The sequence below is a fragment of the Desulfopila sp. IMCC35008 genome (genome assembly GCF_010646885.2).
Taxonomy (GTDB): Bacteria; Desulfobacterota; Desulfobulbia; order Desulfobulbales; family Desulfocapsaceae; genus Desulfopila.
In genome coordinates this window covers 1,478,185-1,535,855 of the sequence record NZ_CP050700.1, presented here as the reverse complement: position 1 = coordinate 1,535,855, position 57,671 = coordinate 1,478,185, and the positions used below count along the sequence as shown (strand labels likewise).

Annotated in this window: 34 protein-coding genes and 1 riboswitch (1 of these 35 running past the window's edge); of the genes, 15 read left to right on the top strand and 19 right to left on the bottom strand. The window is 43.5% G+C overall.

The window, feature by feature from the left end:
- The 3 genes from GA520_RS06815 to GA520_RS06805 form a co-directional block, all read right to left on the bottom strand.
- On the bottom strand, positions 1–26 hold the beginning of the coding sequence (locus tag GA520_RS06815; RefSeq protein ID WP_163339392.1) for a TRAP transporter small permease. It extends 556 nt beyond the left edge of the window; only the first 26 of its 582 coding nucleotides appear in the window; it begins with the start codon at positions 24–26; its stop codon lies beyond the left edge, outside the window.
- A 169-nt stretch (positions 27–195) separates the two neighbouring features.
- Positions 196–1,239: a TRAP transporter substrate-binding protein DctP gene (gene dctP, locus GA520_RS06810; protein WP_240910209.1), complete on the bottom strand. Its 1,044-nt coding sequence runs from the start codon at positions 1,237–1,239 to the stop codon at positions 196–198.
- Between the two features lie 88 nt (positions 1,240–1,327).
- Positions 1,328–2,566 (bottom strand): amidohydrolase, encoded by a 1,239-nt coding sequence (locus tag GA520_RS06805; RefSeq protein WP_240910208.1) that lies wholly within the window; start codon positions 2,564–2,566, stop codon positions 1,328–1,330.
- Positions 2,567–3,659: 1,093 nt separating this feature from the next.
- Between GA520_RS06805 and GA520_RS06800 the strand changes: the two genes are divergently transcribed.
- Both GA520_RS06800 and GA520_RS06795 read left to right on the top strand, forming a co-directional pair.
- Entirely contained in the window at positions 3,660–5,681 is a 2,022-nt protein-coding gene (locus GA520_RS06800) for a hypothetical protein (RefSeq protein ID WP_163339391.1), read from the top strand.
- Between the two features lie 578 nt (positions 5,682–6,259).
- On the top strand, positions 6,260–8,950 hold the full coding sequence (locus tag GA520_RS06795; protein ID WP_163339390.1) for a bifunctional acetyl coenzyme A synthetase (ADP forming), alpha domain/GNAT family N-acetyltransferase: 2,691 nt from the start codon (positions 6,260–6,262) through the stop codon (positions 8,948–8,950).
- A 426-nt stretch (positions 8,951–9,376) separates the two neighbouring features.
- Here the strand turns inward: GA520_RS06795 and GA520_RS06790 are convergent, their stop codons facing one another.
- Positions 9,377–10,099 (bottom strand): hypothetical protein, encoded by a 723-nt coding sequence (locus GA520_RS06790; protein WP_163339389.1) that lies wholly within the window; start codon positions 10,097–10,099, stop codon positions 9,377–9,379.
- A 676-nt stretch (positions 10,100–10,775) separates the two neighbouring features.
- Between GA520_RS06790 and GA520_RS06785 the strand changes: the two genes are divergently transcribed.
- The gene (locus GA520_RS06785; RefSeq protein ID WP_163341219.1) at positions 10,776–11,822 is read left to right on the top strand and encodes an IS110 family transposase; all 1,047 of its coding nucleotides are present in this window, start codon (positions 10,776–10,778) and stop codon (positions 11,820–11,822) included.
- Positions 11,823–12,499: 677 nt separating this feature from the next.
- Here the strand turns inward: GA520_RS06785 and GA520_RS06780 are convergent.
- The 3 genes from GA520_RS06780 to GA520_RS06770 all read right to left on the bottom strand — a co-directional run bounded on the left by GA520_RS06780 (position 12,500) and on the right by GA520_RS06770 (position 15,695).
- Positions 12,500–14,140 (bottom strand): glutamate synthase-related protein, encoded by a 1,641-nt coding sequence (locus tag GA520_RS06780; RefSeq protein WP_240910185.1) that lies wholly within the window; start codon positions 14,138–14,140, stop codon positions 12,500–12,502.
- Positions 14,141–14,670: 530 nt separating this feature from the next.
- Positions 14,671–15,381: a GAF domain-containing protein gene (locus GA520_RS06775; RefSeq protein ID WP_163338962.1), complete on the bottom strand. Its 711-nt coding sequence runs from the start codon at positions 15,379–15,381 to the stop codon at positions 14,671–14,673.
- Between the two features lie 38 nt (positions 15,382–15,419).
- Positions 15,420–15,695, bottom strand: a complete 276-nt coding sequence (locus GA520_RS06770) for a hypothetical protein (protein WP_163338963.1) — start codon at positions 15,693–15,695, stop codon at positions 15,420–15,422.
- A 388-nt stretch (positions 15,696–16,083) separates the two neighbouring features.
- Here GA520_RS06770 and GA520_RS06765 point away from each other — a divergent pair, with 388 nt between their 5' ends.
- From GA520_RS06765 to GA520_RS06750, 4 genes are all read left to right on the top strand, one after another.
- On the top strand, positions 16,084–17,616 hold the full coding sequence (locus GA520_RS06765) for an MFS transporter (RefSeq protein ID WP_240910186.1): 1,533 nt from the start codon (positions 16,084–16,086) through the stop codon (positions 17,614–17,616).
- 189 nt (positions 17,617–17,805) lie between these two features.
- Positions 17,806–19,128, top strand: coding sequence for a helix-turn-helix domain-containing protein (locus GA520_RS06760; protein WP_240910187.1), 1,323 nt, complete (start codon positions 17,806–17,808; stop codon positions 19,126–19,128).
- Between the two features lie 428 nt (positions 19,129–19,556).
- Positions 19,557–20,801, top strand: coding sequence for a DEAD/DEAH box helicase (locus tag GA520_RS06755; protein ID WP_163338964.1), 1,245 nt, complete (start codon positions 19,557–19,559; stop codon positions 20,799–20,801).
- A 135-nt stretch (positions 20,802–20,936) separates the two neighbouring features.
- Entirely contained in the window at positions 20,937–21,137 is a 201-nt protein-coding gene (locus GA520_RS06750; protein WP_163338965.1) for a cold-shock protein, read from the top strand.
- A gap of 111 nt (positions 21,138–21,248) precedes the next feature.
- Here the strand turns inward: GA520_RS06750 and GA520_RS27110 are convergent, their stop codons facing one another.
- From GA520_RS27110 to tyrS, 3 genes are all read right to left on the bottom strand, one after another.
- Positions 21,249–21,344 carry a 4Fe-4S binding protein gene (locus tag GA520_RS27110; RefSeq protein WP_370362790.1) on the bottom strand — a complete coding sequence of 32 codons (96 nt, stop codon included), beginning with the start codon at positions 21,342–21,344 and terminating at the stop codon, positions 21,249–21,251.
- A 33-nt stretch (positions 21,345–21,377) separates the two neighbouring features.
- A complete protein-coding gene (locus tag GA520_RS06745) occupies positions 21,378–21,569 on the bottom strand; it encodes a hypothetical protein (protein ID WP_205749315.1) in 192 nt (63 codons plus the stop codon).
- 262 nt (positions 21,570–21,831) lie between these two features.
- Complete coding sequence (tyrS, locus tag GA520_RS06740; protein WP_163338966.1) at positions 21,832–23,124, bottom strand: tyrosine--tRNA ligase; 1,293 nt, start codon at positions 23,122–23,124, stop codon at positions 21,832–21,834.
- Positions 23,125–23,727: 603 nt separating this feature from the next.
- Between tyrS and GA520_RS06735 the strand changes: the two genes are divergently transcribed.
- A complete protein-coding gene (locus GA520_RS06735; RefSeq protein ID WP_163338967.1) occupies positions 23,728–25,629 on the top strand; it encodes an ABC transporter substrate-binding protein in 1,902 nt (633 codons plus the stop codon).
- Between the two features lie 14 nt (positions 25,630–25,643).
- A complete protein-coding gene (locus GA520_RS06730; RefSeq protein WP_163338968.1) occupies positions 25,644–27,953 on the top strand; it encodes a PAS domain-containing sensor histidine kinase in 2,310 nt (769 codons plus the stop codon).
- 514 nt (positions 27,954–28,467) lie between these two features.
- On the opposite strand, the gene GA520_RS06725 is transcribed toward GA520_RS06730, so the two are convergent.
- The 7 genes from GA520_RS06725 to GA520_RS06695 all read right to left on the bottom strand — a co-directional run bounded on the left by GA520_RS06725 (position 28,468) and on the right by GA520_RS06695 (position 43,033).
- A complete protein-coding gene (locus GA520_RS06725; protein ID WP_163338969.1) occupies positions 28,468–29,247 on the bottom strand; it encodes an N-acyl homoserine lactonase family protein in 780 nt (259 codons plus the stop codon).
- Positions 29,248–29,270: 23 nt separating this feature from the next.
- Positions 29,271–30,572 (bottom strand): hydroxyacid-oxoacid transhydrogenase, encoded by a 1,302-nt coding sequence (locus GA520_RS06720; RefSeq protein ID WP_205749316.1) that lies wholly within the window; start codon positions 30,570–30,572, stop codon positions 29,271–29,273.
- 281 nt (positions 30,573–30,853) lie between these two features.
- Positions 30,854–32,647, bottom strand: a complete 1,794-nt coding sequence (locus tag GA520_RS06715) for a sigma-54-dependent Fis family transcriptional regulator (RefSeq protein ID WP_163338970.1) — start codon at positions 32,645–32,647, stop codon at positions 30,854–30,856.
- 533 nt (positions 32,648–33,180) lie between these two features.
- On the bottom strand, positions 33,181–34,854 hold the full coding sequence (hcp, locus tag GA520_RS06710) for a hydroxylamine reductase (protein ID WP_163339156.1): 1,674 nt from the start codon (positions 34,852–34,854) through the stop codon (positions 33,181–33,183).
- Between the two features lie 690 nt (positions 34,855–35,544).
- Positions 35,545–36,837, bottom strand: a complete 1,293-nt coding sequence (locus GA520_RS06705) for a diguanylate cyclase (RefSeq protein WP_163338971.1) — start codon at positions 36,835–36,837, stop codon at positions 35,545–35,547.
- Positions 36,838–38,125: 1,288 nt separating this feature from the next.
- Positions 38,126–40,924, bottom strand: a complete 2,799-nt coding sequence (locus GA520_RS06700) for a cache domain-containing protein (protein ID WP_163338972.1) — start codon at positions 40,922–40,924, stop codon at positions 38,126–38,128.
- Positions 40,925–41,038: 114 nt separating this feature from the next.
- On the bottom strand, positions 41,039–43,033 hold the full coding sequence (locus GA520_RS06695) for a methyl-accepting chemotaxis protein (RefSeq protein ID WP_163338973.1): 1,995 nt from the start codon (positions 43,031–43,033) through the stop codon (positions 41,039–41,041).
- A gap of 2,160 nt (positions 43,034–45,193) precedes the next feature.
- Between GA520_RS06695 and GA520_RS06690 the strand changes: the two genes are divergently transcribed.
- From GA520_RS06690 to GA520_RS06680, 3 genes are all read left to right on the top strand, one after another.
- Positions 45,194–45,835 carry a TetR/AcrR family transcriptional regulator gene (locus GA520_RS06690; protein WP_163338974.1) on the top strand — a complete coding sequence of 214 codons (642 nt, stop codon included), beginning with the start codon at positions 45,194–45,196 and terminating at the stop codon, positions 45,833–45,835.
- On the top strand, positions 45,828–46,343 hold the full coding sequence (locus GA520_RS06685) for a PaaI family thioesterase (RefSeq protein ID WP_163338975.1): 516 nt from the start codon (positions 45,828–45,830) through the stop codon (positions 46,341–46,343). Before GA520_RS06690 ends, GA520_RS06685 begins: the two co-directional genes overlap by 8 nt.
- A 65-nt stretch (positions 46,344–46,408) precedes the next feature.
- Positions 46,409–47,482 (top strand): patatin-like phospholipase family protein, encoded by a 1,074-nt coding sequence (locus GA520_RS06680; RefSeq protein ID WP_163338976.1) that lies wholly within the window; start codon positions 46,409–46,411, stop codon positions 47,480–47,482.
- Positions 47,483–48,075: 593 nt separating this feature from the next.
- On the opposite strand, the gene GA520_RS06675 is transcribed toward GA520_RS06680, so the two are convergent.
- Positions 48,076–50,832, bottom strand: coding sequence for a PAS domain-containing sensor histidine kinase (locus GA520_RS06675; protein WP_163338977.1), 2,757 nt, complete (start codon positions 50,830–50,832; stop codon positions 48,076–48,078).
- 399 nt (positions 50,833–51,231) lie between these two features.
- A riboswitch (cyclic di-GMP riboswitch) is annotated at positions 51,232–51,306 on the bottom strand.
- A gap of 883 nt (positions 51,307–52,189) precedes the next feature.
- On the opposite strand from GA520_RS06675, the gene GA520_RS06670 reads away from it, so the two are divergent.
- On the top strand, positions 52,190–54,610 hold the full coding sequence (locus GA520_RS06670; RefSeq protein WP_163338978.1) for a PAS domain-containing sensor histidine kinase: 2,421 nt from the start codon (positions 52,190–52,192) through the stop codon (positions 54,608–54,610).
- A 424-nt stretch (positions 54,611–55,034) separates the two neighbouring features.
- Here the strand turns inward: GA520_RS06670 and GA520_RS06665 are convergent, their stop codons facing one another.
- Positions 55,035–55,214 (bottom strand): hypothetical protein, encoded by a 180-nt coding sequence (locus GA520_RS06665; RefSeq protein ID WP_163338979.1) that lies wholly within the window; start codon positions 55,212–55,214, stop codon positions 55,035–55,037.
- Positions 55,215–55,447: 233 nt separating this feature from the next.
- Between GA520_RS06665 and GA520_RS06660 the strand changes: the two genes are divergently transcribed.
- Both GA520_RS06660 and GA520_RS06655 read left to right on the top strand, forming a co-directional pair.
- Complete coding sequence (locus tag GA520_RS06660; RefSeq protein WP_163338980.1) at positions 55,448–56,566, top strand: GGDEF domain-containing protein; 1,119 nt, start codon at positions 55,448–55,450, stop codon at positions 56,564–56,566.
- Between the two features lie 17 nt (positions 56,567–56,583).
- The gene (locus GA520_RS06655) at positions 56,584–56,979 is read left to right on the top strand and encodes a bacteriohemerythrin (protein WP_163338981.1); all 396 of its coding nucleotides are present in this window, start codon (positions 56,584–56,586) and stop codon (positions 56,977–56,979) included.
- Positions 56,980–57,671: the final 692 nt, after the last annotated feature.

The window sequence follows — 57,671 nt, the reverse complement described above, 5'->3', positions numbered from 1 at the left end:
CCGTTGATTTCCCCCTTTCCTTTCATCGATTCACCTTGTTCAACTTTATACAGATTATGTATCCAACAAAAAATACAAAAACAGTAGCTTACGCACCATGCCACTCGCTATATTTTACATTAAAAAAATGATAGCCTGGGCATGTCCAGGCTATCATTATGGAACTGCAGTAGTGACTTTGCTTTCCGAGGTAGTCTATTTTACAACCTCTTTAGCTGCCTTTACATCCTTCAACAAAGCATCAAGCACCTCTTGAGATCCTTCTCCACCGATATCAACAAACTTCGGGTAGACAGTTTTTGCCGCTGCTTTGAACTCTTCCAGGGCCTCTCCTTCCAAAGTTGCAAATTTCAACTCAGGATTGGCTTTCTGCATTTTCGCCTTGTCTTCCATATTTTTCTCTTCGATCCATTTTCCTGCAGGAATGATGGCGTTGATCCAGAAATTTCTCATTTCCTGCTGAGCTTCAGGAGTGAGGGAATCAAAGAACTCCTTGTTAACAGTAGGAATACCTAAGAACGGCTCGTTGCCGATTTTGGTGATATAGTTTTCAACTTCATAAAACTTCATGCTGTAATGGGCAAAAAGAGGTTGAACCTGTGCGTCTATGAGCCCCATCTGTAATCCGCTATAAATTTCACCATAATTCATTGGTGTTGGACTGGTACCGTAGGCCCGGTAGTCCTCTACAAGCATTTTTGATGACATGAGCCTGATTTTCTGTCCTTTGAGATCAGCCATTTTGTTAATAGGTTTTTGTGAACCGATCCACTGCCAGCCCTCAAACATTATCGAAAATGGGACCATGCCATTATCACGGAATTTCTTTTCCAGGAGAGGCATGAACTCCCCCTCTCTCACCATCCAGTCGAGAGTTTCCGAAATGTTTTCAGAAGGAAAGAGATAGTTGAGGGTAAGGACCTGTGCCTGGGGAACAAATGAGCTGATCCAGGCATAGTCTGAAAAAACAAACTGAACAACACCTAACTGGCACAGCTCATTAATATCCCCATTTTCCCCAAGAGTCCCATATGGATAGACATCGATCTCTATTTTGCCTCCTGACCATTCCTTCATGTGTGCCGCAAAATTTCTGGCCCAAACGGTCATGAAGTCCCCTTCAATTTCCTCGGATGCCAGTTTTGCCTTAATTGCCTTACCGGTGTAATCAGAGGCGAAACCATTCACCACCGAATAAAACAGCATAAGTACCACCAACAAACTTGTAAATTTTCTCACAATCCTCCTCCTTTCTGTTTTGGGACATCGTCCTTGTCAAGCAAAGCGATTTAGCCAAGCTTTTCCTTGTACTTCCTACTTTCCGCTATTATTCCAAATACTCCAGCGCTGTACGTATATGAAGTTCCACACCCACTTCCAAGATGCTCTCATCAATATCAAAACGGGGATGGTGATGTGGAAAAATTTCAACTCCTGGTTTTCCAGCACCCAGAAAATAAAAGAGTCCGGGAACACGAGATGCAAACTCAGAAAAATCCTCTCCGGCCAAAGTGACCAAAGGCTCAACTTCTAGTTCTGGTAACATTTTGCCAGCGACCCTTGAGGTGAAAAAACTGGAGAATGAGGGATCATTGACTACAGTTGGGTGTCCATATGGAAATTCAAGTTCATGATCTGCTCGATAGGTTTCACAAACCCCTTTTACAATTCTTCTAAAACGTGAAAGCGGACTGTTTTCACCATTGTCATCACCATCATAAAGGTAACGAATTGTACCTTCCATGGTCACAGAGTCGGGAATTATGTTAGCTGCTGAACCACCTGCGATGGATCCAAACATTATTACCGTCGGCTCATGGAGAGCATCGAGTTCACGTGTTTGAATGGTTTGCACTGCCTGGATTACTGCAGCTGAGACCAGAACAGGGTCGATTGCACTTTGCGGTGTTGCCGTGTGTCCGCCTTTTCCCGTGATTGTGATTTTAAAGTGCTGCATCCCTGCCATGACCGGACCAGCCTTAACTCCAATCTTTCCTGATTCCAGAGGGCTCCAGACATGAAGTCCAACACAGGCGTCAACCTTCGGATTATCCAACACACCCTCTTCGATCATACCAAGCGCGCCTATATTCTCTTCATTTGGCTCAAATACAAATTTTATATTGCCGTTCAGTTCTGACTTTCTCCGACTTAAATATTTTGCTGCCACCATGAGCATTGCGGTATGGGCGTCATGCCCACAGGCATGCATCACACCATCAACAGTAGAAGAATATATGGTCTCATTCTCCTCCTGTATTGGCAATGCATCCATATCTGCACGCATTAAGAGGGTTGGTCCTTTACCTTCTCCGCGCAAGAGACCAACAACACCTGTACTGTTGAGACGACAAACCTCAAGACCACATTCAGAGAGATAATCAGCGACAATTTTTCCAGTGCGGTGCTCTGCCAAGCCAAGTTCAGGATTGGCGTGAAAATCTCTTCGGAAATGTAGAACCTCTTCACGAGAGTCTCTTATAAATTGACAAATATCTTTCAATGGCCCCCTCATTTTGGTCCAACTATTCGCAATTAGATCTGCGAAATCAGCAATTAGAAACAAAATATCATATCAATCCGAAAGATCATGATATAATACTATCTACCCTATATACCCTTATTTTCGTCAAATTATAACACTTTGTTATGTTTTACTTATGCTAATTTAATGACATAAATGCGCAATGATTATATTGAATCATAACAATTTTGTTTCAGTTAACAATTTACACTATTAATGTCATAACAGCATGTTAGGTGGTTCGATAGCTTATGCGCTTTTCTCTGTAATTAGGTGATATGCTGATTTTTTAATCGCAGGTTCATGCTGCCGAGGATTTTTCTCTCACATCACCGTAGTACTCACCACATGAGTTTATTTTAGAAGAATAACGTTCTGGAGGGCTCTTGGGATTGCTCTTTTCGTGAACAGAACTGCAATCGTTAATTGCAGAGATCATGTGTACGTCCGTGTAAGACAAGGTGCCAGTTTGCTTTTGGGAGGAGAATGACGTTTCTTTCTCTTAAAACTGCCTACTAACTTTACATGTCGAGTGTATTCATTCGTTACTTCTTTTAACTTTAATTATCATTCTTCATATTAGTGAGTTGTGCCTTTTCATAAGCAGAGGATCTCTCATCAGATGTGCGCAATGAAGCAAAAATACGTACCTCCAACGTAAAGGAGCTTACCATTTTTTGCACACTTCCTCTTACCCTTTCAGCTTTCAAACCAATGATCCTTAAATATATACCAGACAATTTAATACAAATTGAAATCCCAGACATATCATACATAATCAGCATGTTACAGTATGTTTCTCAACCCGAAAACAGGACTGTTACCAAAGCATCAACTATCGACATACTCTATCTGAGATATATGTGAATTATGCCAGTAGTGGATTGATTCAACAAAAGCAATATTAAACAGTTCTATTAAATAGAATTAGTTACGAACCGGATTACATAACGCATACCAAAAGGTATCCCAAAACAGTAAACCTCGTTTTGCTCTAACTCGCAAAAAGACCACCAGCCCCTCTATCACATTGTGGCACCATAATTGCTTCATAAAAAAGGAGGCGAACTTTGGAAGGCCCATATTCGAGTTAAATATATGGGTTTTCATGTGGTAAATTTAACGGAGGTATCATATGAAATTGTATGTAATTTCAGCAGTTATTGCGATAGCTCTAAGCACATCTAGCTTAGCAGCTGATCGGAGTATCGAGATGTCAACAGACATTGAACAAGTACTCATTGGTGAACAAGTAAATTTTCAATGTGTTGGGGTCGGAGACTGGAAAAGAAGACTTCAATCGGCAACCGTTGAAATCAGGAACGCGCAAAACGATGTTATCCTGAATGAGACCGAAATGGCGATCACTGGAGTTATTGCTAATTTCAGCTATTTTATACCAACTGATGTTGAAGCCGGGGAATGGGTCTTTACCTGCATGCTAAGCGATCGAAAAGCTGCCCTTGCGGCAACTGCAACTTTCTCTGTAATTGACCCAGTTGCAGATGACCCGCAACCAGATCCACCATCAGATGGTGGATGGGTCGAAGGTCCAATACCCGCCCACAATACTATAGTTGAATACAACGGCCCTCTCACCTGTATTACCTGTCACCAGGAAGAAGCAGCTGAAATGCTCGACAGCTTACACATGAAATGGTCTGGACCAACACCGAACCTCACTAATACGAATGGCGAAGAATTAGGGAAAGCTGTCGGTGGCATTAATTCATTCTGTACCTATGCAGTATCTTCAAAAGGTGCGTGCTATTCCTGCCATGTACGTGCTGATGGAAACGCCCCTCACCCTCCTGAGGCCAAAGACGTTGATTGTCTAATGTGCCACAGTGACACTTATCAAAGAAAATTTGTCCCAGACTCGAACAACACTGAGACAGTAACAAATATTTATGGTGAAACAAAAACCTACGTTTTCGGCAAGGTGGATGAATTAGGCAACTATCTTACGATACCTGACTACGATAAAATGCCTGCCGGTACAGATATGGTAAATGTAGCAAGAACAGTGCATGTGCCAACTTCAAAATCCTGCTTGCGCTGTCACGCAAAAGCAGGGGGTGGTGACTGGACCAAACGCGGAGACATGGGACTCAGTTCCGCAGACCCAGGTATTGATGAAGATTTTCATTTGTCAAAAGATGGGGCAAATTTATCATGTGTAAATTGTCATGCAGATCAAAAACATAAGATTGCCGGCCGAGGTATTGATCTCAGGCAAACCGAGACTTCCACGACGAGTTGTCAGGAGTGTCATACCAAAAGTCCACACCAAAATGCGACCCTCAACAGGCATGCAGAAGGACAGGTAAGTTGCCAGGTCTGCCATATTCGTGAATATGCAAAAGGTGGTGCGACAGAACTCTCAAGAGACTGGAGAATTCCCGTCTGGAACCCTGCGTTTTGTTCGGGGCAAGGTGGTTTTGTCGGTGAAGAGATCAAAGCAGCTAACCAAAAGCCCGAATATGTATGGTTTGACGGGACATCCTATGTATATAATATCGGAGAGAAAATAACACTGGATGAGAGAGGTTTCCTTGCCATGGCCAAGGCTCATGGCTCCCCCTTTGACGGAAACTCTTCAATTGTTCCAATTAAGCGTCATTTCAGCATAATGCCTTTACATGAAAGTGGTGAAATCGTCCCTCCATCCATCATGTGGATGTTCATGACAGGGGACTTCGATCTTGCTGTGCAAAAAGGTATGGAAGAGCAAGGTATGACAGGAAATTATTCTTTAGTTGAAGCAGATGCCGAAATGTTGATTACCCACGGAGTTGATTCCAAGGATAAAGCCCCATCCTGTACAGAATGTCATAATGGCACCGGGAATACTCCGGATGGTTATGGCATACTTCCTTTTGATGAACTCGGTTATCACCAGACACCGGAAACTGTTAAATCATGCACTTTGTGTCATTCACAAAAGAGTCTTCAATGGGAAAACATGCATCAGAAGCATCGACAATTAAGTATTTCATGTACGAGCTGTCATACCTCGGAACCAACAGGATTTGTCAAACCTCAAAACACACTGTGTAGCAGTTGCCATGAAAATAAATCTTGGCGATATGATGAAGGACATAAAAAACACTTCGAAAAAGGACTGACTTGTAGCAGCTGTCATACTTTTACCTGATACGTCATAACGGTTCATCATTCTGGCAAACACCCGTTAATTCAGGTGTTTGCCAGGTATCATAAGATAAGGGAAGTTGAGACACTATCAAGGACAGGTATTCGTTCGAAATGAACAGTAGAAGCATTCAATTAATGTGTATAATTAAAGAGGTGTCTTCACTACTGACAATCTTACTATCTTCCGAAAATTTTCAATTTCCGTTTCTGTATGCATGAGAAGTGATGAAACGATTTCCCATAATTTGTCTTTACCTCGCATCTAAGGTAAACTTTGAGTGAGTTCTTCAGAAACGATCTTCTAGTTTGTTACCCTTTGTCAGGAGTGTGTGGGAGAATTGCCATTTTGGCTCAGCTCGAGGCAATTACAGAAAATGCAGCACAGCCATATAACTGATATTGCCTGCATAAGTTTTCTGTAAATAACGAAGAGATGAGTCAAAAGAGTTTTCTCCGACACGCTCCCAGGAACAGAAAAGAATCCCGCTCCATTCGGTGGGATTATTATAGTTTCGGTTTCAACAGTGACTTCTTATCGCCCTGAGTTATGCGTTTCTCCCTTCTGGCAGGAAATGGCATATGTCGATCAAGAATCTTGACATACTCTTCAATCCGCAGAGAATAGCCGTTATTGGCGCAAGTGAGGACAATAAGTCCTTAGGATATCATATCTTCAGGAACCTGATCGGCAAAGGATTCAAAGGTATTGTTCATCCAATTCACCCAGATATGAACGGTATCCAGGGGGTCGAAGCATATAAATCCGTCAAGGATATCCCCCAGCCAATCGAGCTGGCCATGGTGGCAACGGAACCTGAAAACCTGCCATCAGTTCTCAAAGATTGCGGCGAGAAAGGTGTGAAAGGAGTCGCAATATTAGCCCCTGATTACAGATACCGTGTCAAGCATGCCTATCTCATTTCTGACCAAATCAGGAGACTGGCGTCAAAGCACGGATGCAGGGTATTGGGGCCAAACTCTCTTGGCTTTCTCAGGCCCGCTACCAATCTCAACGCCAGCCTGTATCCGGAGATGCCATCAAAAGGCAATATCGCCTTTATTTCAGAAAGCGGTCTCTTTTCTTCGTCATTTCTGGAACATGCAATAAGTAAGAATGTTGGATTCAGTTATTTTATCTCGCTTGGCTCAAAACTTGATGTGAATCTCGCCGATATGATTGATTTTCTAGGCAGAGATAGCAGTACCAGGGCTATTTTTCTTCATGTTCAGACTATCAACAATGGCCGAAGATTCATGACCGCGATCCGGAATTTTGCACGGACCAAACCGATTGTCGCTGTCAAGTCCGGTAAATCCGAGGATTTCTCCCTGCTGGCACGCACCGATTGCGGTTCTCTTGCCGAGGAAGATCTCATTTATGAGGCTATGTTCAAAAGAGCCGGTAGCCTCAGAGTCAACAATATGGCCGATCTTCTGGATATGGCCGAGACCATTGCTAAGCAGAATCGCCCGAAAGGGACACGACTACTCATCATAACAAATTCCACCCCTCCCTCGGAGATGGCCATCGATGTATTGGAAGGGATGGGGGGCTCGTTGGCATCCCCGAGCAAAAAAACCCTGGATCGTATCACTGAGAATTTGCCACTAAAACTGGAGTTGCACAACCCGCTTTATCTCCTCACAGATTCATCATCTGCTGACTACCACCTTGCCATTTCAAACTGTTTACAGGATCCTGAGGTTGATGGTGTCCTGGTGATCTGTATTCCCTTCCCCGGTATCGACTTGAAGAAGATTGCTGAGGCAATTGTTACCGCGACCAAACACCATCCTCATACTCCCTTGTTTACTACATGGGGTGGTGAGAAGACTGCTATGAAGGCAATAGATTTTCTTAACAGAAGAGGTATTCCTACCTTCTACACCCCCGAACAGGCTGTTAAAAGCTTCATGTATATGTACCGATATGATTACAACCTCCAACTTTTGCAGGAAACCCCTGAAATGATACTCAATGATTTCTCTCCGGATTTTGAAAATGCGGAAAAAATCATTAGAGACTGCCTCGCGCAGAAACGATTTGCTTTCCATGCTGATGAGGCCGGTGAACTCCTTAGAGCGTATGGCATCCCGGTACTTGAAACTGTCAGAGTCAATAGTGCAGAACAGGCTGTTCAGGCATCCCGGCGAATTGGCTATCCGGTGGTGATGAAAATCGATTCAGGAATGGACCGCAGCAAACGCCATAAATCATGGATAGCTGTAGACCTGAAAGATGAGCAACAGGTACGGGAGCACTTCGCCGTTCAACATGATCTGGTTAATTCCCTCAAAGATCCTGAGGCTAGGGTCACCATTCAGCCGATGGTCACCATGAGTGGATATGAACTTGCTATCGGTGCCAAAAAAAGCTTGAGCTTTGGGACAGTGATCCTGTTCGGTTTGGGGGGAGAGTACCTGCAAGCGGAGAAGGATTTCTCGATTGGGCTCCCCCCTCTCAACCAGACCCTCGCCAGACGGATGATGGAAGAAACAAAAATTTATCATTACCTCAGAAAGATACCTTCTCACCAAGAAGCTTTAGGGTATCTGGAAGAAATACTTGTACGCTTTTCCCAATTACTTATAGCTCTGCCCCAGATCGGTGAAATTGATATTAACCCTATCCTGTTGCCGGAAAGTGGATGCGTAGTCCGTGATGTGGCAATTCATCTCGACAATAAATTACCGAGAGAATACCGATGGGCAAAAGGCGACCTTTGCCCTTTGCATCTTTCAATCCCACCATACCCTTTCAAATATGAAAAATATTTCTTACTAAAGGATGGAACAGAAATCTTCGTTCGCCCAATTCGCGGAGAAGACGAGCCTCTGTTACGCAGTTTTTTTGAAGCTCTGTCTGCAGAATCCGCTTATTACCGTTTCGGCCAACGCCGGTTCAACATGCCCCATGTCAACCTGGCCAGATTCTGCCAGGTTGACTATGATCGAGACCTCGCTTTTCTCGCCGCTTTATCAAAGAATAAGAACGACATTATTGGTGATGTCCGATTGAACAGGTTTGCGGATCTTGACAGTGCAGAGCTTTCATTTGTAGTGGCCGACCAGTGGCAAAGACTTGGTATTGGCAGCATTCTCATGGATTATTGTCTTGCGGTGGCCAGGGAAGTAGGGATAAAAACGCTTTGGATGGAGATTATGAAGGACAACTCACGAATGATAAAATTCGGACAAAAGTATCATTTTAAGCGACTACCTGCTGGTGAGGGAGAAGACATGGTAGAGATGGTATTGGAACTCAGGTGAGCAGCTGGCTTTACAAAATCAAGCGCCAAAGACCCGCCCCCGCCATGTCGCTCCAGTATTATGTTATGTTTTATAACCGGGTTAGTGACATCCAGGAGCGTGTCGGAGAAATTTTTTTGCCCATCTCTTCGTTAAACGCGAAAAATTATCCTCAGAATATTAGCTATATGCCTGCGGTAATTTTTCCCATTTGCCTTGATCTGAACGAAAATTCCTATTGTCGGACAGCCTCCTGGCACTGAATAACGAACAGGGATCAGCCCGAATTTCTCATGCAGCACGGTCTCCGGCAGTGCTTTAGCAGTAGATATTAGCCTGCCAGCTTCTGCTGCCAGAAACCTTGAATCCGGCACCGCCCTGAACGGATGAGAAATATGGCTTAGGAAGGTTTCTCGCGTTCCTGCTCCCTGTTTTCGATTTCGCGGATTAACCGAAATTGACAAACAATTTGGCGTAAGCAGGCTTCAGCATTTTTACAGATTTACTGATTGTTGCAGGATCTCCACTCTCAAGAGCCTTATCCAATGCCTTCAGGGAACCCAACAACCCTTTTTCCAACTTTTGATACTGCTGGTCTTCTTTATATCTGGCAGGAGCATTTTCTTTTATGGCATCTCCCAGGTAATCCAATACAGCCAGTTGACCACGGATTTCACGAAGAGCACCCTCATTGATCTTATCAGGCGTATAGCCGCCAACCAGTAACCTTTCCATCACTTCATGATAATTATTGACATGGTCACTGAAGACAATAACAGAATTTCGTTTCCTCAAATCGGTCAACTCATCTCTTATACCCTCTAAAATTTCATGTGCTTCAGCAAGGTTACCGTTCTGGATTTGAGCGGCACTCTTTTGAGCAATTCCTTCTATGTTTGACAATGTCGACTCCCATTTTGGATCACTACTGAAAACCTCGGGTGGATTGCTGCCGTAGGTTTTCCTGACCTGGTGCCATTGTTGAATGAAGATATTATTGGCATTACCAGATTTCACGGCATCGTTTTTATTTGTTTGAAACAGGGCCTTCCGGTAAACAGCATAGGCTTTCTCAACATCTGAGTTGAATTGAATAAAAGGATTTTCAGTAGCACTTGCAAATGATGTTGTGCACAGCATCAAGCAAATCGTCATTATCATTGATCTCATACTTTAATCTCCTCAATATTTTTTAAGATTTGAATCGGTCTTGGACCTGGAAAAACATACTCACATGCTGTTAGGCACCTTAAGTTTTTACCTTTCGATTGTAAAGAATATATTTAAGTTTTCAACTAAACTCTATCATTCCCTTCTTCCTATCTGAAAGCATGATTATCCCACCCTATGGATTGGGAACAATCCTTTAGTGTTACACGATTTGAATCATACTCCACCGCAACCATTTCTTACTTTTTCTGCGACAGCCTTCAAAGTATACGGAACCACTGAAATTCTTTCCTTTGCCACTGAGTTCAAATTAAAAATAGTATCCAATCCGCACCTATAACCTTCCAGATCATCGATCTTCCGTTAAAAAGCATAAAATGATAGGTAGTAAATCGAGTTGAGTACGAAATACTCCCATGCCAGAAGAGCCAGAAAAGGACCATTGATACTATTTTACAAAATATCCTGAGATTTCTCTCATCCTGATATTTGGAAAGAGGAAACATGCCATAGGCATAAAAACCGATAGATTGTTCATGCCGCAAGAGGAAGTCATCCCAGCTGATACAACCGGTGCAGTGGATACATTTGATAATAGTTATGGCCTTCCTTCAGGTGAGATAAGATTGTGGAAGTACCACCAACCACATCCCCACCACCCAAAGGAGGCCATAGCATGAAATTTTATAGCAAACAACATCAGTATTACTGTGGAATCGATCTACATGCCAGAAAAATGTATGTCTGCGTTATCAATAGCAAAGGGGAAGTTAAAGTTCACAAGAACATTAAAACAGACCCCGATGAACTGCTCTCACTCATCACGACCTTTTTAGATGACATTATCATTGGAGTAGAGTGTGTATTCTGCTGGTATTGGCTCGCTGATTTCTGTGCCCAACACAACATCCCCTTCACTCTTGGCCACGCCTTGTATATGAAGGCTATTCACGGAAGCAAGACCAAGAACGACAAAATCGACTCCTACAAGATTGCTTTACTTTTAAAAGGCGGCAATTTCCCTACAGCCTACCCCTATCCGCAGGAGTGGAGATCAACCCGTGACCTCTTAAGGCGCAGAATGTATATTTCACGCCGTTGTGGGGAGTTGGTTGCTCATATTCAAAACACCAACACTCAGTATAATCTTCCCCAGATGAAGAAAAAGTTGACCCGTAAGTTCAATCATGACGGTGTCGCTGAGCGGTTCGACGACCCTGCTGTGCGCAAAAGCGTTGAGGTCAATCTTGAGATGATCCAGGCACTCAACGGGGTGATGCGTAAACTTGAGTGGCATCTTGAAAAAACAGCAAGACAGCACGATTATCATTCCCTTTATCTGCTCCGTTCAATTCCTGGGGTCGGCCAGATACTTGCCCTGGTGATCCTTTACGAAGTCCACGACATAAAGCGCTTCCCAAGAGTCCAGGACTTTTCCTCCTATGCCAGACTCATAAGACCGACCAAAGTATCAGACGGCAAATGGGCAGGAAATTCAAACAAGAAAATCGGTAATCACCATCTCAAGTGGGCCATTAAAGAGGCAGCAATCCTCATGCTCAGGGATTCACAGCAGGCAAAATATTATGTCTCAAAACTCACCAGAAAGTACAACAAAGGAAAAGCTCTGGGGATTTATACACACAAATTGGGAAGGGCAATTTACTATCTGCTCAAGAACAAGGAGGCTTTTGATATCGATAAATTTTTTGCGGTAGCATGAGAATTGGGGAGGAGGAGCTTGTTGTCTAACTGAAACCATTTACGGTCAGTCCGGCTCTCTTTATTCCTTGTATGTGACGTTGATCACCCCCAAAGAGTGGATTAAGACCATGGAGTTCATGGGTTTTGATTGGCACTCCTCCCCTTTTCCTTTTCAGCATACAGATCGCTGACAATCGTACGATCGTGCTCTGCCCCTTATCCGAGTGACACCCTAACTGGATGTTTCTTTTAGAAACAAGCCGATAGCTTTGACTGCGCCGGAATAAGGGTTCGAAATATATTCTGAGGCTGTCTGAAGACAGCACCCTGGTTGTCAAAGAGCAGTGTGGCAAATCAGGTAATCCCTATAGATGTTTGGTGCAGACGCTTACGGCGCTGAAACCCACGATTGAAGACAAAAGTTGGAGCAAACGAGTTCGTTGTCAAAAGATCTGATACTTCGTTGGTTAATCGGTTAATTGTGACCTTTTTTCGCTTCAATGGTGAATATTATCTCTTGACATCGGAAGGCCATATAGATGTTGGATATTTCTTACTGAAATAGTATGGAAAGAAAAATAGAGGCTTACCTTAACAGGTCAATGGGGCATCAGCCCTAATGTAGAGCGACTTAAACCACTGACAAAGGCACACCGAGTATCCTACCCGATGTGCCTTCCACCTAACATTACCTTCTTATCGATTAAGAATAGCCTCCGCTGATTCTTTCTGGGCTTCTGTCAGGAAAGGAATTCCGGTTTCGCCTTCCGTTTCCCGGTTGGCGCTGAATAATTCATCCCGTGTAATCTCTGATAAGTTGAATTTACGGACTCCGGCCATCAATTGTTGTAGGCCGCAGGTGAGTTTGTCAACATATCCAGCTATGGCAACGGCGCCAAAAGGAATATTTTTCATTTCATCGGCGCCCACTTTATGCTTCACATCCTCCCAGGCAGAGAAAATCTCTTCTGGATACTTCCCGAAGCTCTTGACGGTTTGCGGCAATTCATCCCAGTTGCCACTTATCTCCGTTCTCCTCTCAGGATAGAACGTCCCTTCTATGTTGCTGCCAAGATAGCCGGGTATCATCGGTGCTCGTCCCATGCACACCAATTTGGTGTAAGGAGCCCCTAAGGCCAGTGCCTTGAAGATATGATCTTCGCGGGCAAAACCGCCTGCAAAAGAGATATCGGGGACCTTGATTCCCTTGTCATCAAGAATTTTACAGTAATCATATGCCTTGGCATGAAGAGCCAGGGAGGGTACTCCCCAGTGTTCCATCATATTCCAAGGGCTCATCCCCGTACCACCACCCGATCCATCAATGGTTAAGAGGTCGAGTTTAGCATCCGCAGAATATCGAATGGCCATCGCTAAGGCCTCCATTCCATAGGAGCCTGTCTTAAGTGATATCCTTTTGAAGCCAATACTTCGCAAGTATTCGACTGATTGCATGAAGGACTCTCGCACCTGATCGACGGTATCCAGCTCAGTGGATCCAAGTCTGCTGTGCCGGGCAAAGGCGGTGATCGCACGACGCTCAAAAGCAGCTTGTACGGTGGGATCTGTCGGGTCGGGGTCGACAACATAACCCCGCTCTTTCAGGAACAGGGCATAGTCGATCGATTTGACCTGTATTTCACCACCTATCACCTTCGCTCCCTGCCCCCACTTGAGCTCAATGATGACATCATCTCCATATTTGTCAATGACATACTCTGCCACACCATTACGGGTATCCTCAACGTTCAACTGGACGAAAATCGCACCATATCCATCATTATACCTTTGAAAAATTTCAATACGCCTATCCAGCTCAGGTGCCGATGTTATCTTGCCATTTCCTAATTTGGATTCTCTGTCAACACCTACGACATTCTCTCCAATAACAATTGGAAATCCACAGATTGCAGCACCGGTCGCAAAGGAGTTCCAATATTTTGTTGCGATAAAAGTTGAACCAAGTGCACCTGTCATTATTGGGACACGGCATTTTGCCTTGATCTCATTACCGAAAATCGTTTCGGTGTTGGCGTTTGGGAAAACGCAATCATCTGGATTCTTTGTCATTCCCTCACTTAACCCGGATGAGCCGTAGGCGTATCCCTGAATTCGCATGGCGTGATATCCCAGACCGAGAGAGGTCACATTACCTGAACCTGAAGTTATTTTTCCGAATTTTCTAGGGTAGAGCATTTTGCGGCCGCGCAAGGATGCCATCCAGGTTTCACATTTTCCTTTACAATCAGAACTGCAGAGAGTGCATAAACCGGATTCACATGGATTGCCTCTATTAATAGTCCCGAGAGCATCGTTAATTTTAGGCCATTGGATCATTGGGTTGTCTCCTTTTCATTAAGAACATGTTATTGAAAATACTTTTTGTGGCATCCCGTATGAGAAAAGTTCCTATCCGCTCTTACCGGCTGAATACAAAAGGATATGCCGGTTACAGTAATGGTGACTCTCAATGGAGATAGATGTGCAGTACCACAGGAAGGGTAAGCATGACGTCACCTCGGGAGCGTGAAGGTAAGTCTCAGCGGGGTAGCCTCGGACAGCAATGTCTTATACGTCATGCTACGAAATTCATGCCAACCTCCTATTCAAAGACGTTTTTCCCCTAGGGCGGAGGCAGGTTGCAGCGTTGTATAGGCGCAAAAAAAAACGGCATCCGTCCTCTGGGGTGAGGAAACAGACACCGTTGTCTACATCTCAAGAAGAACCTGCACGCCATTGTGCAAGCCTAATGAACTATGGATGATAAATGTAGCTAAACTTAACTATATTGTCAATAATAAAAACTGTTAAGAAACAGCTTGATACGTTCCTGAAATGATATTGTGGCCACTACAAAACTAAAGAAGTTACAACTCTTCTGACAAAATTAGTGCTTCTGCAATCTCCAGCATGGATTTACGGGTATCCATGCTCCTTTTCTGAATCCATCGATACGCCTCTTCGCCGTTCATTGTACGGCGGTCCATAAGGATTTCTTTGGCTCTTTCAATTTGTTTCCGGGTCTGGAGTTCCTGCTCTATGACTCGTGTCCTGATAATGAGTTCGGTGTTATGAATGGCGACCGCTGCCTGGTTTGCCACGGTGCTGAGCATATTAATATCTGTTTTCGAGAAGTCATGTGCCTGACTGGTAAAGCAGTTGAGGACACCGATAACATCACCATCTCTACCTTGCAGGGGAATGCTGGCCATTGAGACCAGTCCCAGACTGTTGGCCATTTCCTTTTCTTTGAATTTGTCATTGTTTTTCACATCATCAATCACATATGGGCGCTGGGTCGACAACACATACCCCACGACGCCCTCGTGCAGCCGCAATGCCCTGTCCTTCACATACTCCGGCTCAAATGATTGCGTGGCTTTTAGCCGAATTAGCGGAGGCGTCACATTCTCGTCCACAAGCCACAATGAGCATATCTCAACTCCCGTAACCTTCGCAGTAACCATTACAATCAGTTTAAACAGATCCTCCAAAAACAGGTCAGAGGTAATTGCCTGGCTGATATCCATCAGCGCCTTTATATAATGATCATAGGTGTTCTGTGTAGATGTATTCATGCAACCTCATGGATAAAAACAGCACACTAAATATTATGTTATTTAAGAGTGGACTTCGGCAAGATGGTGGGGATGTACATATGCTGCTCGCCTAAATAGTTTAACCCCTCCCGGGTGATAAGATTGTATTTCAGTTCGACGTCCGTTTGAATAATGCCCATCCCGTTCATGTTTTTCAGGACCTGATGCAATTGCGACAGTTGTATATCCATTTTCCCGGCAATGGTTTCAGTTGGGACAAGTTGGGGGTGACGAGTGGCAAGATTGTCGGAGAGTATTGACAAAACTTGAATCTTTTGTTGGTACAGAGACATAGCGACCTCCTGTTGGCCAATAAGGTGGGGGCTAGGTTACTGACGGATGTTCCTGTTTATACGACTCTCTGGAGATGCAATCCTATTATGAAATCTCTTTTGTAGCAATTAAAAATTAATTATGAATGAATTTTTATCAGAAAATGCAGTTTAAATACCACTTCCGCGGTAGTATGTGGTCACGTTCTAACTGGTTACATTCATCCTGCCCCTTCCATAATTGTACCGAAACAATCCGAAAGACAAAGATGCGACTCTCTGGATACAAGTTGCAGCTGTCCATTGGAAGAGAGTAAGCTATATCTGAAAGGCGGGTCATGAAAGCAATTACATATTAAGTGTTCTCCTTGTTTATCTATAAAAGGGTCCTATCGGTCATGGTGTACATGTGAGGATAGAAAAAGAAAGAACAGCGCTGTCTTCACGTGAACGTTCACTGGCAATATCGGCGGCCCTGATCGCACTTTTTCTCGGAGCGCTTGACTCGCTTGTAATGTCTGCTGCTATGCCGAGCATTGTAGCGGAGTTAGGAGGCTTGGCCTTGTATGCATGGGTATATTCAGCCTACTTTCTTGCCCGCGCTGTTTCGTTGCCGTTTTTCGGCAAACTTACAGATCTCTACAACAATAAAAGCATATTCCTCTTCTCTATAAGCCTGTTTATCCTGGCTTCCATTGCCGCTGGCCTGGCGAAGTCAATGACGTTTCTTGTTATTTGCCGTGTCTTTCAGGGTATTGGGGCCGGTGGGATCTTTGCCCTTGTCTATATCGTTCTCTCCAAAATCGCCCTACCTGGGGAACGTGCACGAACCTTATCGCTGGGTAGCTCCATCTGGGGTATTTCCAGCGTGATAGGACCAACTCTCGGCGGTTTTATTGTCAGTTATTTTTCCTGGCGCTGGATATTTCTTATAAATATCCCCATTGGCATGGTGTCACTGATCGGCATTGCATTTTTCCTACAACTGCCACATGAGGAGAGCAAGAGAACAGCAGCAATTGATTTTGTCGGACTCTTTCTGTTTTCCATAAGCATCCTTGGCATTCTCATGATATTCACTGCAGGCGGACGAGAAATAGCGTGGATCTCACCAGCAATGCTATCGTTGGTGGGCATAACATGCGTCTGTAGCATATTGTTTTATTGCACCGAAAGAAAAGCTATTGACCCCATGATTGACTTCCGTTTTTTTTCAGAGCGTAACTTCACCCTGGGGAACGGAGCCACCTTTCTGGCGAGCTTTTCAATCTTCTCTTTATTTGCCTATGCGCCGCTATATATCCAGGGAAGCCTGGTTCTTTCACCAATGCAGGTTGGTCTAGCCATGGTTTCACTCAGTCTCGGATGGTCTTTCGGATCCCTCTATTTTGGCAGGGTATCAAAGCAAGGGAGTGAACGATCGTGGGCTATTGCCGGAGGAGGATTTCTCCTGACAGGCTCATTACTGACTATACGATTTGGCCTCTACACTACGATGCCTGAGTGTTTCACGATATTTTTTATTGTCGGCACTGGTATGGGGCTTGTATCCCTTGCCACGCTCATTCTCGTACAAAACAGCGCCAACACGGCCCACCTTGGTGTGGTCACTTCATTTCACCAATTTGGCCGATCCCTCGGCGGGACAATAGGAGTGGCCATATGCGGAGGTTTTCTAACTACAGGGCTGTTTCGTTCCCTTGACCAGGCCTCTGCCCTTTTATCGAATAAAATCCTGCTCAGTCTGCAGCAAAGTGTCGAGAACCTACTCTTACCTGGATTTCAGCAAAGTATCCCGTTAGCTGCTGCTAAAACACTCAGGGCAGCAGTGCTCTCTGGCGTGTTTTCCGTATTTATTGCTATCTCCATCTCCTCATTATTATGTTTGCTCTGCTGCATATTTCTTAAAAAAACAGATCCTCCAGAAAACAGTAGCCCTTAATCGTCTCCCCTTATCTTTATGTACGACTGGTGCCCCTGACGAATCAACGCATACAGGGTGACAGCAATGGTATGGGAAAGACATTGCTGAACTTTCGTCTATTTGCTAGGCTTGAAGGAACTCGTGGCTTACAGTGTTTCTATCTACAAAACCGTAGTTAATCGCTTCAACAAGACCATTGGAAATATAATGAGCGATATGTCAGTACCCGGTACCAAAAAGAAGCGCGTATCATCAGGTATCTCAGAACTGGATCGACTCCTGGGTGATCTTTATATCGGCGACAATGTGCTCTGGTACGAAGATGCCGGTAGTTTTTCTTCCGCATTCTGCCTCAACTTCATTAATGAGACACTTGCCAGGCAAAGGCCATTAATTTATGTGACATTTGATCGATCACCCAAAAATCTGGTTTCTTTTCTCGGCTCGAGAGCTGAAAGTCAGAACCTGACGATTCTCGATTGTTTTACGAATGGTAAGGGACATCGTTCAGAGGTTTTCAATAAATTCTACGAAAAAAATGGCGCATTGTGGCCATACAAGGTGATCAAGGTAAATGACCCGACCAACCCGGACCATGTCGGTGAGGCGATTTATGGCCTCCACGGTACCCTCTCAGGCGATGTTCATTTTATTCTTGATAGCCTTACGGGAATGCAATCGTTATGGGGCGGAGAAGAGCAGGTCATACATTTTTACAGCAAGACCTGTCCCCGACTTTACGAACTGGATACTATCGCGTATTGGTTGATCGAAAAAGGTGCCCACTCCAACAAGTTAAAAGCACATATCAACAAAATTGCCCAGGTCGCTATTGATCTGTCGGTACGTCGCGGGAAATCCGTGCTCAAGCTTCTCAAGGCAGAAAAGAGAAGCTCCAAATTCATCAATGAGCATCATGGGTATCTCTGCGAAGGTTCAAACATCATTTTTGAGAGCCAGCGACAGCTCAAGCCACGTTTTGACCTTGGAGCAAAAATCAAATCTGTCAGGTTAATGCGGGGGATTTCCCAAAAGGAGCTGGCCAGGCTAACAGGAGTAACCCCCAGCACAATTTCACAAGTGGAAAAGAGTCTCATTTACCCATCTCTTCCAGCCCTGTTTCGTATCGCAGAAAATCTTTCTGTGGAGGTTGCCACCCTCTTTAAAGAGCACGGTTCACCAAAAGACGTCTTCGTGTATCCGGCAGATAGTCGTTCCGTTACCTCTTTACCCAAAAACGTTAAGGACGCCGCGACAGCTTCCCTGTTATTGCCACCGGACATCGATGCTCCGATAGAGGCGACACTGCTACGAATTAGACCTGGGAAAAAGGTGCCTGGTCATTTCTTCGCTCATAAAGGAGCGGAGTTGGGGTATCTTATTGCAGGCAGGTTAGAGATGACTGTCGAAAATCAAACGTACGAGGTGAAAGCTGGTGATACCATTTATCTGCAAAAAGATATTCCGGGAAGCTGGAGCAATATATCAGAGCAGGTTGCTGAGCTTTTATGGTTCAAGTTTGTGGAATGAGCATTATATCCCATTGTACCAGACATCACGGGATATCCCGCAGAAAAACATCGTCACTACAGAGGACATATCTATTTTGAATTCAGAATTTTCTGAAAATAACTGAAGATTATCTTAACAATTGATTGCATTAATCAAACAATGGTGTATAGTAGCTTGCATAGATCCTCTAAAGTAGAAGTAACGTCCCTTTCTGTCGTCCTCGAAAACTTCGTTGTAGTCCAGCGTAATTCGTCACCATAGAAATTCATACTGCTTACTTACATTGGAAAACGGTATGAATGTGAATAGCTGATAGTCGGCCGCAAGTCATGCCAACAACTATTCATATGCGGTGTACGTATGTCACAGTTGATCAAATATACGCTAATTAATTTGGCAACAGGAGCACTCTTTAGTGTCCATAGCCAAAGTACAACGGAGAGTTAATGAGTTTCAATAATTTCAATTTTTCTAAGAAGTTACTCGACAATATTTCACTATGTGGATATACCACCCCCACTCCGATCCAGGAACAGGCTATCTCGCCAATTCTTGCAGGTCGCGATTGTGTTGGTCTTGCCCAAACCGGCACCGGAAAAACGGCTGCATTTGTTCTACCTATACTGCAGAGGCTGCTGAACGGGCAGCGTAAAGGCATCCAGGCCGTGATTATCGCCCCGACCCGGGAGTTGGCAGAACAGATTCACCAGAATGTCCAGAGCATGGCCCAAAAGACCTCTTTGAGCAGTGCGGTCGTCTACGGCGGCGTTGGCAAGCAACCCCAGCTTAAAAAGTTGCGTGCCGGTGCCAATATAGTGGTTGCCTGCCCGGGCAGGTTGCTCGATATACTTAATGAGCCCGGTGTTTCCTTGAAAAACGTGGAAACCCTCGTCCTTGATGAAGCCGATCATATGTTCGACCAGGGATTTCTCCCTGATATTAAGAGAATCATTCGGCAAATGCCCCAAAAGCGACAGAATCTGGTTTTTTCTGCCACCATGCCGAAAGAGATACGTAGCCTGATTGACAACATCCTGAACGATCCGGTCAAAGTACAAGTAAATCATACAGCTCCGGCCGCTACTATATCCCATGCTTTTTATAAAATACCGAAGGCAAAGAAGACAGTTTTGTTGAAACAACTGTTATCGGATTCAGCTATAACCAGTGCGGTGGTTTTTACCCGAACGAAACATAAGGCCAGGAGTCTGGCGTTACAACTTGAGTCGGCAGGTCATAGTGCTGTAGCCTTACAGGGCAACATGTCGCAGCAGAAACGGCAGAGAGCTATGGATGGTTTTCGTGACGGAACCTTTACCATACTTGTTGCAACTGACATTGCAGCTCGTGGCATAGACGTATCCAACATTTCCCATGTAATCAATTTTGATGTCCCTGACACAGTTGAAGCATACACTCATCGGACCGGAAGGACCGGAAGAGCAGAAAAACATGGTCAGGCCATTTCTTTTGCGGACAGAGAGGACATGACACTCATATCCAATGTTGAACGCAGACTTGGGATGAAAATGGTTCTTGAAACCTTGGAATTACCACAGGTAACTGAACCAGCCAGGAGACGGCCAGCAGATAATAAGCCTTTGGGGAACTCAACAGGCAGTATACGTAAATCCTATTCGAGCAGAAAGAGGAATCACCGCGGTAAGAGTGCTTCCCCTATTGCCGTGTAAATGTTATAGAAACAAATTTATGGTGATCCTGTAAAATGTATATGCGGGATTACCGATCAGGCTGAAAAAGTGTTCAGTCTGGTAGCACACCAAAGAGCCCCGAAAATGGGGCGAACAAAACAGGAGTAGTACAAAATGGTAGAAGGAACAGTAAAGTGGTTTAACGATGCTAAAGGTTTTGGTTTTATTGAGCAGGACGGCGGTAATGATGTCTTTGTTCACCATACAGCCATCAATGCAGACGGCTTCAAATCTCTCGAAGAAAACGCACGCGTGAGCTTCGAAGTGGTTGATGGCCCTAAAGGTCCTGCTGCAGCGAATGTTGTTCAGTTATAAGAACGACATATAGCCACTGCTTTAGCCCCGCCATTGTGCGGGGCTTTTTTTTTATCGACTCCACCAGTTTCATATCACATCAGTACGACAAACCCGCTTAGTCGCTCTGCATTATGAGAGTTTTCCCTCGCGAACCGCTACTACTATAGCCTCAGCTGGACAGACCGTAGTACAGTCCCCGCAGACATCGCACCTGGAGTTCTCGATACTGTATCTATCTCCATCCTGACAGATCGCCTTTTAGGTACACTTCTCAAGGCATTCGCCACAGCCGATACAATCCTTGGTAACCTGCATACCACGAAAAGGAATCTCAATTCCTCCGAAACGAAATGGCGTTCGCAACAGCTTATGGGAACGAACATTCATTTCAAAATCAAAATCGAAAACCTCTCCAAAACCCCGATGATTCATTGAGCTCAAACTTCTCATGAACAATGTGCCAATTTGGTTCTTATCCACTTCATCACAAGGCATTGAGCATTTGAGCGTCGTTCAGGCCCACCCTGGAATAGTGAAACATAAAACAAAGCGCCCTGTGATCAACCGACCACAGGGCGCTTAACTCGTTCCCGTCCTGAAACTACCCTTCTGCCCAATCTCAGCGTTCCGGCTACATTATTTATCCTCCGAATATCTTACATATGCATTTGGTAAATAATGTAGCCACGCCTCGATATTGAACAGACCAAAGTTATACAGCTTCAATGATATAGTAGTTTTTCTTGCCTTTCTGTACCAGCAAGTAGTTTTCGTTGATCAAGTCCGACACGGTAACGACATAGTCCTGATCTGTCATCTTTGCCTTGTTCAGGCTCAGTCCATTTCCCTTTATAGTTCGGCGTAAGTCGCCTTTCGACGGGAACGCAGCGGTTTCAGATGCGAGCAGTTCTATGACCGGCACCCCGCTTTCGAGTTTTGCCCGGTCTATTTCAAAGGTCGGCACCCCTTCGAATACGGCCAGGAATGTTTCTTTATCAAGCTTTGCGAGGCTGTCGGTTGTTGCTTTACCAAAAAGAATCTGTGAGGCTTCCACAGCTTTATTATACTCTTCTTCGTCATGAACCATGCAGGTTACTTCCTTCGCCAACCGCTTCTGTAACGGTCGAAGGTGCGGCGCATCTTCTTGCTCTTTTACCAGCTCAGCAACCTCTTCCTGACCGAGAAGAGTAAATATTTTGATGTACTTCTCCGCATCGTCATCAGACACGTTCAGCCAAAACTGGTAGAATTTGTACGGTGTGGTCAGTCTCTTATCGAGCCAGACATTACCGCTTTCTGTTTTGCCGAATTTGCCGCCGTCAGCCTTTGTTATCAGCGGACATGTAAGAGCATAGGCCTCACCGCTTTCTTTTCGACGGATAAGTTCTGTTCCCGTAACGATGTTCCCCCACTGATCCGATCCTCCCATCTGCAATCTGCAGTTCTTCTCACGGTACAGATGTAAGAAATCAGTACCCTGAACCAGCTGATAGGAAAATTCGGTGAAGGACATGCCCATCTTGGATTCTTCGCCCAGACGTTTTTTTACACTGTCCTTGGCCATCATGTAATTCACGGTAATATGCTTGCCAATGTCTCGGATAAAGTCCAGAAAACTGAACTCCTTCATCCAGTCGTAATTGTTTACCAGCTCGGCAGCATTTTCTGCGTCTGATTCAAAATCAAGAAATTTGGCGAGTTGTTTCTTGATGCAATCCTGATTATGGCGAAGTGTTTCTTCATCTAGAAGATTGCGCTCTGCCGACTTCCCGGAAGGGTCGCCGATCATACCCGTTGCACCTCCGATAAGTGCCAACGGTTTATGCCCGGAGAGCTGGAAATGCTTAAGCATCATCACGCCAACCAGGTGACCGATATGCAACGAGTCGGCAGTTGGGTCAATCCCCAGGTATGCTGAAGTCATTTCCTTTTCGAGCTGTTCTTCCGCTCCGGGCGTGATATCGTGGATCATGCCGCGCCATCTCAGTTCTTCTACAAAATTCATCTTTCTGTATCTTCTATTATTATTTTTTTAGTGTTAGGAAATAAGAGTGAAGTCTCTGTTTGCACAGATGATTCCATTACCAATATGGAATACCCTTATACCATAGGACTCTTCATTTGTCCTGCCCATCTTTGACCTTCAGTTTCTATTGCCACTTCACCAATCAGTATCTTGAACCTGTATTTAGCACTATAACCACCTGATACTGGCAGTAGCAAATTGTTCGTGATAGCGTCTTAAAGCGATTCATTGCCTCCTCCTTCTTTACTGTTGTTGGGACAACAACGTTGAAGTTGTAGCAATGGATCGTATACAAGGCAAAGCCCAGGAACTCTGATATTGACCGAAGAAAAAAGGGTTTCTGCATTCTACTGAACTCAAGAAATTCACATATGATAAATGTCGCCACTTCTAAGAGTTACCTAACAGTCGATTTAATGATGCCTGCCATTCACTTCAACTCCTCTTAACTGTTCCACAATCATTGATATACCGGGTGCCCTATCGGAAAGAGAATCTTCCCAATATCGAGAGTTTTCTAGATTTCCTCCTATCTACGTCATATACTAACAGAATTAGAAACATAGTTGCCGGAGGCCTGATATGAAATGGATGACAACAGTTTTGATGGCTATCATTTTTTCGTTACTGGCACTTCAAACAACCTCCTCGGCCAAGCCTAAAAAGATTCTCTATATCGCTTCATATCATGTTGACAAGGGAGAGTGGTCCGCAGGTATAAAATCCGGTATTGATTCGGTACTGAATGGTAGAAGTGATATTGTTCTGAAGACACATAGCATGGACACGAGGCTGACAAAGTCTGAAGAAAAGAAAAAAGATGCCGCTCTTAAAGCCAAAGAAATAATTGATACATGGCATCCCGACGTTGTCATAACCTCTGATGACAACGCTGCCAAATACCTGCTCATGCCGCATTTTCAAAATTCAAAAATACCCTTTGTCTTCTGCGGCCTTAATTGGGACGCCACAGTATACGGGCTTCCATACAAAAACACTGCAGGGATGGTGGAGGTTCAGCTGATCAAGGAAATTATTGATCACCTCTCTCCCTATGCCCGTGGCAAAAGAATAGGGGCGTTACGTGGAGACACGCTGACAAACAGAAAAGAGCAGAAACATTTCGAGGATCAACTTGGTGTTTCAATGCAGGTGCGATATGTTCAGAACTTATCTGAGTGGAAAGTTAATTATCAGGAACTCCAGCACGAAGTGGACATGCTTGTGCTTGGTTCCCTGAGGGCTCTTGACACCAAAAATGTACCGATGGATACTATCGCACAGTTCATACTGGACACGACCAAAGTGCCAACTGGTGCTTACGATGAATTTATGCAATCTGTAGCCATGGTTACGCTCTCCACTATACCCGAAGAACAGGGGCAATGGGCCGCAGAACAGGCCCTCAATATCCTGGGTGGAGTTGCTCCCATTGATATACCGATAGTTCAAAACAGGAAAGCAAAGCGTATTCTCAACATGAGGATTGCCAAATTGCTTGATATCACCTTTCCACTGGATATCCTGGAAAGCTCTCATCTGGTGAGCGGAGCAAAACAGAAGGTTTTATTCGTCAACTCTTATCACAAGGGTTACAGGTGGAGTGATGATATCGAAAAAGGCCTAATGAAGGCACTAAATCTTAAAACCCAGTGGAATTCCGGGGTTGAAGACAGTGGAAGCAATATCGATTTCAAAGTCTTCAGAATGAATACCAAGCTGCAAAATCAAGACGAGCAGATAAAGCAGGCAGCTCTCGAAGCAAAACAGTTGATCGACTCCTGGCAGCCGGATGTTCTAGTCGCCTGTGACGATAACGCAGTTAGGTTTCTTATTCAGCCATATTATCTCGGTTCTTCCATGCCGATTGTCTTCTGCGGCATTAATTATGATGCCAGCGTCTACGATCTACCCTCGGAAAATTCAACAGGGATGGTTGAGATCGAACATCTTCGAGACACCATAACCCTTCTGAGAGATTTCGCCGGTGGGGAGCGAATCGGCTATCTCGGAGCAGACGACATGTCAAACAGTAAATCATTGACATTTCAGAATAAAATGTTGGGAATTGATTATGTTGAAGGGAGCCTGGTATCGACTCTGGAGGAGTGGAAGAAAGAGTACATCCGATTGCAGAAAACCGTTGATATGCTCATCATCCTAAATCCAATTGGCATTCAAGGTTGGCAGCCTGATCAGGTTGATGAGTTTTTACTTGAGAGAACCACAATTCCGTCAGGTGCAGTTGGTGACAGTGAGGTACGATACTCATTACTTGGCAATGTCAAAATAGCTGAAGAACAAGGGTGGTGGGCCGGCAAAACAGCTCTGAAAATACTTCATGGGGCCGTACCTTCGAGTATACCTGTGGCTCGAAACAAGGAGAGTAAATTGTATATTAATATGGCCATTGCTAACAGGCTTGGTATCAAATTTCCCTTAAGTCTTTTTGAGCGAGCAACAATCATTGAACCGAATCGATGAGGTCATTGGGTGAAATGAAATTACGCTCCATTACGTTAAAAATTCTCCCGCTTATTCTTATTTCATTTGTATTGATTATTGTTGGTGTGCTGTTCATCTCCAAAATGCAACTCACAAAAATCATAGACAGGAGTCAGTATGAAATTTTTGCAGAGAAAGTGGACGTGGTCTGGGAGACTTTAAAAAGAAATGATGTCCGTTTACAAAAAACCGGTTTGGTCGAGGCTTATGAAGACGACATTAAGAACTCAACAATTGATAAGTTGAAGAATGCTTACTACCGACAATCAAAGCTCACTCTTAAACCAATTATCCTCGCCGAAAATTCAACAGTTATCCTGCATCCGACGTATCATGCGGGGCATGTCTTAATGGCTGGAAACGAGGAGATCTCCTCTCGCCTGGTAGCCCTGGATGGACAGTTCTATGTGAAGACTGGTGACAGTAATATGTGGTATGTTTACAGGGTATTCGAGCCATGGAACTGGATAATTATATATGCGGTCCCGTTGGATGAAAAGTATGAAGACGTCCATAAATTCAGTTCGCTTCTTCTTATCACAATGTTCAGCATCACTCTGTTGGTAGCCATTTTGTTATCTTTGGCTATAGCAAGACTTATGCGTCCGATTGGGGACCTTACAGACAAGGCTTTGGAAATTTCCAGAGGTAATCTCGACAATCCAATCGATATACAAAGTTCTGACGAAATTGGCCTCCTAGCTGAGAGTTTCGACAAAATGAGAAGAGCTGTGCAAAGTCAAATCTCTCAGTTGAGCTCTGAAGTGACGGAGAGAAGGAAAATTGAACAGAGTCTGCGAGAAAGTGAGGAACGGTTCCGAGCACTCCATAATGCTTCTTTTGGGGGCATTGTAATTCACGATAAAGGTGAAATTCTAGATTGTAATCAGGGGCTTTCTGAAATAACCGGATATCCGTTTGAGGATCTGATAGGTATGGATGGGCTTAGGCTTATAGCTCCTGATTGGCGCGAAACAGTTATGCAACATATTCAGTTGGCTGTTGAATACCCTTATGAGGTTGAAGGGGTTAGAAAAGATGGCACCATATATCCTCTCAACCTTCAGGGAAAGAATATCCCTTACAAGGGACGTAATGTGCGAGTCGTCGAATTCAGGGACATAACAGAGAGAAAACTTGCAGAAGAGGAGAAGATCAGGCTCGAATCTCAACTCCAACAGGCGCAGAAAATGGAATCGATTGGCCAACTCGCCGGTGGAGTGGCCCACGACTTTAACAATCTGTTGAGTGGCATTTTCGGCGCCTCAGAGTTGCTGGAGATGGCTCTTGCCGGAAAAGAAAAAGAACTGAAGTATATTGGTATAATTAAAAACGCAACAGAACGGGCTTCCGGACTTACTGGGAAATTACTTGCATTCAGCAGGAAGGGAAAACAGCTTTCCACCCCGTTAGATCTGCATGCTATTGTACGAGATACAATGGCCATCCTCGAGCGAAGTGTAGATAAGCGGATAGTCCTTCAAACCAAATTGAAGGCAGAACAATACATGGTAGTTGGTGATCCATCACAACTTCAGAGCGGTATCTTGAATATCTGCGTCAATGCACGTGATGCAATGCCAGAAGGAGGTGATTTACATATTTCCACAGTCAATGTGACATTTAACGAGCACGACTGCGAAATCGACGCCAATTTCACACCTGGAAAGTATATTAAACTTTCCATTGAAGATACCGGCACAGGGATCCCCCACGAACTCCATTCCCGGATTTTTGAACCTTTTTTTACCACTAAGGAAACAGGGAAAGGAACTGGCCTGGGTCTGGCTGCAGTCTACGGTATGGTAAAAGAACATCATGGGAATATTCTCCTTTACAGCGAGCCTGGCAAAGGAACGGTGTTTCACGTTTTTCTCCCAGTGTCAGAAGAGACTGTTCCTGTAGTTGCCCGGCAGGATGAAAGCATTGTACAAGGCACCGGCACAATCTTGGTCGTTGACGATGAAGATATTATCAGGGCTACAGCTTCACTCTTGCTGGAGAACCTTGGATATAAAGTACTCCTTGCACAAAACGGAGAAGAAGCCGTAGAAATTTACAGTCGCGTTGCTGATGAAATTGACCTTGTCATTATAGACATGGTTATGCCGGTAATGGATGGTCGAGAAGCGTTTGAGAGGATCATTACCATCAACCCGCAGGCAAAGGTGATTATGTCATCAGGGTACGCAAGAAACATTAACATGGCGAGAATGGTTGACAAGGGTTTGGCCGGTTATATCGCCAAGCCATTTAACCAACTCGAACTCAGTAAACTGATTGCTGATGTTTTGCGTATATGAGTGAAGTATCCCGGGTTATGGTACAAACCCGGGGACGATTAATAGAATAGGGTTATCAATAGTTGCATTCCAGTGACACTCCAACCGACATCGGAGTATCTTTCAATTATTGATAATCCTGAAGAACTGAAGTGCAGAACTGATTACAACTGGAAGGGTTGAACTATGGGGATTGAATGGTGTTCCGCTTGACTACGTATGAATTTGGGGAGAAAGACAGTTGACCTCAATACACTTGAAACTACTTTAATATACCCCCCTGAAAGATTGAGTATAAGTTGACTAAATATGGACTATATGCCATGACAAATTAATAATCACAAGAATATGAAAAGAATACACTGGACTCAAAACTCCGTATGGGTTTGTGATCTGTAGGCTTCCTCATTGCTGGCTTTGCTATACTCCACCAGTTCTATGGCATTATCTTCCTGGTTCTTTGACCCGAGTACTCCCGTCATTCCCAGATATTTTGGAATGACGGGGGACGATTGCCTAAAACACTCCTCTAAGATCAATCATAAAACGCAGGCGCCTGCTTGAATTCCTTCCAAGCTTCAGGGTCATGACCTGTGACTACTTTTACGCCCCTGGTCTCCTGTAGTAGACGCATGCGGTTTACGGAACGAACTGTTTCTCCAGCATTCCACATCAAGCCAGGGAGTGTACCATTCTGAAGGTTTTCAGCTGTATAACATGAGTCGGCAGCAAAAAACATCGGCCCGTTATTAGGAAGATCCACGAGTAGGGATTGATGTCCTGGTGTATGCCCCGGTGTAAAGTAGATCTTGATTGCACCATCGCCGAAAAGATCAAAACCATCGGTTTCCCAGCCTTCCAAAATATACCAGTCGACGTCTTTATCGAAATCTTTTCGGATATAGGCTAATTTCATGTATGGGTCAGGGACATAGGCAAAATGCAATTCATCCCGCTGAACAATATACTGTGCGTTGGGAAAATGACCTACGCCTCCGGCATGATCAAGATGGAGATGTGACAAAATCACATAACGAATATCCTCCGGAGCAACCCCTATCTTCTTGATCGCGTTGACACACCATTGGTCTTCGGTCATTACTGGATCGTAGGCTCCGACTATGTCGCCCCAATGGTTGTCTTTCTCATGAATAACCTCAAAGGCGTTACCGGTATCAAACAGGACTTTGCCTTTAGGATGATCGATCAACACAAAGGGGACCGGTACATCAAAGCTTTCTCCAACTCCCTGGTTCAAGGTAAAGAAATGTCGCTGACTTTTTAAGATCCCTGCTTCAAACAGATACAATTTCATTATACCCCTCCTCTTGTAGTTAATTACCAGTTTTTGAGTGATTGCCTGAATATTTCCATTAAGTCTTCCGGCTTTGAGCTGCGGGGGGAGATAGTAAGCAATCTTTGTTGCTTCCATCCACCTTCTACCAGCCCGGGAATGTCTTTTTCCTCATAGCCGAGTGCACTCAGTCCGTTCGGAAAGCCGATGTCTTTCATCATGTCTATTAAAGCCTGGGCGAGACAGTCTCCGGCTTCTTTCAAGGGAATTCCATTTATGTTGTAACCGAGCGCTGCAGCCGCTTCGATATGTCGTTCCCGCTGGGCCGGTGCGGTAAATCTGAAACAGGCTGGTGCTGTGATGGTAACAGAGACACCATGTGGTACCATGGGTTCAGAGGCATTATAGTCCGGCGGATAGTAATCTTTTACCATTCCGGCTATAGGATAACCAAGTGCATGCGGCAGGTGCACCCCTGCATTCCCGAAACCAATACCGGCAAAGGTTGAGGCGGCCATCATGTGATATCTGGCGTCGAGATCACAAGGAGATATCATCGCCCTTCTCAGATATTTCCCTCCAAGTTCAATAGCCTTTCGGCTCCACAGATCTGCTATGGGGTTAGAGCCTATATATGGAGGTCTCTTGTCAGGTGATTCAGGTTTGAACCTGCTATTGTAAGGAACGGCAGTAAATGACTCTATAGCATGGGTCAACACATCCATGCCTGAAGAGGCTGTTACCATTGGCGGCATAGTCAAGGTGTTAAGGGGATCAATAATGGCCATCGTCGGCCTTATGTGAAAATGTGATATTCCTGTTTTCACGTGCATATCCAGGAGATCAAGGACAATGACCGTGGTTGCCTCGCTTCCTGTACCCGCTGTTGTCGGTACTGCAATAAGTGGTTTTAACGGGCCCGGCACTGGAGTTCCCTTACCGATAGGCGGATTAATATACTCAAGGAGATCTGCTGGGTAGGTACTATATAAATTCATTGCCTTGGCCGTGTCGATGACGGACCCTCCGCCAACTGCAATGAACCCGTCAACACGCTTTCCGCTCAAAAAGGAAATAGCCTCACGGAAACTGAGATCGGTTGGTTCAACACCAACATCATAATATGGCTCGAAATCGACTCCTGCATCGGCAAGAATCTTTTCGATTTTTACCAGTAAACCTGTCGCAACGAGTTGCTTATCGCTTACCAGTATAACCTGCCTGATTCCTAATCGATTGAGTTCATATCCTAACTCCTGCGTGGCTCCATAACCGAATTTCGTCGGTGTCGTGGACATTGGAATGATTGTTTCTGTAGGTAGGGCAAAGCCTTCTTGCGCTTCCAAAATATCACCTCCCTGTAAAGTTTTCGTCAGCCTTCGCCTTCAGCAACACTTTCGACGAAGCTCGGATAGCAACTACAATTTCAGTGAGAACCGGTTCCAGATTCTCTTACGCAAGTTCCCTGCCAGTTATTGAACTAAAAAAACATGTTGAGCAAGTGTCACCTAATTACCTTAAAAAAAACGTGATGTTTGTTTTGGACGGTATCGATTTAAAAGGTGTTGAGGATGGAATCGAATAATCTACACTGCAGTTTTGCAGAACAGATTGCATTATTGCAGGATCAGCTTGTTTTTTTCAGTTTCCGAGCAAGGGTAGTCGGGTCAATCCCAAGTACCTTTGCAGCAGCACCAGAGCTGCCATATTTGGTTAACGCTTTTGTTATAAGACCCTTTTCATACTTTTGTACTGCTGCTCTCAGCGATACTCCATCTTCCAATTCAGGCAACGGTGGTTGAAATTTTCCTGCTGAGCTATCAAGCAGGTCCTCCGGTAGATCACCTAGAGAGACCTGGCTGGTTGACGAGTAGATCACGAGTTGCTCGACAACATTACGTATTTCACGGACATTCCCGGGCCAAGTATACTTTAGTAGTATTTCCTGTACTTCTGGGGAGAGGAATCGGATCAAGCCATGTTCGCTAGCCAAACGAGACATGAAGTGGTGGACAAGCGGCAGGATGTCTCCGGGTCGTTCTCTAACAGGGCTCATTTTAATAGTTAGGACCTTGATCCGGTAGTATAGGTCACTGCGAAACGTCCCGTCATGAACACATTCCCTAAGGTTTCTGTTAGTCGCACAAAGTATTCTTGTTTTAACCTTCTTAGTTTTACTGCTACCTAAGGGGCGTATCACGCCTTCATCAAGGGCGGTCAGTAACTTTGCCTGTAAATCCAGGGGAATTTCGCTAATCTCATTGAGAAAAAGAATGCCACCGTCTGCTGAGGGGAAAAGACCGGCACGTCCTTTTTTTCTAGCTCCTGAGAACGCACCTTCTTCATATCCGAATAATTCAGATTCTAATAAGTCTCCAGGAATTGCAGAACAGTTGACCGAAACAAAAGGCATCGGTTTATTCCTCTCCTGTAGTAAGTGGATATATTTTGCCAACAGGTCCTTGCCAACTCCTGTTTCTCCTGTGAGTAAGACAGGTGCTTCATATTTGGAAGCCTTGATAACCTTTCGGAGGGTAGATATTGTTTGAGGGTCTTTAGCAACTACTTGAAGTTCAGGAAATATTGGTAATGCTTCTTGCACTATAGTGTGTTTAGACTTGTTTCCGACTTTTTGGGATGCCCGGATATTGGTAACAGAGCCACTGAGACGTTTCTCATGCTCAAGACATTTCTGCGCTATTGTATCCAGCACGACAAGATCTTGAACATACGTTAAAATATAAGCCAGTTCATTCTGGTCGGTAAATATTGGCTTACCGGTAACCAGGACATCTTTGCCACAAAGAAGTGTTTGAAAGAGTGTTTGTTGGCTGGTTCCCTGGCATTTCAGGGCGTCGAGAATTGACAGTGTAACGCTTTTTGAGAAAAAGCCTTTATCGACTAATTCCGCAAGATTTCTACCGACCAGATCGCTTTCAGGCAAAAAAGCAATTTTTTCATAAGACGGATTAACTTTTATGGTATCTGCCTGAGGGCTAGCTAAATACAAACCAACATATGATTCGATAAAAGCAGGGTGGTTTTCAATTGAAACAAGCGAATGAATGTTCCTCTCATCTTCATCGAAAGATTCATCCCGTATGGAAACAAGTAAATGCCCTAAGGGGCTGGCATAATTGCTTGACCTTAAGTTTATTACCTTAAAAGAACTTTCATGTAACGATCCGGGCTGTTGGAATTTTTGCCACAATTCTGGCATTGACTCCTGAATGGAGGTGTTGAAGGCGCACCTTGGATCGAATTCATTATCGTGCAAAAATGCACGATTACAATAAATCAGGTTGCCGTCACGGGTGATTGCAGAAATAGCAAAACTGGCCGTATCCAAAACAGCAGAAGGTTGTTTGGGAGATATTTTTATGTCGCTTTTGCAATTGTGTAAATCCAGCAAACGATACATTCTCGGGCTCCGCACAACATGAAGGTATGATGTTCAATGCTTCGTTAGCTTAAAATTGCGGCAATTCGGAATGATGCTTTTAAAAATACTAAGGTCTGAACAGTATTACAATTAGAAATGCAGTACAATCTATTTTTACCAGTAAGTCATCAATGGTGGTATCAGATTCCAGATAGAAATTGACTCGTAATGTAATTTAAAACACGTACTCCAGGCACTGAGTCAAGAGAAGAATATCTGGCATTATCGCCCCCCTGCTCGGCAAAATATCTGGACCTTCTGATTCGAAAACGAAGCCTTGGAGCACACCAAGAGGGACGGATCTGGAGGATGAGTCCCAATCGAAAATGCATGAGAAAACCCGTAAATTATATTATTCCTAATCATACATTTATTGGAGCTGGCATAATACCCGTTCTAATCATGAGAACCATAAGTATTGCCTATAAAAGAATAAACCGAAGGCCCTCTCAGAAACAGGCCTTCGGTTAAATGAATTTACTACAAACCAATATAACTGAAGTGAACTCGGATTAATTGCCTGCCATCATAGCCGCAACATCTTCATCAGGGGTTGTTATACCTTTAAGGTCAAATTTCTCAATCAGTACATTGGCAACACCCGGAGACAAGAAACCAGGTAGTGTTGGTCCAACTCGTATCCCTTTTACGCCTAGTGATAGCAATGCCAGCAGCACGAGAACCGCTTTTTGCTCATACCAGGCGATATCAAAGGATAGTGGTAAATCATTAATATCATCGAGTTCAAATGCTTTTTGCAGTTCCATGGCAATAACAGCAAGAGAGTAGCTGTCATTGCATTGACCAGCATCTAGAACCCTTGGGATACCCCCTATCTCACCAAACTCCAATTTGTTATATTTGAATTTTGCACAACCTGCGGTCAGTATGATTGTATCTTCAGGTAACGCCTCGGCCACATCAGTATAATAGCTGCGAGTTTTATGACGACCATCACACCCCCCCATGACGACAAAGCGTTTTATTGCACCTGACTTTACTGCCTCAATCACCTTATCTGCCAAAGCAAGTACTTGATTGTGAGCAAATCCTCCGATTATCTGCCCTGTTTCAATTTCTTTTGGCGGAGGGCATGTTTTGGCCATCTCAATAATGGCAGAGAAATCTTTCTGTCCCCCTTCAGGCCGATCCGTAATATGGGTAACTCCCTCATAACCGACAGCTCCGGTGGTAAACATTTTATCTTTGTAGTCTACTCCTTTCGGCGGAACCAGGCAGTTGGAGGTGAACAAAATGGGACCATTAAAGTTGGCGATATCTTCTTTTTGCAACCACCAGGCATTGCCATAGTTACCATGCAGCTGAGGGTATTCTTTTAACTTAGGATAATAATTGGCAGGCAGCATCTCACTGTGGGTATAGATATCGAGTCCTTGGTCTTTTGTCTGCTCAAGTAATTCTTCTAAATCCACCAGATCGTGTCCGGTGATCAGAATTCCTGGGTTACTTCCAACCCCTATATCAACCTGGGTGATTTCAGGATTTCCGTAAGCTTTCGTATTAGCCTCATCGAGCAGTGCCATTGTTTTCACACCGAACTGGCCAGTTTTTATAACAAGGTCAAACAGATCATCCTGTGACTTATTTTCATCCACTAATGCGGCCAGAGCCTCCATGAGGAATTCAAAGATTTCTTTACATGATTTATTGATTTGATAGGCATGCTCAGCATAGGCAGACATTCCCTTCAATCCATATAAGATTGTTGCCTTCAGAGAACGCTCATCTTCATTTTCAATCTCCAACCAACCACCAGTACCACTTTCAGCTTTGGAGATAATTTCGTCCTCATTGTCGGAAGCCCACGTAGCACATTCTGGTATTGACTCTGCAAAGTCATTACCATTTTTTTGCTTGAACGCCTGGATGTACGAAGCTTTCAGCTCCTCTCTAATTTTGAGGCTTTCTTTTATGGAATTTATGAAAAAGCTTGAGTCGAAATTGGCGTTGGTAATTGTTGCAAATAGTCCCTTATCGATAAAAAAACCTGCTTTATCGTTGTAAATATCAAACTCTTTTGCCTTGTGTCCCCAGAACGAAATTCCTTTCAAACACCAGATGAATAGATCCTGCAGGTTGGCAACTTCTGCTGTTTTTCCGCACATCCCCTGCTTCATCGAGCAGCCGACATTCTTCATTGTCTCTTGGCATTGGTGACAAAACATGGCCATAATCCATCCCCCAGTAATGATTAATAAGATTAGGTCTATCTGCGACGAGATAAAGGTTGTTGATAAATCACTTAGATCCTAGGCGGCATACTAATAAATTGAAATTGGTCATCAGAAAATATTAGCATGTTTGTCCAATAGATAGCAAATTCCAACCGACTAAAAAAAGTTGGGAAAAGATTTGTGGTTGCAAGCTCTGACCTCTTAACGATTTCATTTCACATTAGCTTTTCCATTCTAATGTGGAGTTACAGGGACACATGTGACCACTAGAATTGATGTTTATATTTGCAATATTAACCACTTAAGATAACCTGGAAATTCACACTGTTCCTGTTATGTTGCGAGTCGACCTATTTCAAGGGAATTTTTTAAGAAATGGAGCAACTGCAAAATATAGCTTACCAAAGAAGGTAATTGGAGCAACAGTGCCTTGAACTAAACATTGCCATTTTGCTAATCTAAGATTTGAGATTGCTCGATACTGTCGTGGTCTTCACTTTAGGCGGGAGGTTGCCAGAGAATTTCTCTACTTTTGAACTGCCAACCAAATAGAGAATCTTACGGTGTAATGTTCACGAATAACATTTATCTACATGACATAAGAGGACTTGATCCACCAAATTAAGCAAAAAAAGATAGGGAACATTGAGCTTTTGTTAAACATGGGTTAAGGAAGGATGCCTAAGGAAGAAGAACGGAAACGCGATTTCGACCGTCGGTTTTAGACTGATATACTGCGTCATCGGCTCGTTTGACCAAAGTATGTATATCGTCGTTCAATTGAAACAAACTTACCCCGAGACTGACAGTAACGCTTGTGGGAACAGGAAATTTATAAGTCTCGATTGCCGATCGGATTCGTTCTGCTATAATCTGAGCACCTTCAATGTCTGTTTTAGGCAGTAAAATGACAAACTCATCGCCTCCCCAGCGGAACAAGAAATCTACTTGACGAATTTGCAGATTGAAGACTTTTACTGCTTCTCTCAAGACGTCATCACCGATATTATGACCTAACGAGTCATTGATGTCTTTAAATTTATCGATGTCAATCAAAATTATTGAAAATGGCTCTTTGTATCGTCTAACAATGTTTGTCTCTTTTACGAAAAACTCGTCAAAAGCCCTTCTGTTATACACGCCAGTTAATAGATCCGTTTTTGAAAGCAGTTTCAGTTTCTCATGGAGTTGCTTATGTTCAGTGACATCATGAATGAGGGCGATGCAGATAGTGTGTGGGCCATCTTTGATTGAGAACACCTTTAAAGTAACAAAACGCTCTTTGAGCGGCATTGGCTTTGATTCGTTCATTTGTCTGTGTCCTTGAGGAGCATTCTTTAACAATTCCAGAGAGTATTTGTGGTATTCTTTTTGAAAAAAGGTGCAGAAGTTTCTGCCGAGGAGTTGTTTTTGGGAGATTGAGAGTAGTGCCTCTGCTGCTGGGTTGGTAAAAAGAATTATTCCTTCGGGAGTGAGCTCAATCAAACCATCGGATAAGTTATCAATGATTACCTCAAGATGTTTTTTATAGTTAAGTAAACCAACCGTAGCATCTCGAGGAAAAACATCTTCAAATCCATAATTCATGGTTTCGAATTGTCGAAGAGTTTTATTTTCAATCTTCTCGAGTACTGTCTGAATATGATCGGTAGAATTCTTTCCTTTGGCAATAAAGGCATCCGCTCCCAAGCTATGCAGATCAACGCCTACTTCAGTTACTATGCCTGAGAAAATTATAACATAGGTGTTGTCCAAATAAGGTTTGCTGCGAATAAATTTGCAAAGCATCTCACCATTTATCTTGGGAATGAGAAGATCTACAAAAATGATATCAGGCAGGTATCCATCAAGGATGTTAATGGCAATGAGCCCATCTTCGGCAGTCCTGACTGAATGACCTTTTTTTTTCAATACTTCAGATACGAGTTTTAGGACAACTGGATTGTCATCCACCACTAAAATTTGTTTCGCCATCAGATTTTGCTCTCAAAAAAATTGTAACCGAATTTTTACTTTGCTCCTCGTTCAGTTTATCAATGTTAAAAGAAAAAGGCCATTAACCCGTCTTTCGCTATTCGAACCACATACTGGTCGTAAGCGCCTGATTTTCCGTTATCGACCATAAAAGGTCGGCACTACAGAGTCATCTCCAACTGAGCGGCTCCAGCGACAATTCGAGGAGGTGGCTGTTTGGACAGAGTTCTTCCAGTGCAATTGAAGAGGCTAGGAATGGCAATGTTAACCATTTAAGAATATTTAAAAATTTACATTGTTCTTGTGAGGGTAAAATCAGCTAAACACACTCAAAATTGATTGGAAATGGAGCAACTGCAAAGAAGAGATATCCAAAGAGTAGCTAACCTCAGTGATTGATCACCACCTTTAACATTGCAATTACAAAGGTGATTAGTCTACATTCTTGCTCCAATAGTAGGTGTTTCCTGTGCAGATCAGGTACTCCGTTCTTCTGTACCCGCCTCATTATAGGACTACTTGCATAATCCCCAGGAATTACAGTTAAAGGCATAATCGTTGACCAGTTAATGTTCCTCTAGATATTACGGGCAAGGTTAACCGTATATAATATTCTGTATATTTTCAGAGCGGTGGACTGGCACACAAAGCTGCTTTATGAAAGCTCTGCCCATTCTCGTTATGGAGACAGGAAACACCTAAAGCTAGGAAAGGCTGAACTGCTCACCTTCGCTTTGGCAATGTTAGGTTCAAGTCTCTGTTGCTCAAATTACCTTGTCTTTGGTAAGCTTCAGTTGGCAGTTGCTCGATTTCTGAGCGATTTTATGGAAGCAGACAATCCCACCCTTACATTATTTATATTGCAAGGTAAGTTGGAAGAAATGTGATACTGCCAATTCAAATACTAAATGTTAAAGACTGCAGCAGAAAGAATTTTAGGGGAGAGGTAGTTGATTTAGATGAGTCTGCTCCCAAGGCGTGCGACCCTAAAAACAGGGGTATCTCCAATATCCCGTTATTAATGAATATTAACGAGTTAACAAAACAGCGATTTCGTTTAACCATACCTGTTTCGTTTTATATGGATCTAATTTGATTAAAACGTCTAATAATCGTCTAATGATTTTGCGACGGAATTTGGTATCTGCACCTCAGATAAAAGTCAATTATAAAAGTCTGTTTAGACATTTCTGTTGATGTTCAGGACTATTAACTTGCTACTTATTTTAATCGCTAAAAGTGCCAGAAGACATATTGATACCTATCAGGGGTATTAAAGGAACCACATTTACGAAATTGTTGCTATTTCATCGAGTACAGTTCGAATTTTTTGAGAAAAGTCTGATAAACTAAATGGTTTTTGTATGAATCCATTACAGCCGCCCTTCATAATAGCATCCGCTTGCTCATTATAGGAATATCCACTTGAGAGAAGAATGGGAATTAGAGGTAGCTTTTCTCTGATCTTGAAAAAGAGGGTTTCACCATCCATGCCAGGCATAATCATATCCATGATTACCAAATCAATACTTTCGCCTTCTTCTGATATAGTTTTTAAAGCCGATTCTCCTCCGGTTGCTAGCTTGACACGATAACCGAGACTTTTAAGCATTTCAGAGCCTACTTCTAGAACTACCTCTTCATCATCAACAAGCAAAACCATTTCAATTCCAGTAAGCAATTTTTCATCAATAATTTCCTCTGGAACAGCTTCTTCCCCTGATAACGGTAAATATAAACTGAATGTACTTCCTTGGTTAATTTCGCTCATTACAGAAATCATCCCATTATGATTTCTTATAATACCAAAAGCTGATGAGAGTCCTAGCCCTGTTCCTCGCCCCCTTTCCTTTGTGGTGAAAAATGGGTCAAAAATTTTAATTTTGGTTTCGTTGTCCATGCCAATTCCCGTATCAGTAATCGAGAGATGTGCATAGTCACCTGGTGCTATCTGATTACTTTCAGATACTTTTTCGTCCAAATATGCAGTTGTAGTTTTTATAAGTATTTCCCCTCCATCTGGCATCGCATGGAAAGCATTAACGTATAGGTTGAGAAGGACTTGCTCAATTTGCCGTTTCTCAGCCCTAACAACTATCGGAGATGGATGAATTACAGTCTTTATTTTTATTGCTTTGTTTGTACGCCCAAACAACGATGAACTACTGATGACCAATTCGTTTATGTCAATCGGCTGAGCTTCATATTTACCACCACGGGCAATTCCAAGTAATTGTGAAGTAAGGTTTGTTGCACTCTTAATGCTCTCTTCTATAACTTGAAAGTGCCTATAATGAGGGTGAGAATTTTCCATATCAGTAGACATCAATGAAATACGCCCCCAAATGGCCATGAGTAGGTTATTGAAGTCATGTGCTATGCCACTCGCGAGAGTTCCGATTGCTTCCATCTTTTGTGCTTGTAAATAGGCGGCCTCAAGTTCTTTTTGTTCTGTAATATCAAGGGCAAAACAAAGAACCGCCGGTTGACCTCTCCATTCGATCAATACAGAATTTAGCAACACAGTATATTCCATATTATTGCGGTCGAGTATCCTGAATGAGTAAGTTGCAGGTATATCCGTGTCTCCTTTCAATCTTTGGATATATCTTTCAACTACCATAGCTTGATCATCTTGATGAATTAACCGGACAAAAGGAATCTCTTCCAACTCCTTAAAAGTATAACCAGTTAGTTCTAATGTTTTGCTATTTGCGAATGTAATTTTTTCATCTTGAGCAATAAAAATCGCATCGTTGGCATTTTCAACTAGTTGACGATATTTCAGTTCACTTGCTCTCAAGTATTGCTCATTGTCACCTATAGTTTTCAAAGTTTTTGAAAGTATATTCCCTAAATCACAGGTCTCTTTTGAGCCACTTATAGGTATTTCTGCCGCACCGAGACCTTCGTTGTTAATAGTTTCTGCCGCATCTGACAATTTCTTTAATGGACCGGTTAAATTCTTCCCGAGTAGGAAGGATAAAACGACAGCAACAAACAGAACTAATATGGATAGGCCTAAAATCATTAAACTTAAGTCTTTTACAGGCTCATTGATTTCATCCTGATAATAGGAGACACAAATGTACCATTGCAGAGGCTCGAAGTAGCTGACATGAAGTGTTTTCTGAAATAGTTTTTGTGCATCCTCGGAAGGTTTTTTCCATCTATAGTACAATGTTTGATCAAGTGACTGTTCTGTAAGCATGATTTCATCAAAAAGAAACCCTCCAGTGTCAGGATTAAGCAGCTCAGAGACATTCTGACCATGCAGTTCACGATGTATTAACATCTGTTTGTCTTTGGTAAATAAGAAAATGTAACTGTTTTCACCAATATGCAATTTCAGGAATGACTGGCGAAGTTCCTCAATGACAGCATTAAGTCTCAACTGGGTCTCAGTTTCAATATCATCGATATAAACACCAGAGCCAATAACCCAATTCCATGGTTTAAAAAGGCGAACAAACGATAACTTGGGTTGTTTATTCGTCAGGCTACCGTCTGGAGTTGGCTTTGGCCAGAAATAGTCAACGTACCCACTACCTTCCCGCTGGGAGATGACACTAGCAGTCCGGAATAGATTTTCATTTCTTCCAAGAGCGCAATCAAAAGCAGGGTCATCAAGCACTTTACCGTCCAGCTCAGGAAGAGTTGGGTGCATTATCATTTTTGGGAAAGGAGCTGAGGTGTCATTTATCCAGAAATATCCGACATCTCCAGCCCATCTCATGTCTCTAATTGCTTGTTTGCTCAATTGCTGGGCTTGCGTCTCAGTTCTTAGCCCTGCTTGATAGTTCTTGTAAGAGTCATTTAGTACTGTATATGCAACATCGACTAGGTTTTTTAATTCTTCCTTTCTCCGCTCCAGAGTGGCCTGTCTGTGAAATTCAATACTGAGATATTCATTTTCTACAGTGTTAGTGATAGCTTTGAGTAAATCTTTTGCATTGGTTTTCTGGATATCTTGGATAGTTGACGCAGTTTGCCATCTAACAATTAGCATTGAAGAAGCGATAGTGAGGCACACTATCGCTGTTACAGTAAAGATAATTCTTGAGTTAAGTGTCTTCAGTGTTACCATCCTTAAAATTATAGCTATACATGCTATTTGTTAAACTATTTTGACCATAGCTCTCTAAGACCAATACTCCTCAATCCATAAATTTTATAATAATAGAAGTCTAACAGCTCATTCCTAAACCTTGAAACTACCCACAATTTCATTAAGTTCCTGAGATCGAGCAAGGAGGTCTTGGGCACTTTGCTTGACATCATTGCTACTTTTTGAAATATCCTGTGCAGCTGACGAGACTTCTGCTATGTCTTGAGAAATACCTGTAGCAACTGAAGAGCTTTGATTTACATTTTCGTTCACTTCCTGAATTCCTTGACTAGCCTGGGCAATATTGTTGGCGATCTCTTGAGTCGCTGCTGTTTGCTCCTCGACAGCCGAAGCAATAGTTGAAACAATATCGTTTACACCAGTTATCACATCAGATATTTGCACGATCCCTTCTGATGTCGTGTTGGATGTGTTCTGGACATCATCAATGAGATTCTTAATGTCCAGTGTTGCTTCAGCTGTTTGCTTTGCAAGTTCCTTAATTTCATTAGCAACAACTGCGAATCCTTTCCCAGCTTCCCCTGCTCGTGCCGCTTCAATCGTAGCATTAAGGGCAAGCAGGTTGGTTTGCTCTGATATCTCCGTGATAGCTTCGGTAACCTTACCAATTTTACCTGCTGCCTCGGTAAGCTCTTGCATGCTAGCTGAGGCGTTATTTGCCTGTGATACAGCGTCAGAAGAAACACCTCGAGCCTTTTCTGCATTTTCCGCAATCTCATTAATGGTAGAACTCATCTCCTCAGCCGCTGTCGCCACCATATTAGCATTTGTCGATGATTCTTCCATTGCTGCTGCAACGTTATTTAAATTGGCACTCATTTCTTCAGCTGAAGTTGCTACATTAGTAGAACGTTGTGAAGTATCTTCTGCCCCAGTTAATAACTCCTCTGAAATACTTGAGAGTTGTTCTGAGCTATCCCCGACACTTTTTGAGTTATCTGAAATTTGCTTTATGATTCTCTGTAGTTTTTCTATAAAGGTATTGAACCAATGCGCCATTTCACCGATTTCATCTTTCGATGTAACCTGCAATCTCATGGTTAAATCGCCTTCGCCTTCTGCAATATCTTTCAACCCATCAACCGCATTATTTAGTGGCTTGACAATTGCGATCGCAGCAAAGGATACAAGGACAGCAGTTACTAAAACCGCGACTATAGTAATCAATCCAATAAGGTTTCTGATAGTTTTAGAAGAAGCAAGAAATTCATCTGAATTTTGGGTGGCACCGATATACCATTCGGTTTGGGATAAAGGTGCGTAGCCTGCGACTTTATCGACACCCTTAAAGGTATACTCCGCAACCCCATCCTGGCCACCGAGCATGAGTTTCATAAACTCTTTCATGCCATCAAGCTCAGCTAGATTGAGTTTCAAAATGTTATCGGGATTCGGATGTGCTACAAGCAGTCCCGTTTTGTCTGTCATGAAACCATATCCGGTTTCTCCTATTTTCCTTCCGGAGATTAATTCTACAAGATAATCGACTTTGATAACCAGCCCAAAAGCTCCAATAATAGCTGATGAGCTTGATTTTATAGGTGAGCATACAACGATGATTAATTTTCCGGTTGATTTCGATCGGGTTACATTACTAATAGCCGTTTGCCCCGATTTGCTCATTTGCTGAAAATAACTTCTGTCTCTGATACTAACACCTTTGTATTCCTTGCCTCCTTCAAGTGCACCTGTATATAAAGCACCACTTGAATCAGCAACAAATATACCTTGATAATTGCTTCCCATTTTTTTGAATTGCTGTGTCAATACCTGGTAGAGTTCAGCAACCTTAGGTCCCGAACTATCTCCGCCACTTTTTATATCATTTGCAACATCTATGATTTTCTGGTCAGCGGTAAATACTTCTGCTAACTTCCTTTCTTCCTCAAGAATATTATCAGCTAATCTGGCTAAATCAGATGCTGTATTTTGAGCCCCGTCTTTTCCTAATTGTAACAGCGCTCCCGAAGATTTTGATACAGAGATTATTCCAGCAATAATCAGTGGCAGAAGAACAAGTACAATGCCGCCAGCTGTGAGTTTGAACCTGATTGACGTTACTTTCATATGTCCCCCTCTGTCGCGATAGTAAATCATCTCACGGCAAACACCAAACTGCCGACCATATTTAGCTTATACATATATTAAGAAAATATGATCAGAAAGATAAATGCAAGTACAAATGAGAGAGAAAACAAAGCACATCAAACTATTGTGAACGCCATAGTCATATCGACCTTGTAGGATTGCCAACGAGATATGTCACATTAGTAGTACATTGACCAGGTTGAATTTCCTTCAACAGGATTGAAACAACAACTCAAAATCATCAATTACTTTTCACACCACACATAAAGATATTACCAATAAGCAACATTCACTCACATTTCGTCAAAAATGCCGTGGGTGCCTTGAACTTGCTCAAGCTCAGTACCGCTGTTAGTGCGGACATTAGCTTCATCCCATAGAAGCAAATGAGATCAAAAATACAAAATCTACTCAGGAAATAACCTCAGCAGTGTTCCCATCGACTGTTGTTGCCTGAGAGGTGCCTAATTAATAGACCGTAAGGTTGTTGGTGAAAGTGGCTGAGATCTAGGGAACCGTATCCATTGAAAAGTGGTTAGTCTTAGAAAAATGTGACTCAGGAGATACAGAACGGCCTGTCGTATCCGATGTGTAGCATCCTACACTTTTTCAAACAGTATCATGGGTACAACTGTTTGTAGATTTGCATTTTTCGTTAAATAACGGTGACTATAGCGAAATTGCTGGAGTGAGAGACCAAGGGAAGACTTAAGCAGATACCCCTTATGGGTTAATTGCAATGGGGAGCAAGATGTCTGTTTGAGTTGGCTGCGCTCAGTAAGTGAGCACTGACAGGTTCAATTTCATGGTTCCAATCTTGATCTCAGTTTTGGATTTTCTGAGCTTTATAATCCACCATGAACCTGCAGGACAGCCGGATGCGAGAAAATCGCCTGTCCGGAAGTAACTGAGGACTTGTTTCAGCGATGAATACATTTTATCCAGGGCGGTATGGTGAAATGAGTTCTTGGTAAAACCAGATGGGTGGTTTTGCTGAGATGATTGAGATGTGAAATTGCTCCTCCTACCTTCGTGGTGGGAGGAGTTTTTTTATTTATTCAACTGTTCAATACAATAACGAACGTTTTTATTACGTATACTGCTCAAGAAAACGTCTACTTTTTTGAGCAGCATGCATAATAAAAATGTCAGATATCCCCCTTTTGTTTGCTGTTGTTTGAAATCTGTCTTTAAGTAGGGTGAAGAAAAAATGAGGGTTGTTTGAGCCAACACGCTCCACCGGAGTCTATAACTACGGGGTCGTTGTGGTTGCCAAGACAAATCTAGCTGATTTCAGTTTTCCTTAATTGTTACCTTGCTAATGCATATCGAAAAGTATGCTGTCCTAAGTTCCTAACAGGAATACATAAATTGAGAAGATAAGCTTATCCATGAGCATCTCGATGCGGTAAGGCTACGTGTAAGGCTAATGAGCCGACAATGGGCCAGTGAAGATGCACTTATCCCATTGGCAGAGGCTAGAAATGGCAAGGTCAACCACCCCAGAAATCCTGCAACTTAGGACTATTCCTGTTTATTTACAAAAAACCACCAGCAGAGCGTCCTGCCCCTCAAATCGAAGATAAACAGGAAACACTTCAAGCCAAAGGGAAACGCAGGATTGTTCACCTTCGATTTGGCAATGTCTCGATTTCAAGTGGAGCAAAATCCTAACTTTCAGACAGGTATGGAAAAGGAGGGCTGGTCATCGGATAATTCACTGATTAAATGAGGACAACCACCTAGATTTTCTGTTCGACTTTTCGATAGCAAGGTATACACAGAGTCTTACTACAAAAAGCGGCGGCTCCTGGACTCCATGGTTTCTTCATTACAACCCTCGCATGCTAAAGATGCCAATTCGCCTGCCAGTGTGTTGGACGCGTACCGGTGGTCGTGGATTGAGACCTGAGAAAATATTTCAGGCCCTGGTCGTCAAGATCGGTGATGGATCGTAGGCCCACTGGATTTCAAACTGAAAATAATCCTGCACTGTGACTTGGCAACAGTAACGTTAACGGTGCAAGCGCAATAACACCCTTGCAAATAAAATGGGCTTGACAAGTTCTCTCTACAGTTATTAACTAAACGTTTAGTTAATAACAACATCTGGGTGAAGATATTCAAACAGGAGCAGGGATGAAAGCTACGGAGAGAAAAAGGCAATCGGCCAAAGAACGTAAACCTGTAATTCTAAGGTCGTTCTACGAGGTGATTAACGAGCTGGGATTGGAAAATGCCTCCATTGCCAGGGTGGCCGAGAAGGCGGGAGTACATCCGAGTACAGTCATACACTATTTCGGCAACAAGGAGGAAATGGTCAAGGCCCTTGTCGATGAAACCCTCAGAATGTATGGCCGAATCCTCGAAAGATTACCGGAGGATGACGACCCCAGTGTCAGACTGGACCGGCTGTTGACTCTGATTTGGAGCCGAGAGTGGCACCAGGCGGTAAGCTTTTCAGTTATTTTTTCCCTGTTGGCGTTGAGTCGGAGGGACGACGATGTAATGATGCGGATGCGGAATCTCTATCGCACCTATCGCAAGTATTTGACAAAGCAGGTCGCTTTTTTCTCTCAATCAAGGATCATAGAGGTGGATAATCAGCAAGCAGCTGTGCAAGCTCTTATCTCTCTTTCAGAAGGGTCCCATTATTTCAATGGATACCATATTGAGAAAGACTCACATGACGAGCATTGCAAGTACATGATCTGGGCTGCCAAGAGGATCCTGGGGGTGAAAGAAGAAACCGGTCAAAATGCGGGAGACGAATATGTTTGAAGGAAAAGCAGTATCAATAGACGAAACAGCAAAGTGGCGGCCCCTTGCCAATGTGGACAGGGAATGTTTCGGCTGCGGCCCCGACAATCAGCACGGTCTGCAGATGCAATTTGAAAGTGACGGCAAACACCTGCGATCGATAATCACCCTTGAGAAACGGTTCAGTGGTTGGAGTAATCTTATTCACGGTGGGATCCTATCCACAATTCTCGATGAGACGATGGGCTGGACTGTTATTTGCTTAACGCAGAAGTTCATGCTCACCAAAGGGATGCAGGTAAACTTTATCAAACCGGTTCGGATTGGCATGACTGTCATGGTAACCGGTTATATCAGGAAACGGATAAGTAAGAGAAAGATTGAGGTTGTGGCAGAAATAACCAATGACGAAGGTGATATTTGTGCCTCTTCGTCAGGCGAATTTGCTCTTTTCAGCAAGGAACAGTTCTTGCGAATGGGCATCATGTCCGAAGAAGAGATGGATACCATGCTGGCTTCAATCTCATAGATTGCCTGAGAGCATCGTAGTGAAAACCATATCAAGGATTGTTTTGGAAAGGATGGGTTGGAATAATGGCCGATAACTTACTCTTCCTGGCTGGGCACAGGGCATATGAACGCATTTGTTCGGACGGTCTTGAACCCGATGATGTGAAGATGGTGGCAGGGGCCTCCGGGGCGGCAAAATGGCTTGTGCTCCATGGGCTCGATTCCGCCCTGTTCGGCAAATGGTTCAGGGGCCGCACAGCACCCCTGCATCTCTACGGAACCTCCATCGGTGCCTGGAAGTCTGCGGCTGCAGCCAGACACGATCCACAGGCTGGCTTCGACAGCCTCGCACAGGCCTACATACATCAATATTACAGTGGCAGGATAACCCGTGGGCAGGTGGCCCGGGAAACCGGGCGAATCATGGACGAATTCCTGGGACCAGGGGCTCCTGAAGAGGTGCTGTCCCACCCGTACTGCCGATTGCATCTGTCAGCCGTACGCTGCTCCGGTCCACTCGCCTCAGACAATGGAAAAATCGAGATGATGGGGCTCATTTCTGCCTGGGTGATTAATTGGTTCTCCCGGAATCTGTTCAGGAAGATATGCAAGCCAACGCTGTTCTATCATGCTGCTGACCCGCCGCCCTTCTTGGGGAGCGATGAATTTAACGGGGGAAGGGTTGCACTTGATACACGAAATTTCAGGCAAGCTATCCTCGCTAGCGGATCAATCCCCTGTGTGATGGAGAGTGTTAAGGAATTGAGCGGAGCCCCAAAAGGTGCTTATCGGGACGGAGGGCTTTTCCATTATCATCCAGCATTTGACTTTCTTGCGGGGGAAGAGGGCATCTGCCTCTACCCCCACTTTTACGACCGGGCAACCCTTGGCTGGCTGGACAAAAACCGACCGTCGCGAATTGCAGAGGGCAGACTGCTCTCCGATGTCCTGATGCTAGCCCCTTCGCCTGAATTTGTAAAGTCGCTGCCACTCGGCAGAATCCCTGATCGAAGAGATTTCAAGTTGCTCGCTACAAGAGACGATGAGCGTGTAGCCTCATGGCTTAAATGTATCGAGATGAGTGCAAAACTTGGGCAGGAATTCCTGGAATCCGTTGAAAATGGATCTATCCGGAGCCGGGTGCAGAGAATCCCGTAGCACCAGGTTATAAAGGTCTTGGTTGTTGCAACTACTCATCAATTTAGTGCCTTTATGAGGTGATACGAGTATGAATCTTCCTCAACCCGAAATCACTGAGCATGCTCTTGAACAACGGGTTGCTAGTCGAAAGCATAAGGAGCAAGATACGTTAGGAGCCTTGATCATCACGGCAGGATAGCCGGAGAAAGAAAAGACATCAGCGAGGGTGGGTGATCATGGGAACCAACAGGTCGGAGATTATAGCTTTACAAAATGACGTCTATGGGGTGGTGGCGGGCAGAAAAGCCCCCCAGCCTGCCCTCTGTGCGTCTGGTGTAACGTAATAAAAGGGTATGGTAGGAGATCAGGCCTGCCTCTAAATATATTATCTGTATCTGAAGGAGAACAGGAATAGTGTGAATTTGCAGGATAGCTTAAGTGGTTAACATTTATTTATAGCCTCAACCATTGCGATAACGTGTGTTCCTATAGATTAGTAGTAAGATCAAGTGGAAAATTTACAGAAAGACCCAGACCTTTGATATGGCAAGATTAATTACGGTGTTCATCAACGGGCCAACAACCATAAAGTGTCAGAGTCGTTGCATTTGTTACTTATCTCTCGCCTCATCCAATACTTTCCGTACTGTTGTTGCCAGATCTTCTTTGACAATAGGCTTTTGGGTAAATGCTTGTATACCGATTTCTGACGCTTTTTCCTCTGAAAGTCTTTTACTATAACCAGTACACAATATGACAGGGATATCCGGCCTGATCTCGATGAGTTCTTTTGTTAATTGATCACCAGTCATTTTCGGCATAGTTACATCACTAATTACCAGATCAAAAGCACTTGGATTCGATTTGAATAGTTCTAACGCGTCTACACTACTTGTTTTGGTTGTAACAGAATAACCCAATTGGCCAAGTATTCTGCTCGCAATTTTGACTATCGGAACCTCATCGTCGACAAACAAGATTCGCTCTTGACCTGTCGGCAATTCTTCTACCTTGTATTGTTGAATATTCTTAATTTCTCTGGCAACAGGTAAATAAATGGTAAAGGTTGTTCCTTTACCCAAACTGCTCTCCACTACCATCTTTCCACCGTATGTTTCAACTATCCCATGAACCAGGGCAAGCCCAAAACCTGTACCTTCGCCCGGTTTTTTTGTTGTGAAGTAGGGTTCGAATATTTTCTCTATAACATGAGGTTCTATGCCAGTCCCTGTGTCTGAAATTGTAAGTTCAATATAATTTCCAAATTTCAAATTCAGTCTTTTCTGATTTGTGGTCCTGTCGATCGTTATATCTTTTAGTGTGATTTCAAGAGTACCACCTCCATTTTCCATAGCGTGAGAAGCATTGGTACAGAGATTCATCAATATCTGATGAATTTGGGTTGAATTCCCCATGATGAGAGAGTCACTGGCGATATTCTGTTTGATTTCGATCGTGGCTGGAAGGGATGATCTGATAAACTTGAGAACTTCTTTGATGATGAAATCAACCTGAATTGGTTTAAGCTCCTCATCAGACTGGCGGGCAAAGGTCAATATTTGCTGAACGAGATCTTTTGCTCGTAACCCAGCCGTATATACTTCTTGAAGGTCTTCCTCAATCTGTGTTCCTTTTTTACCATCACCAAGGGCTAATTCTGTAAATCCAAGGATGGATGATAAAATATTATTAAAGTCGTGAGCGATACCTCCTGCGAGCGTACCAATTGATTCCATTTTCTGGGCCTGTATCAGCTGTGCCTGGAGTGTTTTGCGATATTTCTGCTCCTGCTTTCTCTGGGTGACATCCCGTATTAGACCAATGTATCCGATCTTTGCACTATTATCGTCCACCAGATAAAATACACTGGTTTCGCTGGGGAAAACCGAACCGTCCTTTTTTTTATAATGAACGGGAAATACAAATCCGGGATCGTCCATATGATTTTTGATTTCGTTGCCCATCCGCCTGAATTCTTCTTCGCTTTCATAAATGGAGAACGTTTGTTTTCCCAGCACCTCTTCTTTTAGATAACCGAAAAGATCTACAAAGGCCGGATTGCAGTCGATAATCGTTCTGTCGATATCAGCCACCAATATGGCGTCGCGGATGCTATTAAAAAGGGACCGGTATCGTTTTTCGCTATTTTTCAATACCTCTGCAGTCTGTTTACGCTCGGTGATATCTCGGATATTGCTTTGGATTAAACTTGTCTTGTCGACACAATACATTTCTACAGAGATAGTTTTACCAGTCTTGGTTTGTAGCGTAATATCATCTTGATGAATAACGCCTTTGTCGTTCAAATTTTTCGTTATCTCAAATATATCACCCATATTATGCAATATGCCGATATCCTTTAAATCCTTTCCAATACAATCCTCTTTGGAATAACCCAAAATTCTTGTGACAGATGGATTAACATTAGCGATCTTCCCTTCGCTCTTTTCGAGAAGTAATATCCCGTCCTCTGCGGTCTCAAAAAGGCGCCTGAAGCGCTCTTCAGAATCTTTCAACAAGTTTTCTAATCGATTACGTTCGGTGATATCCTCTATAGCCAAAAGAATGGTTCGCTTCTTGCCTATCGTTTGTTCGATTTGCCTGGCATTGAGCAGCATTGTGCGACGGCCGATGGTTTCAAAATCGTGATCAACTTCATAATTGTCAAATGTGTTTTTTTCGGGAAGGATGGTTTCCAGTAGTTCCCTCAGCTTGGGGATATCCCACTGTTTGTTGCCCAAGTCATAAATAAGCTGCCCCACGGTCTCTTTAGGCTTTACCTTGAAGAATTCACAGAAGGAACGGCTGACGCTGACCACCCTGAGGTCTTGGTCCAAAGAAATCAAAGGTTCACGCACGGTATTGATGACGCTGTCCGCGAATTCATGTGCGTCATCAGCGGATTTTTTAGTAACCTCCAGTTCTTTTCGCGTTTTTTCAAGGCCCGCTTCTATCTTTTTGCGCGCAGTGATGTCCTCAATAGCCAAAAGAATGATCCGATCCTTGCCCATCACCCGTTCAATCTGTCGGGCATTCAAAAGCATTGTGCGCATGCCTATTGATTCAAAATTGTGTACAACTTCATAGTCATTGAAAGGGTCGTTGTTAGGTAAAATATCTTCCAACAGTTCCCGCAGCTTGGGAATATCCCACTGTGCATTGCCGAGGTCGTAGATAAGTTGCCCAATGGTTTCTTCAGGTTTTACACTGAAGATGTCATAGAAAGAGTGGTTGGCTAAAACAACCTTCAGGTCTGAATCGAGTATCAAAAGGGGTTCGCGTATTGTCTCAACGATATCTTTGAAGATATCGTCCATCATGGTGTTAACCATAGCAGCTTCCTTCATGGGGTACAGGGTGTTATCCATATTCGTTCGTAAGCATGCGCTAACGAGAATAACACCCTGATTCACTTATCTTTCTGGCAGACTGTGTCTCAGACGAACGTTTGCGGTACAGAATAAAATGTCTTAATTTTGAGAGTAAATCATGTTTCATAATACGTATCAAAAAACAATATCATAAAGGGCTGTCCTATATGAGCGGGCGAATCTGAACAGTACCCTAAAGCCTCTAACTCGCTGGCTGAGACAATTATGCCAACGATGGGGAATTTAGTCGAGGAAAGTGTGTTGGTAGTTGTGGCTTTTTTTCCCACGTCCTTAGGTGAGTGTTTCTTCTTTGTGATCATCAAAAGCCCTCTTGTAAATGGCAGTGGAATTGAGGTCAAAATGACAAAAGCCGAGCGCCTTTGTTGGTCTAAAAACAATGGCAACCCGGCTTTCTTTAACAGACCCGTGGTTTTCCGACCCTGATTCTCAACAGGTTTGGCTTTCTCAAAAAATTTTAACAGTAGTAAAAGCTCAACAACAGTTTCGACACCATGTATGAAAGCAGCCACTACTTTCTAATAAAATATCACAGAAAGCACTGGTTGGGAAACTTATATTCAGGCTGATAGTCATTGGTCAAGAAGAAGGTATACAGATAAAGAGATATTAACTGTTGTTCTCACACCAGAATGTATGACATAGAATTTGAGTTGCTTCCTGGTCACGGAATATCAGGCTTAATATTGGCAAAACGAATGTAACCAATGTTGCTCCATACTAAAACTAAAGGTGTTTCCTGTCCTCCTTGGTAATAATCCCTTGAACTGAATCTCACCGCTGGAAATCAGCCGAGGACAGGCCTTTTAGCATGTGGATTTAACTTTACCAGCAATTGCTGCAGAACATTAACCTGTCCCTTCAACTTCTACCTTCCTGCTCACTTTCAAGGGATAGAGGAGGGTACTTCCTCCTCTATTCTTTTTTCTTGCTCATACGGCGATACTGACAGCCAAAGCGCCTTACCACTTGGTTTCGTGTTGGACGCATAACTTTAAACCGAACAATACCGCAGGAAACAGAGCTTTACTTTGTTGAAGAGCCAAGGGGGAGACCTACCTGGCTGCCTGGGTCCTGACAGTAAGAAGGTCAAATCGTTTGCTGCATTTGTAAACGAGTATTGCCAAGATACATCTCTTAGTGATGGATTGTAGACCTGCTTACCTGAATGTGCTCGACAAATGGACAGCCCCACACACATGGCTACCACACTGTAGGATATCATTAAGAAATACAATCATTTCTACTGGTGTTATCCCCATAAAACAGTTGATTGTGATACAATATTTTCGATGTAGGAGTATCTCGTATCAGAAAAATCTTATGAGGGGATATCATGCCCAGGCCTACGTATGAAGAATTAGAACAAAAAATTCATGAACTTGAGGGTCAGAAAAAGACTTCATCTCAAAAAGATGTCAGAACTAGCAGGCAAGCAGATTATGTTTTGGCTGAAAGCGAAGAAAAATACAAAACTCTTTTTGAGAACATGGTCCAGGGGGTATTTTACCAGCGTTCCGATGGCGAATTGATCGATTGCAATTCAGCGGCACTTGAGATGTTCGGGCTGAGTAGAGATCAATTTATGGGTAAGACGTCCATGGCTCCAGAGTGGCATGTAATTGCCGAAGATGGATCAGACCTGCCAGGCAACCAGCACCCTTCAATGGTTGCACTGACATCTGGTAAACCCGTCTATGATTTTTTAGCGGCTGTCTACAACCCTAAAAAGAATGATTACGTTTGGCTAAATATCAATGCTATTCCCCTATTCAAAAATGGGGAAGCGAATCCTTATCAAGTTTTTGTTACTTTACATGATGTTACGAGGTTAAAACTATCAGAGGCGGCACTCGCTGAAAGTGAGAAGCGATTCCGAACCCTGACAAGTCTCTCCCCTGGTGGAATTTACCAGACGGATCGGGATGGTAACTGTGTGTACGCCAATGACGCGTGGCTGTTGATGGCTGGGATGACTTTCGACGAGGCTAAAGTAGAGGGATGGATCAAGGGGATCTACTCTGAAGATCATGATCGTATCAAGCAAGGATGGTACGATATGGTCAAGACTAAGGGTAAGTGGAAAGATGAGTACCGATTTATCAATAAGGAGGGGAAGATCACGTGGGTGTTAGGTTTAGCAACCCCAATGTATGATGAAGATAACACCATTACTGGATATCTGGGATTAAATATTGATATTACCGAACGTAAACAAGCTGAAGAAGATTTAGAAATAAGTAAAAATAAAATCAAGGAGGCCTACAGGTTTATGCAATTAGTCGTAGAGACTATCCCTGTGCGTCTTTTTTGGAAAGATCTAGATTCACATTTCCTGGGGTGTAATCAATTGTTTGCCCAGGATGCCGGAGTCAGTAGTTCAGAGGAGTTGATTGGTGGTGATGATTATGCATTAGGGTGGAAAGATCAAGCAGAGCAGTACAGGAAAGATGATCTTGAAGTAATGACATCAGGAAAACCGAAACTAAATTATGAGGAATCTCAGACAACACCTGAAGGTCGTAAAATTACACTATTGACCTCTAAAGTACCGATACGAGATGAAAACGACGTAGTCATTGGCATATTGGGAACATATGACGACATTACCCAGCGGAAGCGTATGGAAAATGAGATTCTCAGAACTCAGAAGCTTGAGTCATTGGGTCGTCTTGCGGGTGGAATCGCTCATGACTTAAATAATAGTCTGATGGGCATCATGGGTAACATTTCCCTGGCCAAAATGGGTTGTTCCCCCACAGGCGAAATATACGAGCGATTAACGAATGCTGAAACAGCGTGCATGACGGCTAAAGATTTATCGAAGCAATTTCTAATTTTCTCAAAGGGTGGGGATCCTGTAAGAGTACCGACCTTAACCGCTAAATTAATCAAGGCCAATTGCCAATTAGCTTTAAGTGGCACAAAATCAATCTGCAAAACCAATATTTCTGATGATCTTTGGAATATTTATGCTGACGCAGGTCAAATAGGTCAGGTTGTAACCAACCTTCTTATTAATGCCAACGAGGCTATGCCGGATGGAGGCGTGATAACGTTGAACTGCGAAAATGTTATTATCGGAACTAATCATGAATTACCTCTGAAAAGTGGCAATTATGTCAAAATATCTATAATTGATCAAGGATTTGGAATTAATGAAGATAATATTGATCTTGTCTTTGACCCCTATTTTTCTACAAAGAAATCTGGCACTGGTCTCGGATTAGCCGCAGCTTACTCCATAATCAAAAAGCATGAGGGATACATAGGCGTAGAATCAACTTCGGAGACAGGTACAGTTTTTTCCATTTTTATTCCAGCTTCGAGATCTTCGGTCACAACAACAGAAGAGAAAGAACCGTCAATAATCAAAGGCAAGGGCCGGGTTCTCGTTATGGATGATAATGAAATAGTCCTCGACGCTATCGGTATGATGTTGGAGCATCTCGGATATGATGTGGACTTCGCTGAAGACGGAGAAAAAGCATTTAATTCATATGAGAAGGCAATGCAGTCTGAATCGCCTTATGACATGGTACTTATGGATCTGATGGTTCCCGGCGGTATGGGAGGGGAAGAAGCCACACAAAAATTATTATCCCTTGATCCCGAGGCAAAAGTGGTCGTTACCAGTGGCTATAGTAATGATCCGATCATGGCTAATCATAAAAGATACGGCTTTTGCGGTGTTATCAAAAAACCATATCGTCTAGACGAATTGAGCCGGTTCATGAATCAGTTTTTTAATGATTAAGTTATACAATGATTGGCCTTGGTGTATCCTAACCAGAGAAAATTCCAGAACATCAAGGGCTGTAGGTTGCCCGAACTAATCATTACAGAAAGGGCAATTACTTTAAGTTGACCTTGTTCCTGTCTCCTTCAAACTGCCTCATCCTGGCGTAACTCCACTGACCAGACAGGCATCCCCCCATCTTCACAGGAATAGTAATAACCAACGTGAAAGGTACGAAATTAACACCTTGGATTTGGCAATATTAAGCCCATAGCTCAGGTGCTGAAATTACCTAACCATGAATGAGTTAGGTATTCCCTCTTGCTACTGAGGAAAAAAGATTCATGGAAAAGATATAATTTCAAATTCTTGAAATGTTGGTTGGAATTTGAAAACAACACGATTTCGGATGCAATAGAAATGTAATGTTCACGAAAATATTTCAATCTTCTTCAGGATAATATTTTCCCAGGTAGGCCTCGCAGATGCCATGGCTAAACTGGGCATCAGAATGCTTACTAATAAATGCTTCCAACTGGTTCCAATATCCCTTGTCATCACGAATCTGTTTGCAATGCATGCAGATGGGAACTATGCCGCTTAACACTTTAATTTTATGCATTGCCTGTTCGAGCTCAAAGATATAGCTCGTGTTTTTCCGCCCTGCCCTAACCCGCCTTGTTTGTCGATTCCACTTTTCTCAGACCGTAAACTCAAAATATTGACTGTAGCGATAGGTCATTTGTTTTTTGAGAGGTGTCATTGACTTGACAAATTTCCTCCGCTAGGCTAGCAAACTAGAGATAGTTTGCGGCCATCAATTAATTTTGCCATATCTGTGTATCCGGAGAAACAATGGAATCTTTTAAATGGGGAACCAACTTTGAGACGGGGATACAGGAGGTTGATGACCAACATCGTAAACTTGTAGAACTGATCAACAGCCTCGGGGCCCAGCTGGCTGAAAATGATATGGCTGACCGTCACGTTGAAGCCCTTCTTCAGGAGCTTTTCAATTACACTCAGTATCACTTTCAAGAAGAAGAACGCTTAATGGTCCATTATGGACTGGACAGTAGACACTGCACTCAGCATCTCAGCGCACATAAAAGCTTTATAGATGACGTAACATATATGAGCCAGCAGCCGAAGAAAGGTGATGGCGACGATGGTAAATCACTTCTTGAATTTCTTATTCACTGGCTGGCCTATCACATCCTCGGTTGTGACAAGAATATGGCCAGACAGATCGCTGCAATCAATGATGGGACCTCACCAAGTGATGTTTATTTGGCCGAGGAGAAGAACGTCAGCGAATCGACTGGACCTCTCCTTGCTGCCCTGAATGGACTTTTCCAGCAGGTATCAAGACGCAACAAAGAGTTATCTCTGCTTAACCAAAACCTCGAGACTATTGTTGAAGAGCGTACCAGTGAATTGGTCCAGGCCAACGCCGACCTGGAGATTCTAGCCTTGACTGATGTCTTGACAGAGCTGCCCAACAGACGCCACGCTCTGCTACAGTTGAATCATCTGTGGGCGGAAGCCAGACAGCTGAGCAACCACCTTGCCTGTATGATAATTGATGCCGACGGTTTCAAAATCATTAACGACTCGTTTGGCCATGATGCAGGAGATGTTGTGTTAAAGAGGCTGGCACTGGAGTTACGGCATTCAGTTCGGAACGATGATATTGTCTGCAGAATGGGTGGAGATGAATTTCTCATAATTTGTCCGAATACTCCCCTTGAAGGCGCTCTGCATATTGCAGAACTGACCAGGGTGAATATTGCCAGACTCAGGGTTCCGGCCGGTGAAGGTTTCTGGTCAGGCAGTATAAGCGTTGGAGTAGCGGCAAACGGCAATGGCATCAGTTCAATCGACGATCTTTTGAAAGCTGCCGATGATGGGGTATACATGGCAAAAAATGATGGCAGGAACTGCGTCAGAACGAGGCAAACAACAAAGCACTAAACAAGGATGGAACAATAATGAGCATCATACAGTGGCGGGAATCCTATAACACCGGCGTTGAACAGTTTGATCGTGAACACCATAAAATCGTTGAGCTGATAGATGTGTTGTACACCTGCGTCCGGGACAAGCGTGAAGGCAGTAAAATTACAGAGGCGATAGCTGCATTGGTAGAGTATACCGGGTATCACTTTGACAACGAGGAGCAGGCGATGGCTCAGGCTGACTATCCCGACCTGGAAGCCCATCAGGACGAGCATCGACGGCTCAAGGAGCAGGCCCTGGAATTCCAGGCGATAGGTGAAAATATTGAGCGGGAAAAAGTCACGGAATTCTATCAGTTTCTACGGGGATGGCTTGTAGATCATATTGTCGAATGCGACAAAAAGTATGGTGAATTTCTCGCGAAGTAGTAACCGATTTTTTTATTTGAAATTAACACCGTGCATATAATGCACCAGAGACACCGATTTGATCTAGCCCTAGACATAACATCCTGGTTTACTCCTGACATCCCTTAGGGGTGATTCTATGTATTCACATTTTTAAACTGATTCTTAAGTGAGGCTGGTTGAATAAAGTGAACACCATAGATTTCAGGCAATCTCATCTTATAGATCACATGGCAATGTTAAAAAGCAGTTCGTACATAGGGTTTTTACCTTCTTCCTGTGATGTTAAGCCTACTAATGTCCTAGGGAATGTGCAGAAATGGAGCAACCTGTAGGTTTAGCTTACCAAAGAATCTATTTTATCACAGCCCCTTTCATCATTCATGCTTTCTACTGTTGCCGATAACGGGCGAGGAGCAATCCACGTCCATTTACGAGACAATTATCCATAAAGCGTTTCAATCCACCTGGCAAGTCTCGTGCCCGAGTGGGCACGATCAATGTGGAGCTATTTTAGTATTGGAAAATCTGGGAGATAGAGAGTACGTAAGAGGGAAACACATACTTTCCTGGCGAACAAGAAGGGTTGCAAGCAACAGAAACGTTACATTTATTCCTGATACATGTTACATAGTGTTTGTCAGGGAGGAAAAGAGAAGGCCGCCGGAAAATCCAAAAAAAGCATTGATCTGAACACGACCGCTACCGTAACA

Bases quoted from the DNA above. Each gene is read 5' to 3' on its own strand.
- tyrS (WP_163338966.1), bottom strand. From the start codon at position 23,124: ATGAATTTTGTAGAAGAACTGAGATGGCGCGGCATGATCCACGATATC.
- GA520_RS06780 (WP_240910185.1), bottom strand. From the start codon at position 14,140: ATGATCCAATGGCCTAAAATTAACGATGCTCTCGGGACTATTAATAGA.
- GA520_RS06670 (WP_163338978.1), top strand. From the start codon at position 52,190: ATGCCCAGGCCTACGTATGAAGAATTAGAACAAAAAATTCATGAACTT.
- GA520_RS06770 (WP_163338963.1), bottom strand. From the start codon at position 15,695: ATGTCTCTGTACCAACAAAAGATTCAAGTTTTGTCAATACTCTCCGAC.
- GA520_RS06730 (WP_163338968.1), top strand. From the start codon at position 25,644: ATGAAATTACGCTCCATTACGTTAAAAATTCTCCCGCTTATTCTTATT.
- GA520_RS06735 (WP_163338967.1), top strand. From the start codon at position 23,728: ATGAAATGGATGACAACAGTTTTGATGGCTATCATTTTTTCGTTACTG.
- GA520_RS06800 (WP_163339391.1), top strand. From the start codon at position 3,660: ATGAAATTGTATGTAATTTCAGCAGTTATTGCGATAGCTCTAAGCACA.
- GA520_RS06775 (WP_163338962.1), bottom strand. From the start codon at position 15,381: ATGAATACATCTACACAGAACACCTATGATCATTATATAAAGGCGCTG.
- GA520_RS06695 (WP_163338973.1), bottom strand. From the start codon at position 43,033: ATGAAAGTAACGTCAATCAGGTTCAAACTCACAGCTGGCGGCATTGTA.
- GA520_RS06700 (WP_163338972.1), bottom strand. From the start codon at position 40,924: ATGGTAACACTGAAGACACTTAACTCAAGAATTATCTTTACTGTAACA.
- GA520_RS06790 (WP_163339389.1), bottom strand. From the start codon at position 10,099: ATGAGATCAATGATAATGACGATTTGCTTGATGCTGTGCACAACATCA.
- GA520_RS06660 (WP_163338980.1), top strand. From the start codon at position 55,448: ATGGAATCTTTTAAATGGGGAACCAACTTTGAGACGGGGATACAGGAG.
- GA520_RS06785 (WP_163341219.1), top strand. From the start codon at position 10,776: ATGAAATTTTATAGCAAACAACATCAGTATTACTGTGGAATCGATCTA.
- GA520_RS06705 (WP_163338971.1), bottom strand. From the start codon at position 36,837: ATGGCGAAACAAATTTTAGTGGTGGATGACAATCCAGTTGTCCTAAAA.
- GA520_RS06755 (WP_163338964.1), top strand. From the start codon at position 19,557: ATGAGTTTCAATAATTTCAATTTTTCTAAGAAGTTACTCGACAATATT.
- GA520_RS06715 (WP_163338970.1), bottom strand. From the start codon at position 32,647: ATGTATCGTTTGCTGGATTTACACAATTGCAAAAGCGACATAAAAATA.
- hcp (WP_163339156.1), bottom strand. From the start codon at position 34,854: ATGTTTTGTCACCAATGCCAAGAGACAATGAAGAATGTCGGCTGCTCG.
- GA520_RS06760 (WP_240910187.1), top strand. From the start codon at position 17,806: ATGAGCGATATGTCAGTACCCGGTACCAAAAAGAAGCGCGTATCATCA.
- GA520_RS06745 (WP_205749315.1), bottom strand. From the start codon at position 21,569: ATGAGAAGTTTGAGCTCAATGAATCATCGGGGTTTTGGAGAGGTTTTC.
- GA520_RS06690 (WP_163338974.1), top strand. From the start codon at position 45,194: ATGAAAGCTACGGAGAGAAAAAGGCAATCGGCCAAAGAACGTAAACCT.
- GA520_RS06795 (WP_163339390.1), top strand. From the start codon at position 6,260: ATGTCGATCAAGAATCTTGACATACTCTTCAATCCGCAGAGAATAGCC.
- GA520_RS06680 (WP_163338976.1), top strand. From the start codon at position 46,409: ATGGCCGATAACTTACTCTTCCTGGCTGGGCACAGGGCATATGAACGC.
- GA520_RS06685 (WP_163338975.1), top strand. From the start codon at position 45,828: ATGTTTGAAGGAAAAGCAGTATCAATAGACGAAACAGCAAAGTGGCGG.
- GA520_RS06655 (WP_163338981.1), top strand. From the start codon at position 56,584: ATGAGCATCATACAGTGGCGGGAATCCTATAACACCGGCGTTGAACAG.
- GA520_RS06675 (WP_163338977.1), bottom strand. From the start codon at position 50,832: ATGGATAACACCCTGTACCCCATGAAGGAAGCTGCTATGGTTAACACC.
- GA520_RS06750 (WP_163338965.1), top strand. From the start codon at position 20,937: ATGGTAGAAGGAACAGTAAAGTGGTTTAACGATGCTAAAGGTTTTGGT.
- GA520_RS06665 (WP_163338979.1), bottom strand. From the start codon at position 55,214: ATGCATAAAATTAAAGTGTTAAGCGGCATAGTTCCCATCTGCATGCAT.
- GA520_RS06725 (WP_163338969.1), bottom strand. From the start codon at position 29,247: ATGAAATTGTATCTGTTTGAAGCAGGGATCTTAAAAAGTCAGCGACAT.